Source organism: Alkalispirochaeta alkalica DSM 8900 (genome assembly GCF_000373545.1).
GTDB lineage: Bacteria > Spirochaetota > Spirochaetia > DSM-27196 > Alkalispirochaetaceae > Alkalispirochaeta > Alkalispirochaeta alkalica.
The window spans coordinates 1-57,671 of sequence record NZ_KB891701.1; the positions used below are offsets into that span (position 1 = coordinate 1).

A 57,671-nucleotide genomic window follows, 5' to 3' on the forward strand; every position below is an offset into this window, starting at 1 on the left:
TCGCCAGGTGGCGGGCCGCCTCGGCCAAGCCGATATCGCGGTGATAGTGTTTCTGGATATAGAGGAGCGCCTCGTGAACCAGGGGGTGCATCGGGGGTGTCTCGGGAGACGGTATCGGGGAGGGGGGCGGAGCTGATTCTTTCTGTCCCGGCGGGGGTTCTGACCCTCCGAAACCTCCCGAGAGGGCCCGGATCGAGGCTCGTTGCAGGGAGCGACGCAACTCTTCGTCGTCCAGAGGTTTCAGGAGAAAATCTGCCGCTCCCGCCCGCAGGGCCCGCTGGGCAAAATCGATCTGGCCGTGGCCGGTGATGATGATCGCCGCCCGGGGTGTGGTTTCCTCCACCAGGGTGATGCCATCGCCATCGGGAAGCTTGATATCGGTTACGAGAATATCGGGACGAACCCGGGCGATCACCTGGCGCGCCTCGGCTGCCGTAGTAGCCGTGGCCGCCACGGTGCAGTTTACGCTTCTCCAGGAGAACGTTTCCGTCAGCTCCCGCAGCAGGGGAAGCTCATCCTCGACGATCACTACACGAAGCATCACCGGGGAATCCCTATGGTCGCCACCGTGCGAAGGCCCTCCCGGGTGAGGGTGAGGGTCGCTGCGGGTCCGTAGATCACCGCAAGGCGTTGCCGTACATTGTTCAAACCCAGGCCGAGTCCCCCGGACTGGTAGTCTTCCTCTTCCCCGATCGGGCCCGGTCCGGTATCGCTCACGCGGATCTCCAGCACCGAGGGTGTCAGACGGGTCTGGATCGTGATCTCCACGGCCCTGGCCGTTCGCTCCAGACCGTGCATCACGGCGTTCTCCACCAGGGGCTGGATCATCAGTTTGGGGATCCGGATCGACTCCGCCTGGGGGTCGCGATCGAAGGAGACCAGGAGCCGTTCCTGAAAGCGGATCTTCTGTATGTTCAGATAGCGCTGAACCTGATCCAGTGATTCGTCGATACGGACCATACTCTCCGTGTCGGAGAGGGAGAAGCGGAGAATCTTTCCCAGATCGGTGACGATCGACGAGACCGCTCCGGTATCGCCCAGTTTTGCCATAGATTTGATCGAGCCCAGGGTGTTGTAGAGAAAGTGGGGGTGGATCTGGGCCTGGAGGGCTCGCCGTTCGGCCAGCCGGAGGGCCTGCTCCTCCTGGCGGACCCGATGAATCAGGGTGTCGATGGTCTCCACCATGCGGTTATAGTGCAGGGCGAGCTCCTTGAGCTCCGTTCCCGGGATGGGCGGGGCCTCAGCGGGGAGGGGACGGGGTCCCCGGGGATCGCTGGTCATGGCCTGAACGATCAGATCGATGGGACGGCTGATGGAACGGCTGATGCGCAGCGAGACGATTCCCGTGATGATCGTCGTGACTGCCACCAGGAGCAACCCCGTCAGGATGATCTCCCGGAGCGTGGCGAAGTAGGTGGTAAGATCGGTGATGAGAATCACCGAGAGATCGTCGCTACGAAGGTCCTTCCGGTGTACCAGGGTGTGGGGGCCGGCCTGACGGACCGTGGCGTCGCTGAAGACGATCCCCAGCTCGGGATGGGCCGAGAAACTGCTGTGATCCTGGGGGTGGATCAGGTTCAGGCTGCGGAACTGGCTTCGATGGACCAGGAAGAGCTTGCTCGTGGTTCGGGCCTGAAGGGGCGTTTTCAGCGCGTTGTTTCTGATATCGGTGATGAGCGCACCCCCGGGTAAGCGGTGCCAGAGGCTCAGGATGATGAAGGACCCCTCCCGGCCTGCTCCGGGAGCCAGAAAAAGGCGGCTCTGAGGAGGGCTTCCTTCGGGAAGGTAGAGGTCGCGTAACTGCTGGCTGCGCAGGTCATACCGCGAGGGAAAGCGGGTGGAAGAGAAGGTGATCTCCCCGGTGTCGCTGGTGAGGTGGACTTCCACAGCCGAGAGGAACCCCTGGATCGCGTGATAGATCAGTTGATACAGATCGAGTTCCTGTTGCCGCAGGGAATTGCTCTCGTCGGGTGCAAGCGCCCGGCGAAGCACCTCTTCCCGGGTCAGGCGCTCGCCCACGTGGCGAAATCGTTCCAGGGTCTCGTCGATCTCCGCTGCCACCCGGTGGGTATAGGTTCTTCCCAGATTGTCCACATAGCGGGTAACCAGACCGTTTCCCCCCAGAAGCAGGACGAGCCAGACCACCGCCAGCGGCAGGGTTCCCACCAGGGAGTAGGAGAGAAGAAGGCGGTAGAGAATGGGGCCTTCCTTTCGGTGCAGGACCGCCTGGAAGGGCAGGGGGACGTGTTTCATCTCCAGCGGGTTTCCTCTTGGTGCGAAGGGGGCTTGTGAACCGCCGCACCTCTCAAGACGCCTGTTCACCCGGCTCCGGTACGGGGAGGGCGGGCAACATACCGCGTCGGGTACCTCGGGCTCGGGTGGTCTCCCCCGGTGCCCGAGGGGGATCTGGTGGTTCCGGCAGGGTAGCAGAAAAGACGAGCCGGATCAATATTCCCGATCTTCCGTGCCAGGACTCGATTGGAATAGTTCCCTTCCTCCAAGGTCTCCCGTCGGGGGAAGAAGCGCCTGGCAGGGGCGGGGAGGGCATTCGGAGCTGTGGTCATCACCGAAACGGTACGGGCTGTGGTATAATCGCGCTCCTGATATGCGGTGCATCCACGATTGCCGGAACCGGTGGCACAGACATCATCCTCTCTTCCGACAGCCCGCAGACGGAGCCGGATCGGCCGGCAGTCTGGTAGGGGTTCTGGTTTTGCTGCTCCTCCTCTCTCCGGTCCAGGCGCTGGGGGCAACCGAGGCGCCGGTGATCGATGTGCTCTATATGGTTCAGTCGGGCTATCAACCCGACGCGCTCCTGGAGCGGACCCAGGAATACCGCCGGCACAGTCCGAACCGGGTCCGACTCCATTTTGTTGAGTACAAGGATCTCTGGGAGGGGATTCAGCGGGGAATTCACCACGGTGCCTACGACGTGGTCCTCACCGATGTGATCTGGACACACCGTCTGGTCTCCGAGGGGGCGTTGCTTCCCGTTCCTCCCCCCCTGGCCAGGACGATCCGGGAACGGATGGTCCCCCAGGTGGCCAGGACCTTCGAGCTCGAAGGGGAACTCTGGGCTTTTCCTTTCTTTATGGACTTTCAGCTACTCTTTTCGAACAGGATGATCCTGGACGCGGCGGGATTTTCCCATCCTCCGCGATCGCTGGAGGAACTCACCCGAATGGCCCGGGCCATTCGGGACCGGGGGATACTCCCGTACCCGATCTTTTTTTCCCTGGCGCGCGAGGAAATCCTGATGTGCAAGGTCCTGATCTGGACCGGGGCCTTCGGAGGTGATCTGGCCCCCTTTGGCGAGGGAGATCGAATTCGTGTGGATACCCCCGAGGCGGTCCAGGCGGTGAGCTGGCTTCAGGAACTGCTCCGGGAGGGCCTCCTGAATCCCTATTCCCTCGCCTCCGATGAGGTCTTCGCCGCCGAGGTCTTTCTGGCCGAGGATGCCGCCTTCACCACGAACTGGGTCTTTCTCCTGGGGAAAATTCAGGAGAGCGCGGGGCCGGTGGCCAGGGCAGGGGTCCCCTCGGCCATTCCCGTCGCCTCGGCCCGCGCCGGGGAGGGGCCGGGAGGGGGGCAAACCACGGTAAACGGCTTTCAGGGGTTTAGCGTCCTGGCCTCGTCGAACCATCCCGAGGCGGCCTGGGATTACGTGGCCTTCCTCTCGGAGATCGATTTTCACCAGAAAAATCCCTTCGAGCTGGCCCCCTGGAAGGGGGTCTGGGAGGACCGTACCGAGGGTGACCCCTACTTTGCCCTGAAGGTGGAGCAACTTTCGGCCCTGCGGGATCGTCCCTACCACCGGAAGTACCTGGAGATCAGCGAGATCTTCCAGCGCTGGGTCCACCGGGTGCTCCGTCTGGAGATGGATCCTCTCCAGGGACTGGAGGCCGCCCAGGCGGAGATCGAGGAGCTCCTGGAAGGGGTGTCGCCGTGAGGGGCGTCAGGATATCCCATCTCATGATGGCCCTCCTGGTGGGGACCGTGGTCTTTCAGGGGATCGTTTCGCTCTCCCTGATGGCGGTGATTCTCAACGATACCAGCACCCAGTATATGACCAAGCAGAGCCGTCGCTCCCTGGCTGCCCTGGAGGCCTCCCTCGAGGCGGTGATGGAGGAACTTTCCATCAAGGCGGTTCTCATGGGAGGGCAGAAGCGGATCGTCGATTTTTCCCGCTACGGTCTGCTGAATCTTCTCCACCGCGAGCTCGCCGAGGCCCGTCTGACTTCCCGGGTAGATTATCTTTCCGTTGAGGCTGGCCCCAGGGTCTTCGGCGAGAGCAGCAGCGAGGGACTTCCCGACCTTCCCCGGGACCCGGGACGGAAGATTCCCCCGGGACCCGAAGCCTCGCTGGAGCGGGTGGGAGATCTGGTCTTTGCCACGGTACGCACGCCGCTCCTCCACGACGAGGAACCCCTGGGGATCCTGACAGCCAGGATCGTTCTGGATCACGATTTTCTGGCCTCCCTGGAGGGGGTGATCGACGCTCGGGTGGTGCTGGTCTCGGATAACCTGATCATTGCCAGTGGCGAGGGGTGGTCGCCGGATCACCTCGAGGCGCTTCGGAGCGATGCCCGCCAGGGAACACTCCAGGTCGGGCGATGGCGTTCGCGGTATTATCTGGAGACGCTTCCCCTGAGATCGTCGGGCACCATCCCGGGATACCTGGTGAGCGTCACCGATGGATCGAACATCTTTGACCTGGCCACCCGTTATCAGCTGGTGGTGCTGGTGGTGGTGGGCATTACCTCCTGTGTGGCTCTTCTGGTGGGATATCTTCTCTACCGGAACGCCTTCAGACGCCCTCTGGAGGCCCTTCTGGAAGGGGTTCGCCAGGTTGCCCGGGGCAACCTGGCCTTCCGCATCACCACACCGGTGAAGAACGAACTCCTCGACCTGGCCCGGGCGATCAACAGCATGTGCGATGATCTGGTGATCCGGGACGAACAGATCGGTGAATTGAACCGCTATCTCACGCTGATCCTCCAGAGTGTCGCCTCGGGTATCATCGTAACGGACCAGCGGGGGCAGATTACCCAGTGCAACGAGGCCGCCCGGGAGCTCTTTTCCCTTCCCGATCTCGGGAGGGTGCAATATCCTCTGCTGGTGTCGTCCCTGCCCCCACCCGTGGCGGAATTGTTCGCCGAACACCTCGCCGGGATCGAATCGAATCAGCCCGGGGCATCCCGGGAGATCCCCGTCGCGACTCCTCGGGGCGAGCGGCTTCTGGGGGTCCACCTTTCGCGGCTCCTCGAGGAGGAGGGGCGGTGCATCGGTATCGTCATGGTCCTGGACGATCGGACCGAGGTGCGAACGCTTCAGGAAAAGCTGGCCGTTTCAGCCCGTCTGGTGGCTCTGGGGGAGATGACCTCGGGCGTGGCCCACCAGATCCGCAACCCCCTGGGCATCATGAGCGTCTCGGCCCAAATGCTCGCGGAACAGCTGGACCAGAGAGAACTCTCCGATCAGGCCCGGGAACTGTTGCGGGTCATCCTGAGCGAGGTAGCCACCCTGCGCGATCTGGCCGAGCGGTTTCTCACCTTCGGACGGCCCCTCTCGGCCCGGCCGGTCCCGGTGGAGGCGGGGCGACTCCTCGAGGATCTGCGGGCCTCGCTTCCCCGGGAAGCGGCGGTGACGATGGAGATCCCTCCCGATCTCCCCCCGATACTGGTAGACGAGACCCTCTTCTCCCAGGCGCTTTCAAACCTCCTGACCAACAGTTTCGAGGCTCTCCAGGAGGAGGGGGGGGAGGTCTTCCTCGAGGTGGTGCAGGAGTCAGGGGACTTCGCCCTGGTTATTGTGGAAGACACGGGACCGGGGATTCCCCGGGAAATTCTCGAGAAGATCTATAACCCCTTCTTTACAACCAAGGTAAAGGGAAACGGCCTGGGGCTCTCCATCGTCCATCGCTGTCTGGAGGTCCAGGGCATAGCCATGGAGATCGCCTCGGGACCCCGTGGAGGGTGCCGTGTTTCCCTGAGGGTCCCCCTGGCAGGAGGTCGGGGAGATGGGGCGGGAGGAGACGAGGTGTGAAGACGATCTGGGTGATCGATGACGAAGAGAACATGAGGATCGTCCTGGCCATGCTGCTGGAGCAACAGGGGTACCACCCGGTGCTCTTCCCCTCGGGAGACCAGGCCCTGAACGCCCTGAAACGCTCCCGGCGGCCCGACTGCCTTCTTTCGGACCTGCGGATGCCCGGAATGGACGGTCTCGAGCTCCTCTCCCGGGTAAAGGCGGTGGACAAGACGATCCCCTTTGTGGTCCTCACCGGATTCGGTACCATCGAGCTGGCCGTGCAGGCCATCAAGAGCGGAGCCGAGGACTTTCTCACCAAGCCCTTCGAAAAGGACGAGGTGCTGCGCATCCTCGAGCGGGTGCTGCCCCGGTCGGGGGAGGACCCCAGCCGCACCGGGGCCGAACAGTCCCTGATCTTCGAGAGCGGGGCCCTGGAAAACCTGGTGGGTTTGATCGAGAAGCTGGCCCTCTCGCCGGTGCCCGTTCTGATAACCGGCGAGAGCGGCACGGGGAAGGAGGGAATCGCCCGGGCCCTGCACCGGGAGACCCAGCGGCACCGGTCGGGCCAGGAGGGGCCCTTTGTGGCGCTCAACTGCGCGGCGATCCCCCTGACCCTCTTCGAGAGCGAGCTCTTTGGCCACCGCAAGGGGGCCTTCACAGGTGCTCTCGAGGATGCTCCGGGGAAGATCGCCCAGGCCCAGGATGGGACACTCCTGCTCGACGAGATCGGCGATCTCCCGCTCGATGCCCAGACCAAACTGCTCCGGTTCCTCGAGGACTACCGCTACCGTCCGCTGGGGGCGGGCCAGGAACGAACGGCCCGGGTGCGCATCATCTGCGCCACCAACCGCGATCTCCACGCCATGATTGCCGAGGGCACCTTCCGGCAGGACCTCTACTACCGGATCAGCACCTTTGTCCTCACCATTCCCCCCCTGAGGGAGCGCCGGGAAGACATCCTCCCCATCGCGGGATATTTTTTGCGTCGCTTCTCGCGCTCCACCGAGATCCAGAACCTCACCGACGAGGCCCGGGCCAAGCTTCTGGCCTGGGCCTGGCCCGGAAACGTACGGGAATTGCGCAGCGTCATTCAGCGTGCCGTCATTCTCGTTCCCCAGGGCGTGATCCCCGCCACGGCGATCGTCTTCGATCCGGGCACCGCCGCGGGTGAGGAAAATTCAAAGGAAGAGGGCCTCTCGGCCCTGGAGCGCGCCGAGAAACAGACCCTGGAGCAGTTTCTCCGCTCGACCCGGGGAAACGTGAGCAAAACGGCTGAACTGATCGGGGTGAGCCGCAGCACCCTCCGCTACCGTCTGGAAAAGTACGGCCTCACCGGTCGGGAGCGGTGGTGAATTTTCGCCTGCCGGTGGCCATTATTCGCCACTTCACCTTCCTCCGGACCGCATCGAATCATGGCAAGGGCCTGGCGCTGCCAGGAGCAACCCGACTGGAGATCCCGCTCCCTTCACTGTAAGACATTCTTTTAAAAAGAGTTGGATAAATTCCCCCTGCCGCCTCCTGTGGTTTTGCCCGGCATCATCGATCTTTCTGATACTTTGGCACGCTTCTTGCTCTATTAAGACCAACTCCCCGAGGGGGAGATACCAGGTTGTTCAGAAAAGGAGTGGATATGAGCATGCGAAGAATGGTTCGAAAAGCAGGAGTGATCCTGGTGGCTGCCACGGTACTCTGCGCCACGGGAGGTACCCTTTTTGCGGGAGGATCGGGGGAGCGCCGCCCGGCTCAGGAGGAAATCACCTTCACCAGCTGGCGTACCGAGGATATCCAGCGGATGCAGCGGATCAACCGGGTCTTTATGGAGGAGAATCCCGATATTCGGGTGATTTTCTCCCCCGTGAGCGATCAGGAATACGATGCACAGATGCAGGCTGCCATCGGCGCGGGGGTCGGGGCCGAGATCGTCTTCGTTCGTTCCTACGATCCCGGCCGGGTTCTCTACGATTCGGATCTCCTGGAACCCCTGAACCAGCTTCTGCCCCAGCTGGAATCCTTTCCGCCCGCAGCAATCGACGCCTGGGGGACCGAGGAGGGGACGATCTACGCGATTCCCTTTGTGGGAGTCACCCACGGGGTCTATTACAACAAGGGAATATTTCGCAAGCACAACCTCTCGGTACCCCGGACCTGGGACGAGTTTATCCAGGTGAGCAGAACCCTCAAGGAGCAGGGTGAGACGGTCTTTGCCCAGGGAACGCAGGAGGGCTGGCCCCTTTACGAGGTGATCTACTCGGGCCTGGGAGCGAACTTTTACGGTGGTGAGGCGGCCCGACAAAAGCTCCTGAAGGGCGAGATGCGGCTCACGGATCGTCCCTTTGTGCGGGCCTTCGAGAAAGCCCTGGAACTGGAAGAGTTTTTCCCCCGGGACCACTCGGCGATCGACTACGTGAGCATGCAGCAGATGTTCGGAACCGGCAACGCCGCCATGTTCATCGGGGGCTCCTGGGAAATCGGCATCTTTGAGGACCTGGGACTCGGTGATGACCTGGGATGGTTTCCTCCTCCCGTGGAGCGCGTGGGCGATCGCTTGCAGTACTGCTTCCACGTCGACGCCGGCATCGGCCTCTCCCGGGGAAACAGTGGCAACGCGGCGGCCCTGAGCTATCTGGAGTGGGCATCGACGCCGGAGTTCGCCCAGCTGTTCATGAACGAGCTTCCCGGATTCTTTGCCTACACGCCGGGGAACTACGACCTGAACCACCCTGTGGCGTCCAAGATGATCGATGCCGCCCAGGACGCCGACCTCACGGTCCGTACCGTATGGCAGCATCTCTCGGCTCAGGTTCCCAGCGGGAACGAGCTCATGGAAGAAGCCCTGATTCTGATGTACAACAAGGCGATCTCTCCCCAGGAGGCGGCCGCCAAGGTTCAGAACGGTCTCAACAGCTGGTATCCGGCCTTCCGGAACTAAGGAAAGTCTGCACCCTGACGCACTCCTGAAACAGGAGATGACCAGAGGATTCCGAGGGAGCCCCGGGGCTCCCTCGCCGTTCCTCCCGGAGGATTTTTCATGAACCACACCACATCCATACCCGGCACCAGAAGCGTTTGGCCCATGATCGCCCTCTTCACGGTCCCGGCCTTCCTCATCTACGGCCGGTTTTTGCTCTTGCCGATCATTCAGTCGATCGGCGTGAGCTTCTACTCCGGTCCCGGCATGAATCCCAGCGAGTTCGTGGGGTTCGATAACTACCGGAACCTCTTCACGCGGGCACCCTACAATGTACGATTCTGGAACGCCCTGAGAAACAATCTCATCTTTTTCGCCATCGTCATGGTTATCCAGAACGCCTTCGGCTTCTTTATGGCGGTCCTGCTGACCCGGCCGGGGAAGGGGGTCCATACCATGCGAATTCTGAGCTTTCTGCCCACGACGCTCTCGGTAATCGTGGTGGGATTTCTCTTTAATATGATCCTCAACCCGACCTGGGGAATATTTAATGAAATGCTTCGGATTATCGGGCTCGAACAGTTCATTCACCCCTGGCTGGGTGACCCCAAAACCGCCCTGCCCATCGTATCGATCGCCGTAAGCTGGCAGTTCCTGGGGGAATCGATCCTCTTCTATACCGCCGGAATCGATTCGATCAGCCCCGAGATCCTCGAGGCGGGAAAAATCGATGGGGTAAGTTTTTTCCAGGAGATATGGCACCTGATCCTGCCGTCGCTGGTTCCCATCATCGGAATTGTGACAATCATGATCTTCGTGGGCGATTTCACCCAGTTCGATATCGTCTACGCCATGACCACCACCCGGGGGAACCCCGCCTACGGGACCGATATCTTCGGGAGCCTCTTCTATCGGGCCGCCTTCCAGAGCCCATCCCGGGGAGGGTGGGGGCTCGGCATGGGTGCCACGGTGTCGACGATCATGTCGCTCATGGTTTTTCTGGGGGTCTCCTTCTGGCTCTTCATCTTCAACCGCCAGAAGAAACGGTTTTTCCAGGATTAAGGGGGATCGCGATGAATATGGAACGCCTGCGAAAATACCGGGATCGAACGATGCTCTGGGCCTGTCTCGGGGCCTATGGATTCACGATCCTCTACCCGCTGTACCTCATGGTGATCACCTCTCTCAAGAGCACCAGGGAAATCTTCACCGACCCCTTCGGCCTGCCCGAGAGGCTGAACCTCCAGAATTACCTGACTCTCTTCGAGACCTCGCGGTACGACCTCTATTTTATAAACAGTGTAACCGTCACGGCGGTATCGCTCACCCTGATCGTGGTTCTGGCCGCTCACGCCGCCTACATCCTGGCGCGCTACGCCTTCCGGTTCCGCTACGCCCTGTATCTCCTCTTTGTGATGGGGCTGATCCTCCCCATTCGCCTGGGGACGATCAGTCTGCTCCAGACCATGATACGCTACGGAACCTACGATTCGATCGTGAGCCTGATTTTGGTGAACACCGCCATGGGAATTCCCTTCGGGGTCTTCATCCTCACGGACTTTATCAAGATGGTTCCTTCGGAACTGGACAACGCGGCCCGTATCGACGGATGCAGCGAGGCGGGCATCTTTTATCACATCATCAGGCCCCTGCTGAAACCCGCTCTGGCGGCGACAGCGCTGGTGAATCTCATCCCGGTGTGGAACGACTTCTGGTTTCCCCTGATCTTTATCCGTTCTGACGCCCAGCGGACGGTGCCACTTGCAACGGCGCTTCTCTTCGGGCAGTTTCAGACCAACTACGGGCTGGTCTTTGCGGTGCTCACCTGCGCATCCCTGCCGGTGATCTTCTCCTATCTGCTTCTCTCCAGGCACTTTGTGAAGAGTCTTACCCTGGGAGCGGTCAAAGGGTAGGGTTTTTCACCACCTGTCGCCGCGGGGAGTTCGGGACGCCACCCGGACACCCCGCCACGTCGGGGCACCGAGCCGGAGGATCTCGTAGAAAAAATGGGAGCTAAACCAAATATTCAATTTATCTCCAATAACTTCGTATAATGGGGATTCTGTCTACTTGCAGGCCGGGATTGGGGCCAGGTCGTTCCTGCGACCCGTGATCAGGGGACGGCCCTGTCTACCAGGGAGTTCTTCGCCGGAGGAAGCGGAATATCGAGGATAACCCGGGTTCCGCCGCCGCGTTCGATGCGAAGATGACCCTTCAGCTGCTGCGCCAGGGCACGCAGGAGGGACAGGCCGAAGCCCGGCGAGGTCTCCAGATCTACATCGGAGGGCATGGTGATGCCGTCATCGGCCACGACGATCTCGATTACATCCTCCCCTCGACGCGCTTCGAGGGAGATCGTTCCCCCGGCGTCTTCGGGAAAGGCGTGCTTTACGGCGTTGGTGATCAGTTCGTTCACCATGATTCCCAGGTACGAGAGGGTCCGTGCCTCCAGAACGATCTCCTCCAGATCGGCGCGCACCTCGATCCTCCCCGAGGGAACCAGGGTCTCCAAAACCTCCTCGGCCAGGGAAGGCAGGTAGTCTCCCAGCGAAAGTTCCTCGATCGATTCCGATCGGTAGAGTTTGTCGTAGAGAACCGCCATGGTCTGGAGCCTGCTTCCGGCGTCTTCCAGGGCCGAGACCGCCTCGGGGTCCCGCAGCACCCCCGCCTGGAGGGAGAGGAGGCTCATCATCATGGTCATGTTGTTCTTTATGCGGTGGTGGACCTCCTTGAGAAGCATCTCCTTTTCCTGCAGCAGAGCCCGAATACGGCTCTCGTCCTGTTTGCGCCGGGTAATATCACGACAGAAGGCGATGATCGAGGGGGTCGGCTCGTGGAGGCTCGAAAAGGAGAACTCGATGTCAAAGAGCCCCCCCTCCTTCCGGCGGTGTTGCGTCTCGTAGTGGAGGGTTCCCCGCTCCAGGACGGTCTCCAGGAGCTGTCGGGCCCCCTCCTCTCCGTCAGAAGCCAGCGACGCGAGAGTTTCTCCCTCGAGCTCCTCCCGTGAGTAGCCGTGGATGCGACAGAAGGCGTCGTTCAACCGTATCAGGGTTCCTGTGGGGCTGATTACAGCAAAGCCGTCGTCGGTGGTTCGCAGGATCGACCGGAGATAGCGTTCCCGCTCCTCCACGGCCTGACGGGCCCGTTTCCGCTCGGTGATGTCCTGATAGATCGCGACAATTTCCCCCGAGGGCAACCGGTAGACGTAGTTGCTGCGCCATTCCTTCTCCCCCTGGCGAAGAAACTCCTTCTCCGGGTGCGAGGCGGGAACACCCGTGCGCCAGACGGTCCGGAAAATATCGAGGAGACCGAATTCATCGATCCCCGGAAAGACCACCGTGGCCCGTTTCCCGATGACCTCCTCGCGCCGGACCTGGTCCATCTCCTCGCCGCTGCGATTGATATCGAGCAGGATAAAGTCCTGCCCCTCCTCCAGGGCGCGGTACACGGCAACACCGTCGTTACTCCAGGCGAAGAGTTCCCGATACCGGACCTCGCTCTCCTGAAGCGCCTTTTCGAGCTCCTGCTGCTCCGTCACATCCCGACCGGCCCCGATCAGGGCGAAGACCGCTCCTTCCTCGTCGCGCAGTGCCCGGGTGGTCCAGCTGATCCAGCGCCACCCCGAGACGGTCCAGTTTCGTTCCTGGTGGGAGATCTCGTAGGGATCGCGGAGGAGCTCGGAGAACTTCTGCTGTACCATCTCCTGGTCGTCGGGATGAACCTGCGGCAGAAAGCTCTCCCCCTGGAGCGCTCCCAGGGGTTTTCCAAAGATCGCGCAGTAGGCGGGGTTGGCGTACTGGATCTTCCCCGAGGGGTCTGTCTTGACCACCAGATCCTGCTGGTTCTCCACGATCGTCTCGTAGCGGAGCTCCCCGGCGTCCCCAGACCGGGTGCTGTCGACCCGGGAGGGCCTGGGGCGGAAGGTCATCACCAGAGCGTTCAGATCGGGCTCGTGGAGACGATTCACGGCGGTTAACTCGATCCACCGCCAGCTTCCATCCTTGCACAGATAGGGGATCTCCATGGACCGGAGGCCTCCGGGATCGTCGATCAGCTCCTGCAGGGCTCGCTCGCCCGAGAGAATATATTCGGGATGGACCCGCTTCCATAGGGATGTTCCCAGAATATCCTGGGGGCTCCACCCGAAGGTGCGGGTAATGCCGGGCGTAACCGCCCGGCACAGCGCCTGCTCATCCACCAGGGCGATCACGTCATCGATGTGTTCGATCAGACGCAGATCGAGATCTATCCTGTGGTGATCGTCCTGATTCATCGTCTCTGCCTCTTCTCTTCTCCTAGTATAGAAAAAACCACGCTCCGACACCACGTAGTAGGGTAAAGCGGCAGGGATGATCCGCTCGGGACAATTCCCTCGGGAGAGCAATATTTTTGTTGACGCCCCCGGTTTCCAGGGATACAATTGAAGAAATCGTTTGCGCAAACGATTTCTTATTATTTTTTATTGTTCGGGAGTTTTTTGAGATGGCTACGATAAAAGACGTTGCAAACCGGGCAGGGGTTTCCCCCACCACAGTGAGCCATATCATTAACAAAACCCGTCATGTCAGCGACGAGCTCACTTCACGGGTCATGGCCGCTATCGAAGACCTCGACTATCGTCCCTACGGACTGGCGCGAAGTCTCCGCCGTCGCCAGTCGCGCACAGTGGGTGTCCTTGTCCCTGACAACACAAACCCCTATTTCGCTGAAGTAGCACGACTTCTGGAAGATCGATTCTTTGATCAGGGATACAACGTGATCATCTGCAATACCGAGCAGAATCCTCAGAAAGAACTGGCCTATCTACAGCTTCTGATCGACAAAGCCGTGGAGGGAGCTATTTTTGTTTCCACCGGAAACGATCCTGAAGCAATTGAGATGCTCCGCCGCCAGCGGATGGCCTGTGTTCTGGTAGATCGGGATATTCCCGACCTGCCCCTGGATCGAGTGGTCACGGATAACCAGAAGGGAGCCGAGGTAGCCACGGACTATCTCCTTGGTCAGGGACACCGGCGGATACTCTGCATCGCCGGGCCCCAGGGGATCGCCTCCACCGAGGATCGTCTCCGGGGATATCAACGGGCAATGGAGCGGGCTGATCTTCCCCAATTAATTTCCCATGGAGATTTCAGGATCCAAAGCGGTCTGCAAAAGTTCCTCGATCAGTGCGACACAGGAGATCTTCCCTCGGCTGTCTTTGCCTCGAATGATTTGATGGCTCTGGGTGTCCTCCACGGAGCGGCAAAACGGGGAATGCGGGTCCCCCATGATCTCTCGGTTATCGGGTTTGACGATATCCACCTTGCAGAATACGCGGTACCCGCTCTCACCACCCTGCGACAGGAAAAGTCACAGATCGTCGAAGCCGCTACAACCCTGCTACTTGAACGAATAGCCTCGCTACACCGGCACGACCACACCCCGGAGATACAGGCCGATCTCCCGTCGCAATCTCCGGTTCACCATCGCGTACTGGCCCCTACCCTGATTATTCGGGAATCCTCGGGGCCTGCGTCACAGAGGGAGCACGATTACCCGTGAAAAAGACCGCCCTTCTCAACCAACCCCTGTCGAGCCTTATTGCCGAACTGGGCCACACCGATACGGTCCTCGTCGCTGACGCAGGACTTCCCTGTCCCCAGGGCCCTCGAAGAATAGATCTCGCCCTGTGTCCGGGTATCCCCGGGTTCATCGATACCGTCAGAACCATCGTGACCGAAATGCACGTCGAAGAGGCTCTCGTGGCAGAAGAGTTTCTTTCAGCCTCGCCCCATCTCTATCAGGAACTGCTGGCGACGCTCCCGGGAATTCCTGTGAGAACCCTCCCCCACCACGAACTAAAGGCTCTCTCCCCGTCTGTCAAAGGGATGGTGCGAACGGGAGAGTTTTCCCCCTACGCAAACGTGATCCTGCAATCGGGAGTCGTCTTCTGATGAAGAGCTCTTTCAAGAACCACCGGCAGGGTCATCACTTCGGGCTCCTCTGTGCGGTATTATTTCTGGCAGCCCTTTTGTCGCTCCTCTCACCACAGTTCCTCACGACCCGTAACATTCTCAACCTTCTCCTGCAGTCCTCGGTAAACGCCCTCCTGGCCGCAGGAATGACCCTGGTAATCATTACTGGAGGGATCGACCTCTCGGTGGGATCGATTCTCGGACTCACCGCAGTTGTAACGGCCGGAATACTGCAGAGCCCTCTTCCCGTGCCGGGAGCAATCCTGGGAGGTCTGGCTCTTGGCGCAGGGCTGGGCATCGCCAACGGTCTCGTCGTAATAAAAGGGAAGATACCTCCCTTTATTGCAACCCTGGGAATGATGACGCTTTCGCGAGGGCTGGCCCTCAGCCTCTCCGGGGGAAGGCCCGTTACGGGGCTTCCCCGAGAGTTTCTTCTGTTGGCGTCATCATCTGTGCTGGGAATCCCCACTCCGCTGTGGATCGTCGCGGCGGTCTATCTCGCCGGAACGTTCCTCCTGGCGAGAACAAATCTTGGACGCTACATCTATGCCGTTGGTAATAATATGAAAGCCTCCCGTTACGCGGGATGCCCCGTACCAACCACCATAATCACGGCCTATACCCTGTCGGGTATGCTCGCCGCCCTGGCAGGCATGGTTCTTGTTGCTCGACTCGATTCTGCCCAGCCCGTCATGGGCGCCGGCTACGAGTTGAACGCTATCGCAGCCGTTGTTGTTGGGGGCGCAGCCCTCTCGGGAGGGACGGGGAATCTGGGAGGAACGCTCCTGGGTGCGATCATGATGGCCATGATCACCAATGCCATAAATATCCTCAATATTTCCCCCTTCTACGCACAGATCCTTCAGGGCGTCGTTATCCTGGCGGCTCTTTTCGTTCACTCTGCCGGAAAGAGCCCGAGCCGTTCCTGTATTACACGACATTACGGCCCCGGCAGGGGCCAAAAATTTCAAGGAGGAGAAGAGGTATGAAACGAACAGTTCTGTGTATCCTGGTTACGGCCCTCATGGGAGGGCTGGTTCTTCCCGCTGCCGCAGCAGGGCGGGGTGAAAAAGAAGCAGACAGCACAGCCCCCGTTCTGGGACTCTCGGTATCAACCCTGAACAACATGTTCTTCGTCACACTCCGCGACGGAGCTCAGGAGGCTGCCCGGGAACTGGGGGTGCAGTTGCTCGTTGTCGATTCCCAGGACGATCCCACCCGGGAGGCGAGCAATATCCAGGACCTCCTGCAACGCGGAGTATCGGCTTTGCTGATCAACCCCACCGATTCTGATGCAATCGCTCCAAGCGTACACCGGGCGAATCAATCGGGCGTTCCCGTCTTTACCATCGACCGGGGAGCACATGGAGGAACCGTGGTCTCTCATATCGCCAGTGATAACGTGGCCGGAGGGTCCCTGGCAGCAGAATATCTCCTCCAAAAGATCGGAGGAACGGGGGAGATCGCCGAATTGCAGGGTATTCCCGGCACCTCGGCCGCCCGGGACCGGGGAGCGGGCTTCAATTCGGTAGTATCCGGATCAGCACATGTCCGTCTTGTGGCAGCCCAAACGGCCAATTTTAATCGCACCGAGGGCCTCGATGTCTTTCAGAATATTCTGCAGGCCCAGACCAATCTGAAGGGCGTATTCGCCCACAACGACGAGATGATTCTGGGGGCAATTCAGGCAGCCGAGGCAGCAGGACGTGCTCGTGATATGATTTTTGTGGGCTTTGATGCTGTGGAGGACGCCTTGACAGCGGTTGCTGACGGAAAACTCCACGCAACGGTTGCCCAGAAACCTGCAGAGATGGGCCGGCTGGGCGTCATCACTGCCCTGAACTACCTTGCAGGGAAGCCAGTGGAATCTTCTATTCCCGTTGATTTGCAGCTGGTCACCGCCGAAAATGTTGACCATTTCTAGGTAACTGCACCGTCGTAGACGTTTCCCGGCGCACCCCGCCGGGAGATAGCTCCGCCTCCCGGCACAGGAGTCTTCGCTATGAATTTTGTCTTGCAAGCACAGGGAATCACGAAGAGCTTTCCTGGTGTTCAGGCCCTGAAAAACGTTTCCTTCTCGGTCTCGCCGGGATCTGTTCATGCCCTTGTGGGCGAAAATGGCGCGGGAAAATCCACGCTCATGAAAATCATATCCGGTGCCCTCGCGAGCGATGAGGGCACGCTCTTCATCGATGGCGAGGAAAGAATCCTGAAAAATCCTCGGGAGGCCCAGGATCTGGGAATCGCCATGATACACCAGGAACTCACCATTCTTCCTCTGCGAAGTGTGGCAGAAAATATCTTTCTCGGCCGGGAACCACGAAAGGCGGGGGGGATCCTGCTGGACTACGCCGCTCTGCACACCCGTGCCACCGATCTTCTGAACCAGATCCACGTCTCCGTCGATCCCTCCAGACCCGCAGGAACACTGTCCATCGCCCAACAGCAGATGGTCGAAGTTGCCAAGGCTCTCTCGCTCAGGGCCCGCGTGATTATCATGGATGAGCCCACAAGCTCGCTCACGAGCCGGGAAACATCCACACTCTTTCAAATTATCGGGGAGCTGCAAAAATGCGGAATCGCCCTGATCTACATCTCCCATCGCCTGGAGGAGATCTTTTCCATCGCCGACACAATCACCATTCTGCGCGATGGCCAGACTGTGCACTCTGCTCCCACCGCAGATCTCACGCCTGATTCTGTCGTTCGATATATGGTCGGGCGGGAGTTGAAGGAGGTTTTTCCTCAGGGCAAAGATTCTCGGGGTGATACGATCCTGAGGGCAGAGCATCTCTCGGGACAGCGTTTCACCGATGTCTCCTTTTCGCTCCGTTCGGGAGAAATTCTGGGTGTTGCCGGCCTGGTAGGAGCGGGGAGGTCCGAAGTGGCTCGAGCCCTCATGGGCCTGGACCCCCTTCAGGGGGGCACGCTTCTTTTTCAAGGAGAGCAGATCGTTCCCCGTTCGGTCAGAGCCATGATGCGTCACGGCTTCGCCTTCCTTCCTGAGGACCGGAAGGCCGAGGGGTTATTTCTCAACATGAGCGTTCGCGATAACCTGGCTATTTCCATGCTCGACAGGGTCTTCCCCTTCGGGATTATCCGGCCCCGCCTTCTTCTCCGTCTTATCCGGGACTACTTTCATCGTCTCAATATCAAAACACCCAGTCCTCTTCAAAGAATAAAACATCTCTCGGGAGGGAACCAGCAGAAGGTCATCATCGCACGGTGCCTCTCGCTGAAGCCCCGGGTTCTCATTCTCGACGAGCCCACGCGGGGAATCGATATCGGGGCAAAATCCGAGATTTACACCATCGCCCAGGACCTGGCTGCCCAGGGCGTTGCGATTATCATGATCTCTTCGGAGCTACCGGAAATACTGGGAATCTCCGATCGTATCCTGGTGATGAGAGAGGGGAAAAGCGTTGCAATTCTCAACCAGGGTGAAGCAACACAGGATCTGATCATGCATAAGGCCGCAGGAGGCACATCGTGGGAATAGACAGCACACACCGAAGGTTTTCCTGGAAGGGAGCGCTCGCTCGCCACAGCTCCGCGCTTATTTTCCTGTTCCTCTTTGCCTGCTTCTCGCTTCTCTCGGGAAGATTTCTCCGGATCGGTAATGTCGTGAACATCCTTGAACAGTCTTCTCTTCTGGCTGTTGTTGCGATCGGGATTACCTTCCCAATCATTACTGGAGGGATCGATCTCTCTGTGGGGTCTCTGGTAGCGCTCTGCGGTGCTCTGGCGGCGGGGCTTGTTACAGGACACGCTGTTCCCGTCCCCCTGGCAATCGCGATGGTCCTCGCGCTGGGGGCCCTTCTGGGGGGAATCAACGGGTTCATCATCGTAGCAGGACGATTTCAGCCCTTTGTGGTTACTTTGGCAACTATGGCGATAACCCGGGGAGCGACCTTGGTATATACACAGGGAAGACCCATCTCGGGAATCCCGGCGTCCTTCACATTCCTGGGAGATCGCGTGGCGGGCATACCGGTCTCCCTCCTGATCCTCCTGATCATCCTGATTCTCTTCCAGGGCCTGTTGCGCTTCACCCCTTTTGGAGCTCACCTCTATGCCCTGGGAGGAAACGAGGAAACGGCGCGACTGGCCGGTATATCCGTCCACTGGATAAAGATAGGCGCCTATAGCATAAGCGGAGGCATGGCGGCCCTGGGAGGAATCATTCTCACCGCGCGGTTATGGAGCGCGCAACCCCAGGCTGCGGTGGGACTGGAGCTGCAAACTATCGCTGCAGCCGTTCTGGGTGGGGTATCCCTCGCGGGAGGATCAGGAGGGCTGGCAGGAACACTGCTGGGGGCGCTTTTGATGGGAACTCTCGCCAACGGCCTGAACCTCCTCGGTATTTCTTCCTATCTTCAGCAGGTAATCATCGGAGCAATCTTCATCGCCGCCGTCATGCTCGATCTGTGGACAAAAGAGAGGCATGGCGAATCATCGCAAGGAGCGTTATCATGACTGAAACCCACCGGCCCGCCAGAATTTTTGTCCTGGGCAGCCTCAACGTGGACCTGGTGGTCCAGGTCGATCGCTTTCCCCAGCCGGGGGAAACCCTCCCGGGACGAACCTTCCACACCTTTCCGGGAGGAAAAGGAGGAAACCAGGCTGTGGCTGTGGCGCGCCTCGGCGGGAGCCCCTCCATGGCAGCCCGTCTGGGAGACGATTCCTTTGGAGAGGAATATCTGGCCACCCTGATACGCGAGGGTGTCCAGGTGAACCAGGTAGAACGCATCCCGGGCAAGACTACGGGCACCGCCCTGATCGAGGTAGACCAGCGGGGCCAGAACCGTATCGTTGTTGTGGCAGGAGCCAATGAGTGCTGGGACGATCGGGCGGTCTCCATCGCTCTGGCGGGGATCGCCGAAGGGGATATTCTCCTGCTCCAACTGGAGATCCCCCTCCCTGCCGTGATCGAAGCGGCCCTCATCGCCTCACGGCGGGGAGCCCAGGTTATTCTGGACCCCGCTCCGGCACCGGAAGCCCCCCTTCCCCGGGAACTCCTGGGCGCCCTCTCCTGGTGTACACCCAACGAGCACGAGGCAGCCCTCATAACCGGGATCGCCACCTCCTCCGCCGGGGGACAGCGGGAAGCTGCCCTGGCCCTGGTGCGACACGGCGTATCCCGGGCTGTCGTGAAGGCCGGAGCCCGGGGAGCCTGGCTTGCCCTGGAAGATCGGGCAGAACTCCTCCCGGGATTTCCCGTGGAAGCCCGCGATACTACTGCAGCGGGCGATTCTTTCAACGGAGGGCTCGCCTGGGCGCTCTCACATCACTTCTCACCCCGGGAGGCCGTCATTCGTGCAAACTCTGTGGCGGCCCTCTCCACCACGGGGCTGGGAGCGCAGACGGCAATGCCCACGGCAGCCCAGCTGAGTTCCTTCCTGGAGAAAGCCGGGATCACTCCGGGGGAGCAAAAAAATCGCGATACCCCGGCCAGTGATCCCTGAAGGAGAAGAGCGGAAGAAGCGACCGATCGCCCACGCGCACGAGTCGCCCCACGTGACGGAATCCCAGAAAGGCCGGGGGGACTCCGGCGATCGCATCGCGGCCCATCACGATGCGCAGCACCCTGGAATGGTGCTCTTTAAACCAGGCCGCACCGGCTCGATTGAAAACCCGGGGCATGCCGAAGGTAACAACCGACATCTCGATCTCGGGAAGCCTCCCGACGAGATCAAAAAAGGCGATCACCCCCAGGGCACCCCCCCCGCTGTGGCCGACAAAGACGATCCGCCCGGGAGGATCCCGGGACAGCGCCTGGTGAAGGTCATCGCGGATACCCAGATATTTTTCCAGAAACCCCCGGTGGATCCTGACCGACGGCTGATCGCCGAAGGGAGGTCGTCGGGGAAGAAACCGCAGATTCTGTCCCAGATCGGTGCGATCCCCGGGAGCCTGGGAACCCCGGAAAATGACATAGAGAAGATCCCCCTTCCGCAGCAGTCCCCCCAGGGTGTTTGTCCCGTCGTGACGGATATACTCGAGGCTCCAACCCGTCTCGGGAAAGGTTTCGTACTCCCTCCAGACACTCCGGCACATCAGCAGAAAGCGATGGAACTCCTCCCCCCCGTATCCTCCCTCGCGCAACAGATCCTCCGGACGCTCGCCGGAGAAGAAGGTCTGACACGACAGGAGCAGCCCCAGCGCAGCCCCTACTATAACCCCCCTCCCCCCGGGGACTCCTGCGCCCCCCCTCACGGGTCATCTGTCCCCTGCAGCTCCCGATACACCTCCGTGATCGCGGGAAGGGCCTCCAGGAAGGCCGCAAATATTCGCGGATCGAACTGCGCCCCCTCCTCACGGGACATCATCTCCAGGGCCGCATCCAGAGGAAAAGCTTTTTTATAGGGCCTCGCCGTGGTCAGGGCATCAAAGACATCGGCCACGGCCACGATCCTCCCCGCCAGGGGGATATCTTCCCCGGCGAGGCCCCGGGGGTAGCCCCGGCCATCCCACCGTTCGTGGTGACCGGCCACAATCTCCCGAGCTGTTTTCAGGAGATCCCCGGAAAAACTCGCCGAAATACTGCGATTCATCGCCTCCACCACCGACTCGCCCTCCTCGACGTGACTCTTCATGATCTCCCATTCCGCCTCGTCCAGAGCTCCCGGTTTGGTCAGAATCGCATCGGGAATGGCGATCTTACCGATATCGTGCATCGGTGAGAACCAGAGAATCTCCCGGACGAACTTCGGGGTCACGGGGTATCCCCCGGAGAGAAGCTGCTTCGCGATCAGATAACTGTAGCGGGACATCCTGATAATATGCTCCGAGGTCTCGTTATCCTTCTTCTGAGCCAGCGCGACAAAGCCCTCGGCCGATTGTGCCAGAACCTGCTGCAGCAAGTAGGAATAGTAGAATCGTTCGCGCAGACGGGCCGCCACATCCATGACCAGCTGCGCGTCCCTGTCGCGATAGGCGTACGGTTCCCGGCTGGAGACAAAGAGAAACCCCAGGCAACGCCCCTGAATGTAGAGGGGCGCTGTGATGCTCGAGAGGAGTCCCTCCTGGAGAATCAATCGGGTAGCGCGGGACCGGTGGACGCGATCGTGATGTCTGGCAAGATCCCCGATAATACGCGCTTCGCCCCCTTCGGCCACTTGGGGAAGGGTGGTCTCCGACAAAACGGCGGAAAATCCCGGATCAAGATGCACCCGGGGCATCGCCGAGAAGGCCGATTCGGCGATCACGTTCCCGAAGGGATCAAGAAAGGCCAGGGCAACCCGATCACAGGGAAGGTGCGTCGCCAGGAGCGGGTGGAGCGCGCTGATCAGATCTTCCAGGGCACCTCCGGGAGCGAGATTCTCAAGACCCCGAAGAAGATCAGGTTTTCGGCGGCACCCCCGACCACTGCGAAGATCGCAGGCCAGACGACGCCACCACCTCACCAGAGGGGGAGGATCTCTGTCGATATTCATCGCCCTATGCTACGGGAAGATCCCGCCCCATGGCAACGTCCCCGGGACGGGGCCTCGGGCCGTCTCGACGTCTGGTTCTCTTGATTGGTGACCGGGATCACACGCTCACCCCCTCATCACCCCGGGATTCGAGCCGGGGTGATCCCCGTTGTGTTTCTCCCTCCTTTGAGGGTACAAGATAAAACGCCATGTTCTTCAGCACCTTTATCGGACTCTTCTTTCTCCTCACGCCCTTTTTTGTCCTCTCCTCATTTCTGGCACTCACCCAGGGGTATACCTCGGCCCAGCGACGCCGTCTGGCCCTGGAGGTCGCCCTGGGAACGATGGCCGTGGGGATCACCCTCTTTCTTCTGGGGAATCATATCTTCGCCCTCTTCGGGATCAATCTTCATTCATTTCGTATGGGCACGGGGATTCTTCTGATGCTCTCGGCGATCAATCTCGTCCAGGGGGGGAGCACGGCACCCCTGAAGGGGATCGACCGGGAGGCGATCTCGATCGTACCCCTGGCGATTCCCATCACCGTGGGCCCCGCCACGGTGGGGTACCTCCTGGTGCTCTCGTCGGAACAGACCGCACCCGCCGAAGCCGCGCTCACCCTGGGAGCCTTTGCCCTGGCCGCCTGCGCCGTGGGAACCCTCCTCTTTATCTCCTCCTGGATCGAACGGGTTCTGGGACGATCGGGGATTACCATCCTGAGTAAAATCACGGGGCTCATTCTCTCGGCCCTGGCAGCGCAGATGTTTATGCAGGGCTTTACCCAGTTCCTGTAATGGGTCACCATGCCCCGGTCACCAAAGACCACCAGCGGCACGGGACAGCAGAGCACAGAAAAAGGAGGCACCACGCGATGAATCCCCAGTGGAAAAAAGAGACCCGAGCAATCCAGGGCGGCTACCGGCCCGGCAACGCCGAGCCCCGGGTCACCCCCATCTATCAGAGCACCACCTACAAGTACGACACCGCCGAGGCTGTGGCCCATCTCTTCGATCACCCCGAGGAAGGCCATATCTACTCCCGTATCAGCAACCCCACCACGGAGGTGCTCCAGAAAAAACTGGCCGACCTGGAGGGGGGAATCGCCGCGGTGACCACCTCGTCGGGCCAGGCTGCAACGACCCTGGCAATCCTCAACCTCTGTCAGGCGGGGGATCATATCGTCGCCTCCAGTTCTCTCTACGGAGGGACCTATAACCTCTTCAATTACACCCTCCCCCGGATGGGAATCGAGGTAACCTTTGTAGACCAGGACCAGAGCGCCGCCGAGATCGAAGCAGCCTTCAGGCCCCGCACGAAGGCGATCTTCGGTGAGTCCATCAGCAACCCCGCCATGGAGGTTCTGGATTTCGAGAAGTTCAGCCAGGTTGCCCGCTCCCGGGGGGTCCCTTTTCTGGTGGATAACACCTTTCCCACACCCTTCCTCTGTCAGCCCCTGAAACTGGGTGCCCACATCGTGATTCACTCCACCACCAAGTATATCGACGGTCACGCCACCAGCGTGGGCGGGGCCGTCATCGACGGGGGAACCTTTCCCTGGGACAACGGGAACTTCCCCGCCTTCACCGAACCGGACCCCAGCTATCACGGCGTTTGCTACCACGAACGTTTCGCCAGCGCCGCCTACGCCGTGAAACTGAGTTATCAGCTCATCCGTGACCTGGGGACACCCCTGTCGCCCATGAACGCCTTTCTCACCAATCTGGGGCTGGAGACGCTCCATCTCCGCATGGAGCGGCACAGCCAGAACGCCCTGGCTCTGGCGCAATATCTCCAGGACCACCCTCGCGTCTCCTGGGTCCGCTACCCCGGCCTCCCGGGAAGCCCCTCGGCAGAACGGGCCCGGCGGTATCTCCCCAAAGGATCCAGCGGCGTGCTCACCTTCGGCATCACGGGGGGGCAGCCCGCAGGAGAAGCCCTGATGAACTCCCTGGAGCTGGCGTCGATCGTGGTCCATGTGGCCGACGTACGAACCTGCGTTCTCCACCCTGCCAGCATGACCCATCGCCAGCTCTGCCAGGAGGAACAGCAGGCCGCCGGGGTCTCGCCGGACCTGATCCGTGTCTCCCTGGGGCTCGAGCACATCGATGACATCATCGCCGATTTCGACCAGGCCTTCCGGCGCCTTCCCTGACCACTCCTGACGATTCATCGCCTCCCCGGGCGCTCTCGCGGGCGCCCGGGCTGCGCAAAACATCCATGTGGACCCGTCGGGTCGTCGCAATCCTGCAGGTTAGCCGTCCTTTTCTACGATTCCTGTGTTTACAAGTTTCTTCATCAACTCGTAGATGTCTTTCTTGTCACCGGATTTTCGGATTCCAACCGCAACTACGATCACCACAACCTGGGTATCTTCAACCCGGTAGACGATCCGATATCGTTGACCAGCCGCACGGACCGTCCTGAATCCTTTTAACGGCCCCAACAGCGGCTTGCCCATTAGAGCCGGCTCCTCCTTCAGCTGTTCAATCTTCCTGATGATCTGAGTTCTGGCGGTGGCCTCGACGCTCTTGATCATCTGAGTCGCCAACTCGGTCAGCTTGATTTTATACATCAAAGCCTTTCTTGAACTCCTCGAAATCGATCAGCTTCCCCTGCCGGGCCTGGGAGATTCCGATCTTCAAATCGTTGTAGCCTTCCGGGTCGGAAAGAATATCCAGAGTTTCTGCGATGCTTTCGTAGGTGTCCCACCGTAGAATAGCCAGGACTTCCTTCCCGTGATTGGTTACAGAGATCGTATCTTCATACGACATATCGGTTTCCAACGATGTTATTTTTCTTCGTGTCTCGGATATCGACATTTGCTTAATCACTGGTTTCTCCTCGTACGAAGCCTGCTCTATTTTGTACAATAATGCAATGGCATGATGTACATTTTGCGCTTCTCCGCTTCGCCCGCGACGTGTGTCTTTCGCTCGAGATAACCGGCGAGTTGGGTAATAGTCACCGCATAACGGATTCACGTGGTGTTGGGGCCCGCACTATTTGTTTATGAATCTGGGGATATAACCAAAATACTGTAGTTGAGACTTGAAAGAAAGGGGAACGGAAACCGGGCTCAGGGGAATTCCTGATTGCCTTTTGGGTGCTCAATCATTACACAGAAGACGGAGAACAGCCCCAAAATCGCGCGTTACCGACTTGGGAGTGGATTTGAGGAGCACAGGAAAAAGAGACCCGAGCAATCCAGGGTGGCTACCGGCCCGGCAAGGCCGAGCACCGGGCTATCCCCATCTATCAGAACACCACCGAAAAGCAGGACCCCGCCAGCTCTGCCAGGAGGAACAGCAGACCGCCGGGGTCTCGCCGGACCTGATCCGTGTCTCCCTGGGGCTCGAGCACATCGACGACATTATCGCCGATTTCGACCAGCCCTTCCGGCGCCTTCCCTGACCACCCCTGGCGGTTCATCGCCTTCCCGGGCACTCTCGCGGGCGCCCCTCCTTCCCGGCAGACGCCTTAGCCGTGCCCGGGCTCGTGATCATCGGCGATGGTAAAAACCGCCACGTGGTCGTCCACCTTGCGGACACTCTCGATATTCTCGTTCAGCAGGCCCACGGCCTCTTCCACAATCCGGTGCGTCTCCTCGGCGTGGTCCACCACCTTCTCCGCCGAGGATTCCACCGTCTCGGTGATCTTCACCAGCTGCTCCATATCCCCGACGATCTCCTGGCTTCCCGAGAGCATCACCCGCGATCCCTCGTGAACCTCCCGGGTGATCTCGCTTATCCCCGCCAGGGCCTGGAGCACCTGGGCGCTCCCTGCAGACTGCTCGTCGAGGGAACTCTGGATCTGCCCCTCAATAGCGGTAACGACCTCCACGGACTGGACGATCTTCTCGAAGGACTCCCCCGTGTTCCGGGAGAGCCCCACGGAACCCCCGATCGACTTTTCCAGGTTCCGCAGATTTTCCGAGATGATCTTGGATTGCTGGTTTGAGACCTCGGCGAGTTTTCTGATCTCCTCGGCTACCACGGCAAAGCCCCGCCCCGATTCGCCGGCGTGGGCCGCCTCGATGGCGGCGTTCATCGCCAGGAGATTCGTCTGGGAGGCGATGCCCTTGATAATCTTGTTTGCCTCCATGACGCTCCCCGACTGGTGCGAGAGGGAACTGATCATCTCCTGGAGACTGGCCAGGTCGGTGCTCCCCGAGGATACCACCGATCGAAGCGTCTCAAACTCCCGGGAGCTGTTCTGCAGAGAGTTTCCGATCGCCCTGATATTCGCCACCATCTCCTCCACCGCCGCAGCGCTCTCCGTACCGTGGGAGGCCAGGGAGGAAATCTTCTCATCCTGGGTCTCCACGGTTCCCACGATCGCCGTAACCGCCGCGAAGATCTCTGACACCAGACGGGATTGCTGGCCGATCACCTCCTGCACCTCGTTGGCGATAGCCGTGATATCCCCCGATGCCCGATCGAGATTCTCCAGCGAGGAGAGGAGGGTCCTGCCCTTCTCGTCCGTTACCTGGACGGCGCGCTGCATCTCCCGTATCAGGGGACGGAGGAAGAGGATAAACGTGTTGAAGTTCACCGCAACCTGGCTGATCTCGTTGCTTCCTGTGGCAGCGAGCTCGCGATTGACGATCCGGCCCTCGCTCAGGTCCTTCAGACTGCTCCCCAGAAGAACCAGGGGTCGTCCCAGTTTCCGGCCCAGAAAGGTGCTCTGCACCACCCCCAGCACCCCCGAGATAGCCAGCACCATCAGTAATACCAGGAGAATCTGCCGGAGAATGGGCACGATCACCTCCCGGGCGCTCACCACGGTAACCACCTGCCACTGGCTTCGATCCAGCTGGTGGATCCTCGCCAGATGGCGCTCTCCACCCAGGGAAGCCATCACCAGACGCGATCCCCAGTCACGCCGGTTCTGGAGAATCTCTTCCAGGGAACGCCCGATCAGATCGGTATCGGTGTGGAGAATAATCTCCCCCGCTGCATTGGCCACAAAGGTGGACGCGCTCTCGTAGTCGAGCCGCTGGTTGATCACCTCCAGAAAATCATCGATCCGGCAGTCCACGGCCACCACCCCCTGAGGGGCTCCCCCTTCGTCCAAAGCCCGGGAGGTGGAAAGCAGCCATTCCCGGGTATTGATATCCTGATAGGGATTCCCCAGGGCGATGGCAGAACCGGCAGCGATCGCCTCGCGATACCAGGGACGGCTGGTGGCGTCGAAATCGTCGGGAGGGGTATAGCCCTCGATCAGGAGCTCCCCTCCCGCGTAGCCCGAGTAGACGTAGGTGATGTTGGGGTTCGCCCCGGCAAAGCGGGTGAAGAGATCCAGCGCCTGGGCGCGGTTCTCGCCGGAACGCATCGCCCCGATCACCCCGGGGTGTTCTGACAGAACGTTCACGGTGTTGTAGATCTCGGTGAAAAATCCCTCGATAAAGGTGGAGATCGCGTTGTTTCTCTCCACAATGTAGACCTCGGCCCGATTGGCGTGGGCCCGGTAGAGGGGAATCGCCAGGGCCGCCGCCAGACCGCAGGAAATCACCGAGAAGGTTATCAGCACGGAAAAGAGGATCTCCTTCCCGATCGTCGTTGTGCGGGATCGCTTCATGTTCACTCCTTGCCGATGCCCCCTGCCAGAGCATCACCTGGGCCCCCGGGTGAAGAGTTTTGGTGTCAGGATCCTCACCGGAAACATCTCTTATTTCATAGTAGGGGAGAACCAGCGATGATTCCAGAAAAACCCGGTAAAAATGACAAAAAGGTATGACCGGGCATCATACCTTCGGCTCTCGCCGGAGCAGAAAACCCGCAAAAGATCGCAAGGAACTTCATACTTGCCGGTTCTCCCGATCGGTCCCTACAATGCCTCATGGTACGAAACGGGGGGCCCATGAAACGAAAACACCTGCCCATGGTGGTGACCTTCCTCGCTCCCTGCCTTCTTCTCTATGGAGGACTCTTCCTCTATCCGGCGGGTCGGGCCTTTTACGTGAGCCTCTTCGACTGGAGCGGCTTCACCGCCGACATGCGGTTTATCGGCCTGGGGAACTTCCAGGAACTCCTTCGGGACCGTCATTTCTGGCGGGTTGTCATGGCCAACAGTTTCGGCATCATCTTCTTCGGGGGGATCCTCACCTTCGCCATCGCCTTTTTCCTGAGCGGCCTCATCGCCACCGGTCCCAGGGGCAAGGGCTTCATGCGGGGGCTGATCTACTTCCCCTCAATCATCAACCCCGTGGCGGTGGCGATCCTCTGGTCGTTCATATACAACCACCAGTACGGTCTGCTCAACGGCTTCTTGCGCGCCATCGGCCTGGGTCACATCCAGCCCACCTGGACCGCTCCGGAGACGCTCTTCTGGGCGATTCTGGTTGCTCTGGTATGGATGTACTCGGGATTCTATTTTGTCATTCTCTCGTCGGCCCTGGAGCGGGTGCCGCCCGATCAGATCGAATCGGCCAGAATCGAGGGCGCCTCGGAGGTGCGGATCTTCTTCTCCGTGAAAATTCCCATGATCTGGGATGTGCTGATCACCACCATCATCTACTGGTGTATCGCTGCGGTGAAGGAGTTCTCCCTCCTCTACGCCTGGGGAGGCGGCGTGGACGTTCCCCAGGCGGGCGCCCAGAACCTGGCCACCTATATGTATATCACCGCCTTCGGACGGCGTGTCACCATGTACCGCATGGGCTACAGCACCGCCATGGGCGTGGTGATGTTTCTGATCGTGGTGGCCTTCTACCTGGTGATCACCAGGGTAACAAAGCGGGATGAGATCCAATACTGATCTGCCGGGCGCCGCGGGGCCGCCAGGCGGAAGGGAGTGACTGTGGCTGGACGAATCGGGAAACTGACCTGGTGGGAGATCTTCGCGCGGGCCCTGCTCTATCTCTGGTGCGGCTTCTCGATTTTCGTCTTTCTCTGGGTGATTAACAGCTCCCTCAAGACGAACCGGGAGTTCTTCAGCAATATCTGGGCGCTCTTCTCCACACCCCAAACGGCAAACTACGAGAAGGTCTGGGTCACCTACCAGCTGGGCCGGTACTTTATCAACTCCCTGCTCCTGGTTCTTCCCTCGGTGCTGGCTCTCCTGGCGATCAGCGCCCCCGCCGCCTACGTTCTCGCCCGCATTCCCTTTCCCTTCCGGGAGGGGCTCACGCGAATCGTCTCCTTTGGCATGGGCATACCCTACCAGCTCCTGCTGGTGCCGCTCTTTTTTCTGCTCTTCCGCCTGGGTTTGATCAACAATCTCCTGGGACTCATCCTGGTCTACGTGGCCCTCTCGGTGCCCTTCACGGTCTTTCTTCTGTTGGGATACTTCCGGACGCTCCCCAGGACGCTGGAGGAGGCCGCCGAGATCGACGGCTGCGGACCGATCCGAACCTTCTTTCAGATCATGCTTCCCCTGGCCCGAAACGGCCTGGTCGCTGCGGCGGTGCTCAACTTCGTGGGGCTCTGGAACGAGTTTCTGCTGGCCCTCACCTTTCTGAACCGCCAGTCCCTCTATCCCCTCTCCCGGGGACTCTACGCGTTGCAGGGAAGTCTCCAGTATACCGGAGACTGGGTCTCCCTCTTTGCAGCCTTCACCCTGGTGGTAATCCCCACTTTTCTTTTGTTTATTCTCCTTTCCCGCACCATCGTGGCCGGTATGACCATGGGAGCGGTGAAGGAATAAAAAATGGAGGTACCGGAATGAAGAAACGAACCATACTTGCGGCGTGTCTGATCGCAACGGTCCTGGCTGCGCCCCTCTTTGCGGGAGGGCAGCGGGAGAAGGTCCAGGAGGATGTGCTGGAGTACGCCTCCATGTGGAACCCCGGGGAACCCCAGGCGGTGTACATGGAAGAGATGGCACGAAAGTTCGAGGCCGAGACGGGGATCCGCGTGGATATCAGCTTCGCCGGACGCGACGTACTCACCAAGATCCGCAGCCGCATCCTCATGGGAGATGTCCCCGACATCGTGGAACAGGATTTCAGCGAGCTCGCCGGCGCCTTTTTGCGCAACGACGGCATCCTGGTCCAACCCCTGACGGATTTTTTCTACCAGACTCCCGGCCCCGAGGGACAGCCCACCATGATGGATCTCTTCGACGAGAACGTGATCACCCTCTACGCTCATAACAACGAGATCTACTTTTTCCCCTACGAGTTCATCACATCGGGCTTCTTCTACGACAAAACCCTCTTCGCCGAACAGGGTCTCTCGGCCCCCCGGACCTGGGACGAGTTCATCCAGGTGAACCGCGATCTGAAAGCTGCAGGGATTCCGCCCCTGGCGCTGGATGGAAATATCTCCTTCTATAACGCCTACTACTACTACTGGGCCCTGACCCGCGTGATGGGACCGGGACACCTGGCCCGCGCCGCCGGGGACCGCACCGGAAAAACCTGGGATGAGCCGGGATACCTGGAGGCGGCACGAATGGTCTACCAGCTCAGCGCGGGGGGAGAAAACTTCTTCCAGCCCGGTTATGCCGGAAGCAACTATCCCGCCGCCCAGGCCGACTGGGCCCTGAACCGTTCGGGGTCGATTCTCTGCGGAACCTGGATTCCTTCGGAAACCCGGGAACAAACCGTCGATGGCTTTGAGGTGGGGTTCTACCCCTTCCCGGAAGTCCCCGGCGGCGCTGGATCGGTGGGTGATGTCGAGGCCTATCTGATCGGCTTCGCCGTTCCCGTGGAAGCCAAGAACCCCGAAGCAGCCCGGGAGTTCATGCGCTTCATCAGCCGCAAGGAACACGCCAACCAGCTGGCCCGGGACACGATCAACATTGCAGCACGCACCGATGCTGCCTACCCCCGGTTGCTTGAGGGGGTCCGCCCTACCCTGGAAGGGGCCCAGCGCTTCCACGTCTCCTACGACGGGGTGATGCAACTCTATCCCGAGTGGTTTGCCAACGTTTTTTACCCCGTGGATAACGCCCTAGTCTTCGGGAACATCACGCCCGAGGAGTTTATCTCCCGCATGAAGGCCGACACGATCGCCTTCTGGCGAAACCGCTAGCGCTTCCCCCGCAGGAGGCGGCCTCCGGGCCGTCTCCTGTGATAGAATAACCCCAGATGTTCTACCTCATTCTCGCTTATCTGCTCTTCGCCCTGGTGGTGTTGCTCCGGCACAGAAAAACCCTGAACATCCTCTGGTTCCTCATGATGCCCCTGGGGATCTGCCTGGCCCTGCTGGGACTGCTCTTTTTTACCGAATACATCTCCTACGCCAACTTCATCATGAACCCCCTCTTTGGCGGAGAGAATCTCCTGATATGGCGGCTCAACTATTATCTGAACCTCTCGGTCTTCGGCATGTACCGTCTCATGAACCTGGGCATAACCCTCTATCTTCTGGGAGCTCTGGGATACCCCCTCTCGTTTCATCCGAACCGGTCCGTGCGGACCGGAGGATATCTGATGATGCTCATCATCGCGGGGGCGATTCTCCTGAACGACCCCGCCCTGCTCCAGATGCTCTTTCAACCCCACACGATCTTTCACGCGATTCCCCGGGTTCTCTCGACGCTCTATCTCTACAACTCCCTGCTGCGCTGGCTTATCCGCATCTCCCTCACGGGGAGTGCCCTCCTCATGGGATACATCCACCTGAAAACACCGTCGATATTCAAGAAGCAATCACTCCTCATTATTGGCGGCATCATGCCGATCCACGTCCTGGTGGTGGTTCTCTTTTTCTGGTTTCCCAGCCACTCCATCCATATCTGGCGCTTCTCCACGCTGAAACATGTCAGCCTGCCCTATACGCGGGTGCTGGCATCGTCGATCGTGCTGCTCTCGTTTCTCTCCATGGCGGCCCTGATCTATACCGCCCTGGTCTACAACTCCTTCGAGCTGAAGACGATCCAGCGCCGGCGGGCCTTCCAGGCCACCATGAAGACCGCCCACAGCGGCATCAGAATATTCTCCCACTCCATCAAGAACCAGTTCATCGCGATCCGGCTTCTGGCCGAACAGGGATTGCTCCAGGAGGCCCCGGCGACAGCCCCGGGGGAGCTCCCCTCGCCCGCCCCGGGAGATCGGCTTCAACAGATCCTCTCGATCTGCGAACAATCCATCGCACGGCTCTCGTCGATCCCCGCCCTCCACGACCGGATCACCCTCTCCTGCCAGAAAGTTACCCTCGATCGGCTTCTGACTCCCCTCGTCATGGAGTTCCCCCAGGTAACCGTGAGCAACCCGATTCCCCAGGCCTCGATCGTGGTGGACGAGCACTACTTCGGCGAGATCCTGCGCAACCTCATTGTGAACAGCCAGGAAGCGCTCCTGAACCACCCCGCTCCCCGGATTCACCTCTCCTGCGAACGCAATCTCTCCCACATCGTGATCCGCGTCACCGACAACGGCTGCGGAATCTCCCGGGAGCACCAGAAGCAGATCTTCAACCCCTTCTTCTCCACCAAGCCCTCGATCCGCAGCTGGGGACTGGGGCTTGCCTTTTCTCGGCAGCTCGTGGAAGCCTTTGGTGGTGCCCTCCACGTGGAGAGCACCGAAGGAGTGTATACCCGGATGGAACTCTATATTCCCGAAGACCGATCGCCCGGAGAGATCCCGTGACCGACGAATCCCCCATCCGCTGCGTCGTCGCCGAGGATTACCCCGAACTGAACCGGATCTACACGAGCATTCTGAATCACGAACCGGAGATTACCGTCCTGGCGAGCCTTCATTCGGGGGCGGAGCTCCTGGCCTTTGTGGAGCAGGAACAGCCCGATGTGGTCCTTCTGGATATCGAGATGGAGGAACCCACGGCGGGGATCACCTGCTGCCGGGAGATGCATCGTCGCTTCCCCGACATCCGCGTGGTCTTTCTCACCTGTCACGACGAGGAAGAACGCATTCTCTCGGCCTTCGAGGCGGGGGCTATCGATTATATACGAAAAACCGAATCGATGACGGAGATCATCGCGGCGGTCAGGCGCGCCGGCGGGCGCGACGCGCCCATCCACAGCTACGCCGCCGAGACCTTGCGGCGACACATGCAGAAGGCCGGCCAGTACAAGGAAGAGCTCCAGCGGTTCACCCAAATCTTCATGACCCTCTCACCGGCCGAGGTGGGCATCCTGCAGCTCCTGCTCCAGGGCTACAAGCAGCGGGAGATCGCCCAGATAAAGCATATCGAAGTGGTAACCGTGAAGAGCCACGTGGGGCGGATCCTGAAGAAGTTTCAGCTCCGCCGCACCAGTACGATCGTGGGCCTCATCAGGGAGCTGGACGCCCAGGACCTGGTCGCTCAAGCCCGGTCGATCTGAGCAAGCTCCTCCTCGAGCTCCCCCCGGACCGCCTCGATCTGCGAAGCCAGGGCGATCTGCGTGCGGGCCCGCACCAGATTGTGCTCGTCGTAGGCGGTCTTGAAATAGACGTTCCCTTCCAGGTAATCCGTGAGAAACCGCACCCCCACCTCGTAGGTCATCAGAAACCCCCCAAAAACCAGATGCTCCCGCTCCAGGGGGGTGAGAAACGCCCCGGCCGAGGAGAGATAGCCCCGGGCCAGGGCCAGGAAGAACTCCCTGTCGAAACGCACCTTCTCCAGATCCCGCTCGTCCTCGACAGCCCTGGTGGTGGAGGTCCTCACGAGATCTCCAAAATCATAGGGAACCAGGCCGGGCATCACCGTGTCGAGATCGATCACGCACACCGCCTGGTGAGTCTCCTGATCGATGAGAACGTTGTTCAGCTTTGTGTCGTTATGGGTCACCCGCTCCGGCAGCAGCCCCTGGCGCTGCAACGACACCAGCCGCGAAGCCTCGTCGTGACGGGAGAGAAAAAACTCGGCCTCGACCCGCACCGCCTCCCTCCGGGGCCGGGGAGCCTCCGCAAAAACCTGGCGAAACCGCTCCAGCCGCCGGGGCGTATCGTGAAACCCGGGAATCGTCTCGTGAAGCCGCGGACCGGGGAGATCCGCGAGAAGTCGCTGGAACTCCCCGAAGGCCCGGGCCGCTTCGAAGGCCTGGCGGTGGTTTTCCACCACGTCGTACCCCAGAGCGCCCTCGATAAAATAATAGACCCGCCAGAACCCGCCCTGATCGTCCTGGTGGACGGGCGCACCCTCGCGGGTACAGACCACCGTCAGGGCCCGGCGCGAGGACCGCTCCTCGCCGTCCCGGCGCAAGCCCGCTCCCAGCTCCCGGCAGATACGGTGAATGTTCTCCATAAGTCGGGGAGGATCGGGAAAAACCCGGTGGTTGATCCGCTGCAGGATATACCGCACGGTCCGGCCCGCCTGGTCCATGGTAACGGCGTAGGTATCGTTAATGTGCCCGCTTCCGTAGGGACAGGCCTCGACAAAATCTCCGGCTACACAAAACCGCTCCATCAGAGCCCTGAAATCAACCGCCACGGATCACCTCCCGAATCGAGCTATACCGGTGATAGTAGCGCCCCCGGGAGGAGATGAACATACAGGTTTCGGGGAAAACATGGACAAATCAACACAAAAGGGAAACAATGAATCTATGTTTTTCCCCTCCCCTCCCGGGTCGGCCCACGCCACAGACCTGAAGGACCTGATCGTTCAGGAAGAACTCCTGGCAATCTTCACCCATATCGCCCGGGCCTTCGGGTTTCGCACCTCCCTGCTTGATCTGGAGGGCCGGGAAATCCTCCCCGGCGAGGCCCACCAGCTCTCCCGCTACTGCCGACTGGTGCAGGAGTCGCTCCATCTCCGCCACCGCTGCCGGGAGAACGACCGCTGCCAGGCCAGTATCGCCCGCCAGCGGGGAACGGCTCATCACTATACCTGTCACGCCGGCCTGGCCGAGGCGATCTTCCCCCTCCTGGCGGACCAGCACTGCGTGGGCTACATCCTGGTGGGACAGTTCCGCCACGACCGGACAATCCCGCCCGATCTTCACTGTCCCTGCGGGTCCCTCTCGCCCGGCGCGCTCCGTGAGGCCTACCAGGAGCTCCCCCGGTGCACCACAGACCAGCTCCAGAGCATCCTGGAGCTTCTGAGAATCACCACCTCCTACATCCTGGACCACCGGATCGTCACCGCCCGCAGAACCCGCCTGGCCGACGCGATTCGCGAGACGATCCGTAGCTCCTGCGATACCCCCCTGACCATGAGCGACCTGGCCGCCCGCTACGGACGGTCTCCCTCGACGATCAACCAGGCCCTCAGGGAGGTCACGGGGAAATCCTTCTCCTCCCTCCTGGCAGAGACCCGCCTGGAGCGGGCGCGGAGACTCCTCCAGGAAGAACCCGAGACACCAATTCAGGAAATCGCCCGCCGGGTCGGCTTCGACGACCCCCTCTACTTCTCGCGATTCTTCCGCACGCACCAGGGAGTCTCTCCCCGAACCTACCGCCAGAACCTGGATCGTCCGCTCCCCTCCCCGGGAAGAGGAGACGACGGACACCGAGGGCGAGAAAAATGAAAGCATTATTGTGAAATACCCGATACATTTCTCTTGACATGGATCGACCGGGGGAATTATACATACAATCAAGGATGTATGTAAATGAGACGAACAAAAGAGGAATCGGAACAGACCCGGGAGGCCATCTTCGACGCAGGTCTCCAGGTCTTCTCCGAAAAGGGCTTTACCGCCGCCACCATGAGCGATATCGCCCGAAAGGCGGGGGTCACCCGCGGGGCGATCTACTGGCATTTCAAGAACAAGGAAGCCTTTTTCGAGGAGATCGTCAGCCAGTCCTGCTCGTACTACGACGAACTCCAGGAAGAGGCGGTAAAAAGCGACCTGCCCATGCTGGAATCGCTTCACCGGGCGATCACCACCATGCTCTCGCGGTTCTTCTCGGACCGGCGGTGGCGGATGATGCAGGAGTTTATCCTGCGGGAATCCCTCACCACCCAGGCCTCGTCGGAGGAACTGAACGATCTTGCATCAGGCCGGGGGATCACCCTCCTGCAGGAAGCGATCGAGAAGGGCCAGATCTTCTCCCGCTGGTCGGCCTCCACGGCCCAGCTCTCGCTCCATGCCCTGATAGTGGGGGTCTTTCTGGAATCGAGTTACCAGGGAACCACCCTCTCCCGGGAAGAGATCGGCCACATCGCCGATTTCATCGTCCGGGGCTTTGCCCCCTCGCCCAACCATTCCACAAGGAGTATCCATGAAAAGGCCTGACGCCGTGCCCTTCCTCTTCCCGCTGGCTCTGATTCTCCTGACCCTCCCGGGATGCGCCGGGCCCGAAGAACGCTCCTCGCGAAGCATCGAGGAGATCCACCACGCCGAGGGAGTTCCCGTCATCACCAGACCCGTCGAGACCACCCCCTTCCGGACCTACGTGAGCTACACAGGTCGGCTCAGCGGGATCACCGAATCCACCGCCACGGCCCTGGTATCCGACCGGGTCGAGGAGATCCGCCTCCGCGTGGGTGACCGCGTGAGACGGGACACGCCGGTGGTGATCTTTCCCCGGGACAACCCCTCGGTAGGGTTCGAGCAGGCCCGGGTCAACCTCGAAAACGCCCGCCAGGCCTACGAGCGAACCCGCCGCCTCCATCTGGAAGAGGGGGTCTCGCGTCAGGCCTACGACAACGCACGAACCCAGTTCGAAGTAGCCCAGGCCAACTGGCAGACCGCCCGCAAGATGGTAGAGGTTCAGTCGCCCCTCACGGGCTACATTACCCGCATGGCCGTCTCGGAATCGGACAACGTCCAGCCGGGAGACCCCCTGTTCACCGTCTCTGTCTTCGACCGCCTGAAGACGACGGTCTGGACCAGCGATCACCACGCCGAGATGATCGCCCCCGGCCTCCCCGCCCGGGCGATCTGGCGGGACCGGGAGATACGGGGTGTTGTCCAGGAGATCGATATGGCCATGGATAAAACCACCCGGGCCTTCTCCACCAAACTCCAGTTCGATAACCCCGATCTTGCCGTACGCAGCGGGGTCACCGCCACCATTCACATCGAGACCTACCGGCAGGACGAGGCGATCCTCCTCCTCCAGCAGGACCTGCGCTCCGACGCCGAGGGCTTCTACGTCTACGTGGCCGAAGAGGGCCGGGCGGCACGTCGACCGGTTCTCCTGGGACGTCACCAGGGGGTGTATCGGGAGGTTCTTTCGGGCCTGGTCCCGGGAGATCACCTGGTCTCCCAGGGCATCGATCAGCTTCGGGAGGGTCGAACCCTTCGGGTCATGGGGCAGGAATCGCCCCTGATGCAACCTTAGAAAAGGGGGAACGAAGACTATGTTTCTATCGGATCTCTCTATCCGCCGCCCCGTACTGATGACCATGGTCCTGGCGGCCACCCTCCTCTTCGGCGCCATCGGCTTCATCGGCCTGCCCCTGAACATGATGCCCGCCGTGGACATCCCCTACGTGACCATCCAGACCGTCTATCCCGGGGCGAACCCCGATCAGGTAGCCAGCCAGGTCTCACAGCTTATCGAGGACGAGGTGAGCACCGTGAGCGGCCTGAAAAAAATGCTCTCCTACAGCCTCGACAGCGTATCGATCATTATTCTGGAGTTCGATATCGGAAAGGATCCCGATATCGCCACCCAGGAGACCAAGGATAAAGTCGATACCATCCTGAACGATCTTCCCGATGACGCCGAGCGCCCCATCATCCAGAAGCTCAACATCACCGAAACCCCTGTGGTCAATCTGGTGGCAAGCGGCGATCTGGAGGCGGTCACGATCGGCGAGCTGGCCGAGACCACCCTCAGGGACCACCTCTCGCGGATCCCCGGGGTGAGCCAGGTCAATATCTCGGGAAACCGGAAACGAGAGATCCGCGTGGAGCTCTCCAACCACGCCCTCTACGAGAACGCCCTGAGTCTGCCCGGCCTGGCCCGAACCATCGCCGGGGCAAATCTGGATATGCCCGGCGGTGCGATCCAGACGGGGGGGCAGGATTTTTCCGTCCGCCTCGACGGTCGGTTCCTCTCTCTCGAGGATCTTTCGAATCTGGAGATTCCCGTGCGGGGAGAGCGAAAAATCCTGGGCAACATCGCCCGGATTATCGACACCGGCGAGGAGATGCGCGAACGAACCTCCTTTCTGGACAACCTCACGGGGGAGCACTTCAGCAACACCGTAACCCTGGAGGTCATGAAGACCCCCGAGGGAAATCCCGTGGAGATCGCCCAAAACGTTCGGGCCCTGCTGCCGGCGCTGCGCGAACTGCTTCCCGCAGGCGTGGATCTGGCGATCACCAGCGATTCCGCCGAGGCGATCCAGGGAAGCGTCGATGACACCCTCTCCAATATTCTGCTGGGTATTCTTCTCACAGCCCTGGTGCTCCTGCTCTTTCTCCACGACCTGCGATCCACCCTGATCATCGCCCTCTCCATGCCCATGTCGATCATCCCCACCTTCTTCGTGATGGACCTCTTGGGGATGTCCCTGAACATCATGTCCCTCATGGGGATCGCCACCGCCGTGGGGGTGCTCATCATGAACTCCGTGGTGGTTCTGGAGAACATCTTTCGCCACAAGGAGCTCGGCCACGACCGCAGGACCGCAGCAGCCCGGGGGACAGCAGAGGTCACCGTGGCCGTGGTGGCCTCCACCATGACGAACATCGCCGTTTTCTTTCCCATGGCCACCATGAGCGGGATCGCCGGGCTCTTTCTCCGGGAGTTCGCCCTGGCGATCTCCTTCGCCACCCTCTTCTCGCTCCTGATCTCCTTCACCCTGACCCCCATGCTGGCATCGCTCCTGCTCCCCGAGGTGGACCGAAAGAAACACCCCCTGGGGGACCGCCTGGAGGCCTTCTTTCGCCTCATGGAAGGGGGCTACGCCTTCATCCTGGAAAAAACCCTCCACAGCAAGCTCCGCAGCGCCCTGCTCATCGTGGGAACCATTCTGATTTTTCTCCTGGCCATGTCCTTCTTCGGGAAGGTCCCCTTCGAGTTCTCTCCCGCCATGGACCAGGGAACGGTCAGGATCGATGTGGAGCTCCCCACAGGTTCCGACCTGGACCGGACAGCAGCGCTTTTGAGGGAGGTGGAACGCCGCGTCGCCCGCTACAGGGAGGTGGAGAACGCCGTAATCACCCTGGGTTCCACCAGCGCCCTGAATCGGGGAACAAACCTGGCCCGGGTAGATATCAAGCTCATCGAGCGATCGGACCGGGTCTCCAACGAGATCATCGCCGCACAAATCGGAGAGGATCTGGCCGATCTCCCGGGAGCGATCTTCCGCGTCTCCTCTTCCCAGAGCGAGAGCGGCATGGCCCCGGTCACGTTCTACCTCCAGGGACTGGAGCGGGAAGTCCTGGAAGAGCTGGCCGCGACGCTGCGCCCCAAACTGGACGATATCCCCGGTCTGCGGAATATCGACAGCTCCAACAAGCCGGGGAGCCCCGAGGTGGTGCTCTACCCGGACCGACAGAAGCTGGTCCACGCGGGAATCACCGTTCAGGATCTTGCCCTGACCGTCCGGGGAGCCGTGGAGGGGCTGGTGATGTCCACCTTCCGCGAGGGCGGCGAGGAGTACGATATCAGGGTTGCCCTGGCGAAGGAGGATGTCTCGGGCGCCGACCGGATCGGCCAGATCCTGATCCCCACGGAGGCCGGAATCTTTCCCCTGGAACATTTTGCCCGGGTGGAACTCTCCCAGGCGGGCGACACGATCCTGCGGGAGGACAAGATTCTCTCGGTGGAGTTCTCGGCCGATCTCGACCCGGGCTACGTCCTGGGACACGTGAACCAGCCGATTCAGGATCTGGTGAACTCCCTGGACCTCCCTCCGGGGTACGGCCTGTCCTGGGGAGGGGACGCCGAGATGCTGGAGGAGACGGTCCGGGAGTTTCTCTTCGTCTTTATTCTGGCCATCGTCCTCACCTATATGCTCCTGGCGGCGATTCTCGAGAAGTTTGTTCAGCCCCTTCTGATTCTCTCCACCATCCCCCTCTCCCTGATCGGGGTGGTGGTGGCCTTTCTCCTCACGGGGAAAACCATGAACATCGTCTCCATGCTGGCTATCGTCATGCTGGTGGGGCTCGTGGTGAATAACGCGATCCTCATTCTGGACTACGCCAACCAGCTGCGCCGGGAGGGCCGCGGTGTTCGCCAGGCCCTCCTCGAGGCGGCCCCGGCAAAACTCAGACCCATCGTGATGGCCAACAGCGCCACCATCCTGGGAATGCTCCCCATGGCCCTGGGAATCGGTGCCTGGGGTGCCGAGATGCGACAACCCATGGGAATCGTGAGCATCGGCGGCCTCGCCACAACCACCTTTCTCTCGCTTTTTGTGATCCCCGCTTTCGAAAATCTGATAGAATCCCGGAAAGACACCGCCGGGACGAACCCCAAAAAAGGAAGGAACCACCATGACTAAGACCCTCGTTCGATCAGCGATCGCGGGAGTGCTCCTCCTGGCCCCCCTGTCGGGTCAGCTCTTCGCCCAAGAGACCCTGGACCTTGCCGCCTTCATCAACCTGGTGGAGTCCTACAGCCGGGACCTGGAACAGGCCCGCACGGACCGCTCCCTGGCAGCAACCCAGGAGCGGGCTGTGCGATCCCAGCTCTTCCCCTCGGTGGGCGCCCAGGTTGGCTACGCCCGAAACCTCCTGGAAATCGAGCAGTCCGTTCCCGCCTTCGCCGAGGGTAATGGTAGTGGCCCCTACCCGATCAGGTACCGCGACGTCACGGTGAGCAAGGACAACGACTTTTCTCTGGGAATATCCCTGGAGCAGAATATCTTCAACATGTCCGTCTTTCGGGGGCTCGAGGTGAGCCGGCAGTTCACCTCCTTCACCGGGCGGGTCTACGAGACGGCGCACCAGGAGATCATCACCGCAGCGAAACAGCTCTTTTTCCAGACCCTTCTGCTCCAGGAGGTTCTGCGGGTTCGGGAATCCTCCGAGGAGATCGCCCAGGAGAACTACCGCGACGCCCTGCGCCGCTACGAGACGGGGGTTGCCTCCCGCCTGGAGGCGCTCCAGGCCGAGGTTAACTGGAAGATGACCCAACCCAACACCACCCAGGCACGACGGAACCTCCAGATCGCCCTGGAACACCTGAAGAACATGGCGGGCCTTCCCCGGGATCGGGAACTTTCCATCGAGGGAACCCTCGAGACCTACCCGGACTTCCCCGATACGGGACCGGCCTGGGAAAACCCGGCGCTCCGCCCCGATTTCCAGATGCTCCTGAGCAAGAAACGGATGCAGGAGCTGAACGTGGAAGCCCAGCGCGCCGCCTACTACCCCAACGTGACAGCCTCGGTCAACTACGGCGGCAGAGCCTCGAGCGACGGCTTCTCGGGATTCAGCAGCGACGACTGGACCGACACCTTCACCCTGGGACTCACCCTGGCCGTGCCCATCTACTACGGGGGAAGCCGCCCCGCTGCGGTACGCCAGGCCCAGCTGGAGCTGACCAAAACACAGATTGAAATTTCCCAACGCGAGTCCGATATCTCCACGGAGCTTCAGAACATCCGCCTCACCCTCCAGGAGGCGCAGGAGCGAATCGAATCGGCCCGGCAGACCATGGCCACCGCCGAGGAAGCCTTCGAGGTCACGGAAAACTTCCTGGAAAACGGCATGGCCACCCAGCTCGACCTGAAGGACGCCCGGGTGAGCCTCGAACAGGCCCGGTTGAGCTACTTCTCGGCGGTCTTCGATTACCTGAACGCCTACTTCTCCTGGCAACGCGCCACGGGACGGGGCAGCGAGATCGACCCCTTCCTCTGACCACCTTCATTCCCCCCGGTCCCCCGCCCGTTCCGGGACCGGGGGAGTTCTTGCGGAATTTGCAAAAACACATAGACTTGAGTGCATGAAGAGCGGGGGGGGATCTCCATCACCAGTGCGGTATATCGCTGTGATCCTGGTCTCGCTCGCCCTGGTCCTGGGGTCGCTCTCCTTTGCCGACCGCACCACCCTCGCCATGCACCTCTCTTTGGCCGCAGAAAACCGGGCCCTCCAGACGGAACTGGCAACCCGGGCTATCGAGGAGGGGTTTCTCCGGCTCCTCGAGGAAAACCTGATCCTCGCCACCTACTCCTTTCCCGACTATCTCGCCGGAGGACGTTCCGATGACTCGATGAATCTCCTCCTCGCGGCGGAACTCGCCTCCTACGGGGAGTCGCGAGTCTACGCCTTCTACACCTCCCCCGAAGAACCCCGATTTATCGCGCGTCGAACCCCCCGCGAACCGGGAGAAGCGATCATCCACGAGGCGGTTCGAGACCTCTGGACGGACCCGCTTCTCACCGAGGGAACACCCCTGGTGCTATCCGATTCCTACGATCGGGAAGCTCCCTTTTTCATCCTCCTCTACCCGGTTTACCACGAAGGAGCTCCCCGGGGGATTCTGGGAACGGTTGTGAGCTTTCGCCAGGCCCGGGAGAAGTTTCTTCTCCCCCTGAGCGCCCGGGGACAGCGGATCGTGGCGATCGAGAATAGCGATTCCACCCTCCTGTGGAGTTCCTCCCCCGACAGATCCCTGGCGACGCTGGATGAGGAGACCTACCTGATCGAGACCCGATCCTTCGACCTGGCCAACGAGCGCTTCTCCATCATCACCGCCGAAGCGCAACATCTCCTCCTCCAGGAACTTCAATCGATGGATTCCCCCCGGAAAGCAACCCTTCTGGTTTCTCTCTTTGTTCTCTTTCTGATTTCCTATATGACCCTGCGGGTCTACAACGAGCGGAAATACTCCTTCACCCTCCAGGAAGAGGAGCGCCGTCTGGAAGGGGCGGTACGGACCCGGGAGGCGGAACTCCGGGAATCGGAACTGCGCTATCGCTCCCTGGTGGAACACGCCCAGGACGGAATCATCATCCTCGACAAAGAGGCGCGAATCCTCGACGGCAACCCCCGGGCGGCCCAGCTCTTCGGTCTCCCCCGGGAGGATCTCATTGGCTCGACCCCGGGCGATCTATCTCCGGAGTTCCAGGTCGACGGAACCCCCAGCACCCGCTCCGCCCGGGAGCTGATCGACTCGGCGATCGCGGGAAGGTCCCTCTCGGTGGAGTGGGTTCACCGGCGCGCCGATGGAACCTCCTTTGACGCCGAAGTCTCCCTGGCGTCGTTTCCCTCAGCCGAGGGACCCCTGGCCCAGGTCATCATCCGGGATATCACCACTCGGAAACAGAACGAACGCATTCTCGCCGCCACCCTGGAGGAGCGGGAACTTCTTCTCCGGGAACTCTTTCACCGGGTAAAGAACAACTTCCAGTTTCTGGACAGCCTGATCGAACTTCACAAAACCCTCTCTCCGGGAAACGATACGGCCTCGCTGGAAAAGGTACAGTCCCGGATATCGGCCCTCGCCTCGGCCTATATCCTGGCAGTCGATACCACGGAACACCTCCGTGTCGATTCCAGGGCCTACCTCTACGCGATCGCCTACCAGGTCCTGGGAAGCACCGAGGCCCTTGAGGGAGGGGACGGGCACCACCCCGACCGATCACCCCCGGCGTCGGTGATCGAGGGAGTCCCCCTCCCCCTGGATGTGGCCGCTCCCCTGGGACTTATCGTCCGGGAACTTTTGGAGAACATCGCCCTCCACGGTCACACCTCCCCGGGAGAGATCCCCTTCCGGATCACCCTCACCAGAACTTCCGGGGGGCTTGAACTTTCCCTGCGCGATTACGGCCCCGGCGAGAGCCAGAATATCCAGGAAGGGCTGGGAATTACCATCGTTCGGGCCCTCACGCAGCAGCTCAAGGGAAGCTACAGGATCATATCGGCTCACCCGGGAATCGAGGTGACCATTACCATCCCCGGGACGTTTCCTCCCACCCGGGAGCCCCCCCGAAAGGAGGAGTAGAGTGACAACCTTCATTGAATTTGTAGAAATATTTGTTATAATGTAAATAAGTTTATTTGATCAGTAAGGGTGGTATTCCATGCCCATGAGCAATCACAAGACAATTCTTCTCATCGAAGACGAGGTGATCATCGCCATGACCGAGGCGATGACCCTGGAAAAGTACGGCTTTCGCGTTGTCCTGGCCCATTCAGGTCAGAAGGCCCTGGAGATCGTCGAAAAGAACGCCGATATCGATCTGATCCTCATGGACATTGACCTGGGGGGGGCTATCGACGGAACCGAAGTGGCTCGATCGATTCTGGAAAATCGGATGATTCCCCTGGTTTTTCTCTCCTCCCACACCGAGCAGGCCGTGGTGGAGAAGACCGAGGGAATTACCTCCTACGGGTATATCGTAAAAAACTCCGGCGAAACCGTCCTGATCGCCTCCATCAAGATGGCTTTTCGCCTCTTCGAGGCCCAGCAGAATATCATCTCCCAGAACGCCCGAATCGAGGCAGCAAACAGGCAGCTCCAGGTAACAAATCAACAGCTGCTCCGCTCGCGTGACCAGCTTCGCCAGGGCGAAACGGCGCTTCACGAGAGCCAGGAGCGGTTACGCCTCTTCTCGGAACAGGCCCAGGACATGATCTACCGCTTCGAATTCGTCCCGGTCCGTCGCTTTTCCTACGTGAGCCCCTCGGCGACCCGTATCACCGGGTATACCCCGGAAGAACTCTACCAAGACCCCGAGATCGGGTACCGCATGATCCACCCCGATGACAGCCATCTTCTGCCGGACCTCCTGAAGGATCGCCGTTCCCGGAAGGACCCCCTGGTTCTGCGGTGGAAAAAAAAGGATGGATCCCTGATTTGGGCCGAGCACATGAGCTCCCCCGTCTACGACGAGACGGGGACCCTCGTGGCCTTCGAGGGAATGGCTCGGGATGTCACGGGTCGTCAAAGAGCCCGGAACGCCTACGAAGAGCTCTCGGCGGTGCTGGACCGAATTATTGAGGGATCTTCGGCGGGGTGTTTCTTTATGCGCTGCGATCCCCCCTTTACCTGGAAGGCCACAGAAGATCGGGAGATTCTTATCGATCGCGCCTTCGCCACCCAGAAGATCGTGCGGGTCAATCAGGCCTTCGCCGGGCAGTACGGTCAGAATCCTGACGAACTTCTGGGAAGAGGACCGGCGCAACTCTTTGAAACCAATCCGGAAAAAGGGAAGAGCCTCTGGAAACAGCTTCTGGAACGGGGAAAGCTCCACATTCGAACCGAAGAGCTCCGCTCCGACGGTTCCCGTTTCTCAACTCTGGGAGACTACCTCTGTCTCTACGACTCTCAAGGAAGAATCGACCAGATCTTCGGGCTTCGCTACGACGTTACGACCCCAGAAACCCGGGATGAGTTTCTCCAATCCCGCACGGATCACCTCTGCGATGCTCTTCTCGAAACGGATCTTCAGGGACGGTGCCGCTATGTTTCTCCCAGCCACGAGCGGCTTTTGGGACGCGGTAAGGAGATCCTCGGCGATTCCTGCTTCGAATTTGTCCATCCCCAGGACCGGGAACGCGCGATGGAAACCTTCCAGGAAGCGGCCCGAACGGGACGGGAGGGCCGCGCCGTGTATCGCTATCTCCACCCCGAACGGGGATATATCTGGCTCGATTCGGTGGGCCAGGTCTATACCAACCCCGAGGGAGAATCGGTGGGATTAATCGCCATCAGGGAAGCATCACACCCTTTTACCCCTTCCCCGTAGGAGCCTCCTTCCGCCACGCTGCACCAGAGCTCAAAATCGGGGAGCTCCAGCGCCTCGTCGAGCAGCCTCTCCCGTTCGGCGATCCGCAAGGCTCCCACCATCCATTCCCGATCTGTCCCAGCCTGCTCCCTCACCCGCCGCTCGATCCGCTGGTCGAAGGCTTCCCGCTCTTCCCGGGAAAGGCCCTCGAGAAAAGACCGTCGAGCCTGATCCCGGAAGGATCCGTAGGCATCCTGTAAATCCCTCTCCTTCTGTTTCTGCCGGGACTTCTTCCGCTCCTCCTCCTGGCTTTTCTCCTTTTCCTGATCTTTCAGGAATTCATCATCCTGCCAGTCCTCACGAACCGACTGATAGAGATACCGGCTCGGCCCCTTCACCTTCTCTGGTCGCTCCCGAAGTAAAAATTCCAGCTGATCCAGCTTCTCCCGTATCATTTTTTCCGGATAGGTCGCCAGAAGTTCCCGTATCTGCCCCTCCCCCAGACCGTGGCTCTTCATCCGCTGCGCGATTTTTTGCGGTGCCACACCCTTTTTCCCCCGAGGTTTTTCCGGTTGCACCAGGGGAAATTTCTCCACCGTCTCGGGCGTTACCTCCCGCCAATTGATCGATCTCATGAGATCCAGTTTGATGTACACATCCTGAACCCGTCGCTCGAAGGACCAGGCCTGGATGACTTCCTTGTCCCGCAGTTCCTGAAGCGCTGTGGCAAATTGCTTGCGTATGTTCTTTATTCCCCGTTGAGGGGAAATATGAAGATACTCCACCAGGGTCTGGTAGGGTATTTCCGTGTGCATGCGCTGACGGTATTTTTGTGTCTTTTTGTCGAAGTAGAAGACTGTGTAATTCAAATAATCGAAGAGCCTCACGGCGATCCCGCTCTTCAGTTGTGCCACAAGGCCCATGTTGACCACCCGGTAATAACGGTTCCGGAAGTTTTCCACGTGCCAGTCGTTCAGGGCGATCTCGACACGATTGGTCCTGCTGGTTTTTCCCGTCCGGACATCGGCCTGGATTCTGGTGATGCGATAGAGAAGATTAAACTCGCTTTTTACATCGTAACTTTTTCCGTCCCGTCGTATTTTAAGAATCGTCTTGATTTCCACCGAGCGAAGTTTCGAAAGACTCTCGTATATTTTTTGGGTGTTCGAGGAACTCATGTTCAGGACATCGGCGATCTCCTTGAAGGTAGTCACCACAATATTCGATTCGAAGGTGGGATTTTGTTTCAGGTAGAGATATTCAATGGCAAGAAGCATTTTCCGGTCGTAGGCGGTAAGATTTCTCTCGTGGGTTACCTCGATTTGAAAGAGATCGTTGTGAAGGCTGTAGTCGTACCGGTCGGTCTGACGCTCTCCCGTTGTTTTGGAGGTGCTGAAGATGGGGAGTCGGAGAAAATTGATCTCCGTTGCAACGGAGCGTTCTATCTCCTCCTGGAGAGAATCCTGTTCTGCCATGGCCAACTATAAAAACGATTGAAGCAGCATGTCAAATACTTCTTAATATTTCTTTATACTTAAGTATACTTAGAGACAAGGTAAATGACTATTTAAAAAGAGTTTACAAGAACGGAGGGGGGTGAAGGGTGTGAACGATGGGGGTAAAAAGTGTGACCGTGGGGGGGAAAGGGTGTGATCGCTGGGGGAGAAGGGTGTGATCGCTGGGGGGGAAATAGTGTGATCGCTCTGCCTTGCGTTGACCCGGGAAATGCCCTATCTTCAGTCCAGAGATCTCATAGCGCGTGGGCGTTCGGCAAGGAGAATAATCAGATATGCATGTTCTTTCGGTTGCTTCGGTAAAGGGTGGTGTAGGAAAAAGCGCAACAGCGATCAGTCTTGCCTATATGCTGGCAATGGATAAGAAGCGCAGAGTTCTTCTGATCGACACGGATCCACAAAACGCCACGACGAGCCACTTTTTTGCCGACCTGCAGTTTCACCACACCCTCAGTAGCGTTCTCCGTGAGGAGTGTTCCATCGAAGAGGCCGCGCGGCCAATCGAGGGAGTGTCGATCTCCCTCGTTCCCAGCGAGCTCGAGCTCGCTGATATAACCACCGCCATCGATGAGGGGCCGTCCCGGTGGTTTCTCCTCCACAACGCCCTGAAGGAGGTGGAGGAACACTACGATAATGTGGTGATCGATACGCCCCCGTCGCGGTTTTTTACAACCCGTCTGAGCCTGATAGCCTCCCACGCCGTGGTGGTTCCCACCCAACTCGATAAATGGGCTGTGCGGGGGGTAAATACAACCTTCCGGGATATTCAAAGCGCGCTCCGCGACCAGCGGCTGGTGAACCGCCAGATCGAGGCGATCGCCGTGGTTCCCACCTTCTACGAAGAGAACCGTCAGATCAAGGATATTTTACTGCAGCAGGTGCGGGAGAACTTCAGTCGCTACACCACAAATACCCTTATTCATCGGGCAACGGAAATCGAAAAGACCTATTCGATCGACAACGAGCGACTCACCCCGGGAAGCCGGGCTTACGCGGAATACGCCACCCTTCTCGATGAACTCATCGCCCGGGGAGTGATTAATGGCGAAGCATGACCTTTCAAAAATAAAGGTAAATGCCTCAGTGGTGGATCCCCTGGGGGGGAGCGAGGTTCGCCAGGAGGTCGACCCGGCGGCCGAGGCGCTGCGCCTTCGCTATTACGATCCCGTCACGGCACAACCGATCAGCTTTGATCATTTGGAGCGACGAATACGAAAAAACGCCGACCGAATGAATCGTCTTTCCGTGGAGATGATGTTCGATCTCTACTTCGCCCACGCCAATTGGTCGGGATTTTACGATCGCACCGATTCTTTCAGCTCCTGGCTGGAGCGCACCGTCGATGTCTCCCGCAGTTACGCCTACGATATCATCAAGGTTGTGAGAACCATGATTCACTACGTTCATCATCAAGCCTCGGGAGCTGACCCTCTTCCCATCGAAGAGATCGGCCGTCGAATCGAGGCGGTGGGGCTGAAGAAGATGAAGCTCATCAGCCAGGTCAAGGATCAGGGCCTCCAGTACACCTTTCTCTCCCGGGTTCTCTCGGGGGAATCCCTGGCCGATCAGGATATTATCGAGCGCAATCGCGAGCTCCTGCAACGGGGTGCTCCTCGAGGTTCGGCGGGTGTTTCGGATGTACCGGTTCCGCGTGAAAGGGTCAGGGAGGTTATCACCTCCCTGGAGGCGGCCCTGAAGAACCCCGCCGAACGGGAACGAGCCCTGGGGGCACGGGAGGTGGTAATCGCCCTCTTTGGGGGAACCGATCTGGAACAGGAGATCAGAAAAACTCTGGAAGATTGATGAGCTCTGCCGCTGGCAGGGCCCTCCTGGGGCGAACGGGGGGGTGCGGAAATGTGTCGTACCGTACGACACATTTGAAGGTTTTCTGTGGCTGTAGGCGTCTGGTATAATAGCATCATGAAGGTCTTTCCTGTTTTGTTCGTTCTGGTTTTGGGAGTCGGGGTCCTGGGCGCCCAATCGCCGGAACGCTCCGGGGGGGAGGGATTCAGCATCACCCCTCCCCCTCGGGGATACGGATCCTATTCCCGGGACCCCGCAGCGAATCGTCATCGGGCAGAACTCTCGTGGCACTACCTGGAGACCGATCTCTATACGCTCCAGGGTGGGTCGCTGTACATCACCTCCCGCCTCTTTCGGCGTTCCTGGGGTGGGCTCTCCCTGCAGTACGGTGGCTTTTACCTCCAGGGAGAAGAAACCGCTGCAATCATGACAAAAAAAGATGGATCGTGGGGTTCCGATCAGGATGAGGAGACGGACCTTCGTGTCTCCGGGTTCGGCGTTGCACCAACCTTGGAGGTTGTGCTCTGGGGATCAACCGAGGCTGGTTCGGAACGCAGTCGGCGGGCCCAGCTTCTGGGCTTTGCCGGTTTTGACGGAGGGCATCAGTTTTTTTCCCAGGACCTCGGCGAGGGATGGGAGAACTACTACAGCCGTTACGCCGCACCCCTGGCGGGGGTGCAGCTCCACCTCCCCCTGGGAGGGCTTCTGATTTCTCCCTTTGGAATGTACAAGCATCTCTATGGGCAGTCGCTGTACAACGGAACTACCCATGATTTCGATATCGCCCTGGCCAGCGGCGGTGTTGATCTGCTCTGGCGGGGGATTTCTGTAAGTGGGATTGTCCAGGCTCTGGATGATCGCTCGGACAGAACATATACCCTTTCGGTGGGGTTTTCCTTCTGAAGACGGAGTCACGGGTGTTACGCCCGGCGATCCTCGGGGGTGATTTCCGCAGCGACCCTCAAGCGGGTTGAGAGGGACGCCCTAAACGTGGTACACCTGTCCAATACATCAAAGGACAGGTATGAAACAGAATAACACGAACAGGGGCTGGGCCGTTGTGGCCTCCGGCCTGGGAATTAATCTTGCCCTGGGGGTCTTGTACGCCTGGAGTATCTTCAAGGAAGCGATCACCGAGTCGATCCACCAGGGCGGCCCCGGGGCGTTTCAGTGGAATCCGGCGTCGCTCAACGACCCCTATGCGCTGTGCACGCTGGTCTTTGCTTTTGCCATGATCGCCGCAGGGCGGTTGCAGGATAAAAAGGGTCCAGCCCTCACGGCTTTTCTCGGAGGGCTCCTCGTGGCGAGCGGGTTTTTCCTCATTTCCCGAACCACCTCGTACGCCCTGTGGGTTTTTGGTTTTGGCGGTCTTGTGGGTGCCGGCATCGGCTTCGGCTATTCTGCCAGTACACCCCCTGCCCTGAAATGGTTTCCCCGGGAGCGAAGTGGTCTGATCGCAGGGATCGTCGTTTCGGGATTCGGTCTCGCTCCGCTCTACATAGCCCCCCTGGCAAATTTTCTCCTGGGACAGCTCTCCCTTTCCCGGGTTCTGGCGCTCTTTGGGGGCGCGTTCTTGCTGATCGTCTCGGTGTTGAGCCTCTTTCTCAAGAACCCTCCTGCCGGGTTTTCTCCCGAAGCGGAGGCTCCCCAGGATGACCAGCGGGGAGCTTCCCCCATGGGCGCCGCGACGGGTGGGTCTTGTGGAGATGTTCCCGCGCGGCAGATGCTGCGAAGCCCCGCCTTTCATCTCCTCTGGCTTCTGTATTTTGTTGGTGCCGGTGCGGGATTGATGGTGATCGGCAGCATTGCCGGTCTTGCCCAGAGGAGTCTGGGAGATATGGCCTTTCTGGCCGTGGCGATCATGGCTGTGGGAAACGCGGCGGGCCGTGTCGCGGCGGGCATCCTCTCGGATCGGCTGGGAAAGAACCGCACCCTGGGGCTGGTCTTCCTGGTTCAGGCTCTTTTGATGTTCGCTGCCGTGGTGGTAACGGGGGGGGACAGCGCCCTTCTGCTGGTCCTGGTGGCTACCAGTATCGGCTTTAATTACGGGGCGAACCTCTCGCTCTTCCCGGCCTTTTCCAAGGCCTGGTGGGGGATGAAAAATTTTGGGGTGAACTACGGGCTGCTCTTTACTGCCTGGGGGACGGGGGGATTCATCATGAGCCGCCTCAGCCAGACCCTGGCCGAGCGGACCGGTTCCTTCGCGCTGACCTTTGTCATCGCCGGGACGCTTCTGCTCTGCTCTGCCGGGGCAACGCTCCTTTTGAACCGCTGGGATCCCGCACCGGTGAAGGTGTCGGGATAGCCCTCACTATTCTGGAGGCGAGGTGCTGGCAGGTCCTGAGGGGGTAAAAGAGTATGATCGATTACGGCGATTGTCTCCATCAGGGTCCCCTGGATGAGGGGTGATTCTTTGTTAAGGGGTTTCGTAGTACTATACCCCCATGGGGATTTTCGCAGGAATACACCGCAGTAGATCAGGCAGGATAGAAAACCCCGGCGCCGGGAGTGGGGTCTCCCGGCCGGGCCAGAAGAGCCCCCCCCCAGGGAAGGGTGAAGATATCCTGGACTAACAGCCTGCGCATGATCGGGGGATACGCCCGATTGCGTGTGCAGGAACAGGTCAGAGCGGTAGCTTTCATTATCGCCTACCTCATTATCTTCCAGCTTCTGATCCTGAGAGCTCCCCTTGAAGATGCCCTGGCGCTCACGCTGGGGGGTTCGGCGGTGGTGATTGGGTTAGCCCTCTTTCTGGAGGGGCTGGTCCTGGGATTGATGCCCCTGGGCGAGCTGGCGGGGGTCAAGCTTCCCCAGCGGGTGGGGCTGGCGGTGATCCTGCTCTTCGGACTCTTCGTGGGGCTCGGATCTACCCTGGCTGAGCCGGCCTTTGCTGCGCTTCGGCTGGCCGGCCGGGATGTCACCCCCTGGGGGAGCCCCCTTCTGTATGTACTTCTGGAACAGCACAGCTACACCGTGATTCTCTCGATCGCCGGCGGGGTTGGTGTTGCCGTTGCGCTGGGTATGCTCCGCTTTTCTTTGGGCTTTTCCCTGAAACCGCTGGTATTTTCCCTGATTCCCCTGCTGCTGATACTTTCGTTGATCGCCTCAAGGGATCCCAAGGTTCGTAGTGTGATTGGCCTCGCCTGGGATTCCGGTGCTGTCACCACGGTGCCCCTGGTGCTGGCTCTGGGGATCGGTGTCTCCCGATCTTCGGGGAATCGGGGAGAAGGGGGAGGTTTCGGGGTTATCATGCTCGCTTCGGCCCTGCCCGTGGCGAGTGTCCTCCTCCTGGCCATGGCCCTTGCTCCCTCTGTTCCCGACCCGGTAGAGGAAGAACACTTCTTTTCCCCGGCCTATCGGGAGCGGGCGCTGGAAGTTGTGATCGACGAAGGGACGCTCCTGCGCAGCGCCTTTTCCCAGAGCAGTGAGGCGGGCAGACGGGCCTTTTTTTCCGATGGCCGCTCCTACGAAGAGACGCTCCACGAGCTGGGAAGCGATTTCGCCCTGCGGGAATCCCTTCTGGAGGGAATATCCTTCCGGGATTGGGTGAACCATCGAGCTTCGGATTTTGAGCGACGGCTTCTCGATGAGTATCCACTGGAAAATTTTTCCGGAGAGGGTGAGCGGTCCGGTCGGGGAGTGTTTTCCCGGGAGCTTCAGGGGGCCCTGCGAGCCGTGGTTCCCATTTCAGCGCTTCTCATCGCCCTCCTCTTTCTGCTTCGGGAGCGGCCCCGCTACATCGACGAGGTACTTTTGGGAATTGTTTTTGCCCTTCTGGGAATGACCTTTCTCACATCGGGGATCCATTTTGGCCTGGGTCCCCTGGGAGACATGGTGGGTCGGGAGATCCCCCGAGCCTACCGGAGCAGCGAGCGGGGGAGCGACCGGATCGTGATCGACCGTTTTGACCCGGAGTTGGTCTTTGAAAGCATTTCTGCCGATGGAGAACGGGAACAGTTCTTCTTCTACCATCGGGGAGACCAGCCTCAGGCGATACCCTTTCGGCCGGAACAGTTCGATCCGCACCGACAGCGCTACGAGCACCGGCTTCAGCTGCCACCCCTCTTCGGTCCCAACCTTACGGCCCTGGGGATTGCCCTGGTATTGCTCTTTGCCTTCGGTCTCGGCTTTGGCTCTACCCTGGCGGAACCGGCCCTCCGGGCTCTGGGACGAACCGTGGAGGAGCTCACCGTGGGAACCATACGGGGACAGGAGGTTGTTCTCGCCGTTTCGATCGGGGTGGGAGTGGGCATTGTCGCGGGGGTATGCCGCATTCTTTTTGATTTTCCCCTGCTCTGGATCCTGGGGCCGGCCTATCTGGTACTGCTGCTTCTCACGGCGGTGAGTTCCGAGCTGATGACGAGCATCTCCTGGGATTGTGGTGGTGTCACCACCGGACCCGTTACGGTTCCCCTGGTTCTTGCCCTGGGGCTGGGGTTGGGCGGGGAGCTGGCGACCCTGGAGGGGTTTGGTGTTCTCGCCCTTGCCTCGGCCTTCCCCATTATTTCGGTCCAGCTTTTTGGCCTGATTGCGCAGTTTCGGCAGGGCCAGGCGATCGCGCCCGATCAGGAGGCCCAGTAATATGGCTGAGAGACTCTATCATTGCCCTGCGCGAAGGCGAATAACAGCCGCAGTCCATCCCCGCTACGTCTCGGATCTGGAGGAATGTCTGGCCCGGAGGGATATCGCATCGGTCTTTCTTACCGGAGGGAGGAGTGTTCGGCAATTTCTGCGGGACCGGCCGGGGTTTTTCCCGGGAAAACGGAAGACCCTGGAAGACGGTCCCCTGGAGCTGTATCAGTTTACCCTGCCTGCCCATCGGGAGGAGGAAATTCTTCAGGCCCTGGCAGGAGCTGCAGGGTTTGACCGTCCCGGGCACGGGTCGGTTTTCTCCCAGCCACTGGAAGAGTACTGTGGGAGCGAAGAAGATCGGGGAAGTGATGAAAAGGCCCAGAAGGTCGATCGGGTCGAAGAGCAGCGAAGGCTGACACGGGATCTCTCGCTCCTTACGGTTATTCTCTCTCTTCCAGGAAGCGGAGAGCATCTTGCCGGGATCGCCCTGGAGCTGGGGCTCTGCGTGCCCATTATTACGCACGGGATCGGTACGGGCGTACGCGACAAGCTGGGACTCTTGCGGATTACCATTCCCCCCCGGAAGGAGATCGTCCATCTTCTGATTCCCGCCCACGATGAGGAGAGCATTCTGAGAATTCTCATCGATGAGGCGCGATTAAACGCCCCGGGGCGGGGGTTTATTTACTCCACACCGGTCGATCGGGCGCTGCTCGATACGCGATTGCGTCTGGGAAAGCAACGTCACGCCGCGAGTATCGAGCAGATTATCGCTGCTATCGACGATCTGAGACAGGATACCTCCTGGCGACGGCGGTCCGCTGCCGGAGCCAGGCAGACGCAGCCCCTCTTTCGCCGCGAGCCGGGGCAGGAGATTATCGCCCTCTGTCGGGAGGGGGCCGGAGACCGGATCGTGTCCCGGGCCTTGCGCGCCGGGGCCGGCGGGGCTACGGTGGGGAAGGTTCGGCGCCTGCGGTTTTCCTCCCCTTCGGGAGAGAGTCAGGCCTGTGAGCGGGTAATTCTGCGTATGTCCCAGGGAAGATGCGAGGGGGTGGTGGCAGCAATCCTCGAGGGAGCGCCTGAAGGAGCCCTGGAGAGTCTTCAGATCATCTCTTCTCCCCGGGTCTTTTCCCATCAGTCCTGAATGACCGGGCAGGAGTCCCCTCCAGGGCTCGAAGGCCCTGGGGGGGGAGGGTGCTTACGGGCTTCTCCCCTAGCTGTTTTTGGTCTCCTTCGTGCCGGCGAAGGAGTCGATCACCAGGGAAATCGCGCCGTCGCAGGTAACGTTACAGGCCGTGCCAAAGCCGTCCTGGGCCATGTAGAGGGCGATCATAAGGCCCTGCTGGGCGGGTGAAAACCCCAGGATCGTGGTGAGCAACCCCAGGGCGGCCATAACAGCCCCGCCGGGTACACCGGGGGCGGCCACCATGGTGATTCCCAGAAGAATGATAAAGGGAAGAAACTCCAGAAAGGCGGGGTTCCCACCGTTCATGATCAGCACGGCCACAGAACAGGCAACGAGCGTGATGGTGCTCCCGGCCAGGTGGATCGTCGCGCAGAGGGGAACGGTAAAATCGGCGATCTCCCGGGAGACACCGTTGTTTTTGGTGCACTGAAGCGTTACAGGTATGGTGGCGGCGCTGGACATGGTCCCCAGGGCGGTGGCGTAGGCTGCCCCCATGGTGCGCACGGCACGAAGGGGATTTATTCCTTTTCGAACCCCGGCGATGGTGAAGTGGAGCATGATATACCCCAGATGCATGGCGATGATCAGGACAAAGACCTGGGAGAAAACGCGCAGCGTGGCGAAGGCCTCACCCGTGGCAGCCATATCGGCAAAAATTCCCGCGATATAGAGAGGGAGAAGGGGAATGATGACCTTCGATATGATCAGGACGATGACCTGACGAAACTCCTGAATCGCCTGGAAAAGGATGGTTTGGGCCTTTTCGTGGCGAAGAAAGTTGATTCCCAGACCGAAGATAAAGGCCGTGACCAGGGCCGTCATGACCCCCATCATGGGAGGAATATCCAGAGAAATATAGGGGGTGAGCCCCAGGGCTTCTTCCTCGACGAGCGCTCCCTGGGAGACGATCGCCGGAAGGATCAAGCGCGAGATAAAAAAGGCAAGAATCCCTGACACCAGGGTTGAGATATAGGCGATTCCCGCGGTTGCACCCAGGAGTTTCCCTGCCTTTGCCCCCAGATCGGCGATGCCCGGGATGATAAAGCCCAGGATGATCAGGGGAACGATGTAGGAAAGAAACTGCCCGAAAATCTGGGTGAAGGTGAAAAGAATATTTCCCACCCACCCAGGAAAGTAGAGTCCTACCAGAATACCAGAGACGATTCCCAGGACGAGCCAGGGGATCAAACCAAACTTCTTCATGATTCGCTCCTTTTATATTGAATTCAGGTCTTCAAAGAGCGAATCATAGAGGGATTTTCCCGGGGAGACAACCCGCGGGCTTTTTTCCCGCAGGAAGAGGGGAGCTGTCTTCCGGGCGGGGCGGATTTCCGCGATCGTCTCTCCGGGCGTTCAGAATTTCCGGTCCCTCAGAAACTGGGCAACCTCCAGGTTCTGAAAGAACGGCGCGTAGAGCTTATCGCATTTCACGATGTGTTTGACCACCCAATCTTCCAAAAAATCCATTACTTCAAGAGCAACCATTTTCTTGTTTCCTTCTTGCATCTCCCGGTGAAGGGCGTGGATTTTTTTTGCCAGCTTCTGGTGCATCTCCTTGTGATTCTGGCACTGGGGATACCCGAAATGTTCAAAGGCGGCCTCTTCGGCCCCCAGGTGGTAATCGGTGTAGGCGATCACATCGTCGAAGGTTTTCTCCAGGACCTCATCGGAAGAGCCGTCGCGAAGGACCCGGTAGAGCTGATCGATGATGGCGAGCCAGCGTTTGTGGTGTTCATCGAAGATATCGACCTTCACCGAGAGACCGGGGGTCCAGGTGGGGGTGCTTCCCTCCTGAAGGGTGGTGAGTATCTCCAGGATGGTGCGGCTCTCGGCGAGAAGTTCCTGAAACTGCTCCTCTGCGGCCGCCGGGTTTTCCCGGTAGAGCGCGGGAAGCTCCCGGGAGAGATCCCGGGTTTTCCGGTGGGTTTCGGTCAGGCGGCGGTAGGTTTGGGGATCTCCCGTCCGGGTTTTTCCCTCAACCTGGAGCCACTGGGTCAGGGCGGTATCGGGAATCTCGAGAGCCGGTGAGACCGGGTCCCTCGCATCCAGGACAGAGCGGATCTCCGTGAGCCATCGCACGTGGTCCAGCATCAGGTTTGCCGTCTCCAGGCGCTGAATCGAGAGGCCCGTCTGAAACCGGTCATCTTCCCGGGTGCTGTCCTGCTCCTGGGTATTTCGAAGGGTTCGGAAGAGATGAATAACCTGGGAGTTGTTCTCTGCTCCCAAGCGGGTCAGCTCTGTGGTACCCCCGCTCAGGGCGGTGAGGGAGGTCCCGATGGAGTCCATGGCCTCGGTGGTTTCCCGGGCGGCCTGGCGGGTCGACGCGAGAAGTTCCGTCACCGTGGCCGTTCCATTTTTCATGTCGTCGGCGCTGGAGCTGATTCCGGTGGTAATCTCCCTGAGAGAGGTCGTCGCCGACACCACCTCGCCCGTTCCCTGGGAGAGCTCTCGCGTGGCTGCAGCGATCTCCTGAAAGGCTTCGACCACGCTGTGGACACCCTCTTCGATATCGCCGAAGGACCGGGCGGTATGCTGACTGGCGACCTGGGCCTGATCGATATTGTCGACGAGTTCCTTCAGGGTTTGGGAAATCTGCTTCGCGTTGTGGGCGGTGGACTCTGCCAGGTTTCTGATCTCGGCGGCGACCACGGCGAAGCCTCGGCCGAAGGAGCCTGCGTGGGCTGCCTCGATGGCGGCGTTCATCGCCAGGAGGTTCGTGCGGGCCGCGATCTCGTTGATCACGTTCACCATGGTGTTGACACTCTGAACCGAGGATCCCACTTTTCCGATAACTCCTTCGGTGGTGCTGACCTGGGATCGTCCCTGGGAGGCCAGATCGAGCAGACCCTCGGCGGAGGAGCGCTTTGATTCTGTCACGGAG

General features: G+C 60.0%; 46 protein-coding genes (1 of these 46 running past the window's edge). 34 read left to right on the forward strand and 12 right to left on the reverse strand.

Features of this window, described 5'->3' with window-relative positions; genetic code table 11:
- The coding region (locus B071_RS18320) for a response regulator (RefSeq protein WP_018526188.1) at positions 1-541 on the reverse strand (541 nt) is incomplete at its 3' end.
- Positions 541-2,253: a sensor histidine kinase gene (locus B071_RS18325; RefSeq protein ID WP_018526189.1), complete on the reverse strand. Its 1,713-nt coding sequence runs from the start codon at positions 2,251-2,253 to the stop codon at positions 541-543. The genes B071_RS18325 and B071_RS18320, both read right to left, overlap by 1 nt.
- Positions 2,254-2,713: 460 nt before the next feature.
- On the opposite strand from B071_RS18325, the gene B071_RS0105955 reads away from it, so the two are divergent.
- The 6 genes from B071_RS0105955 to B071_RS0105980 all read left to right on the forward strand — a co-directional run bounded on the left by B071_RS0105955 (position 2,714) and on the right by B071_RS0105980 (position 10,851).
- A complete protein-coding gene (locus B071_RS0105955) occupies positions 2,714-3,949 on the forward strand; it encodes an extracellular solute-binding protein (RefSeq protein ID WP_157703050.1) in 1,236 nt (411 codons plus the stop codon).
- On the forward strand, positions 3,946-6,045 hold the full coding sequence (locus tag B071_RS0105960; protein WP_018526192.1) for a sensor histidine kinase: 2,100 nt from the start codon (positions 3,946-3,948) through the stop codon (positions 6,043-6,045). Before B071_RS0105955 ends, B071_RS0105960 begins: the two co-directional genes overlap by 4 nt.
- Positions 6,042-7,382, forward strand: coding sequence for a sigma-54-dependent transcriptional regulator (locus tag B071_RS16210; protein ID WP_018526193.1), 1,341 nt, complete (start codon positions 6,042-6,044; stop codon positions 7,380-7,382). The genes B071_RS0105960 and B071_RS16210 overlap by 4 nt, the downstream gene beginning before the upstream one ends.
- A gap of 278 nt (positions 7,383-7,660) precedes the next feature.
- The gene (locus tag B071_RS0105970) at positions 7,661-8,959 is read left to right on the forward strand and encodes an ABC transporter substrate-binding protein (RefSeq protein ID WP_018526194.1); all 1,299 of its coding nucleotides are present in this window, start codon (positions 7,661-7,663) and stop codon (positions 8,957-8,959) included.
- Between the two features lie 99 nt (positions 8,960-9,058).
- Positions 9,059-10,000, forward strand: coding sequence for a carbohydrate ABC transporter permease (locus B071_RS0105975; RefSeq protein WP_018526195.1), 942 nt, complete (start codon positions 9,059-9,061; stop codon positions 9,998-10,000).
- A gap of 11 nt (positions 10,001-10,011) precedes the next feature.
- Complete coding sequence (locus tag B071_RS0105980; protein WP_018526196.1) at positions 10,012-10,851, forward strand: carbohydrate ABC transporter permease; 840 nt, start codon at positions 10,012-10,014, stop codon at positions 10,849-10,851.
- A gap of 200 nt (positions 10,852-11,051) precedes the next feature.
- Here the strand turns inward: B071_RS0105980 and B071_RS0105985 are convergent, their stop codons facing one another.
- Positions 11,052-13,211, reverse strand: coding sequence for a PAS domain S-box protein (locus tag B071_RS0105985; protein ID WP_018526197.1), 2,160 nt, complete (start codon positions 13,209-13,211; stop codon positions 11,052-11,054).
- Between the two features lie 209 nt (positions 13,212-13,420).
- On the opposite strand from B071_RS0105985, the gene B071_RS0105990 reads away from it, so the two are divergent.
- The 7 genes from B071_RS0105990 to rbsK all read left to right on the forward strand — a co-directional run bounded on the left by B071_RS0105990 (position 13,421) and on the right by rbsK (position 20,357).
- Entirely contained in the window at positions 13,421-14,479 is a 1,059-nt protein-coding gene (locus tag B071_RS0105990) for a LacI family DNA-binding transcriptional regulator (RefSeq protein ID WP_018526198.1), read from the forward strand.
- Complete coding sequence (gene rbsD, locus B071_RS0105995) at positions 14,476-14,871, forward strand: D-ribose pyranase (RefSeq protein ID WP_018526199.1); 396 nt, start codon at positions 14,476-14,478, stop codon at positions 14,869-14,871. The genes B071_RS0105990 and rbsD overlap by 4 nt, the downstream gene beginning before the upstream one ends.
- Positions 14,871-15,881, forward strand: coding sequence for an ABC transporter permease (locus tag B071_RS16215; protein WP_018526200.1), 1,011 nt, complete (start codon positions 14,871-14,873; stop codon positions 15,879-15,881). The genes rbsD and B071_RS16215 overlap by 1 nt, the downstream gene beginning before the upstream one ends.
- The gene (locus B071_RS0106005) at positions 15,878-16,816 is read left to right on the forward strand and encodes a D-ribose ABC transporter substrate-binding protein (protein ID WP_018526201.1); all 939 of its coding nucleotides are present in this window, start codon (positions 15,878-15,880) and stop codon (positions 16,814-16,816) included. The genes B071_RS16215 and B071_RS0106005 overlap by 4 nt, the downstream gene beginning before the upstream one ends.
- Positions 16,817-16,894: 78 nt before the next feature.
- Positions 16,895-18,391 (forward strand): sugar ABC transporter ATP-binding protein, encoded by a 1,497-nt coding sequence (locus tag B071_RS0106010; protein ID WP_018526202.1) that lies wholly within the window; start codon positions 16,895-16,897, stop codon positions 18,389-18,391.
- Positions 18,382-19,368 (forward strand): ABC transporter permease, encoded by a 987-nt coding sequence (locus tag B071_RS0106015; RefSeq protein WP_018526203.1) that lies wholly within the window; start codon positions 18,382-18,384, stop codon positions 19,366-19,368. Before B071_RS0106010 ends, B071_RS0106015 begins: the two co-directional genes overlap by 10 nt.
- Positions 19,365-20,357 (forward strand): ribokinase, encoded by a 993-nt coding sequence (gene rbsK, locus B071_RS16220; RefSeq protein ID WP_018526204.1) that lies wholly within the window; start codon positions 19,365-19,367, stop codon positions 20,355-20,357. The genes B071_RS0106015 and rbsK overlap by 4 nt, the downstream gene beginning before the upstream one ends.
- Here rbsK and B071_RS0106025 read toward each other — a convergent pair.
- Together B071_RS0106025 and B071_RS16225 are read right to left on the reverse strand one after the other, a co-directional pair.
- Positions 20,308-21,108, reverse strand: coding sequence for a lipase family protein (locus tag B071_RS0106025; RefSeq protein WP_026245028.1), 801 nt, complete (start codon positions 21,106-21,108; stop codon positions 20,308-20,310). The two genes, rbsK and B071_RS0106025, sit on opposite strands and share 50 nt — an antisense overlap.
- Positions 21,105-22,328, reverse strand: a complete 1,224-nt coding sequence (locus tag B071_RS16225; protein WP_018526205.1) for an HD domain-containing phosphohydrolase — start codon at positions 22,326-22,328, stop codon at positions 21,105-21,107. The genes B071_RS0106025 and B071_RS16225 overlap by 4 nt, the downstream gene beginning before the upstream one ends.
- 188 nt (positions 22,329-22,516) lie before the next feature.
- Here B071_RS16225 and B071_RS0106040 point away from each other — a divergent pair, with 188 nt between their 5' ends.
- On the forward strand, positions 22,517-23,101 hold the full coding sequence (locus tag B071_RS0106040) for a MarC family protein (protein WP_018526207.1): 585 nt from the start codon (positions 22,517-22,519) through the stop codon (positions 23,099-23,101).
- A 77-nt stretch (positions 23,102-23,178) separates the two neighbouring features.
- A complete protein-coding gene (locus B071_RS0106045) occupies positions 23,179-24,459 on the forward strand; it encodes an O-acetylhomoserine aminocarboxypropyltransferase/cysteine synthase family protein (RefSeq protein ID WP_018526208.1) in 1,281 nt (426 codons plus the stop codon).
- Positions 24,460-24,558: 99 nt separating this feature from the next.
- Here the strand turns inward: B071_RS0106045 and B071_RS0106050 are convergent, their stop codons facing one another.
- Entirely contained in the window at positions 24,559-24,879 is a 321-nt protein-coding gene (locus B071_RS0106050) for a type II toxin-antitoxin system RelE family toxin (RefSeq protein ID WP_018526209.1), read from the reverse strand.
- Positions 24,872-25,078: a type II toxin-antitoxin system Phd/YefM family antitoxin gene (locus tag B071_RS0106055; RefSeq protein WP_245534061.1), complete on the reverse strand. Its 207-nt coding sequence runs from the start codon at positions 25,076-25,078 to the stop codon at positions 24,872-24,874. Before B071_RS0106055 ends, B071_RS0106050 begins: the two co-directional genes overlap by 8 nt.
- A 394-nt stretch (positions 25,079-25,472) precedes the next feature.
- On the opposite strand from B071_RS0106055, the gene B071_RS20255 reads away from it, so the two are divergent.
- Positions 25,473-25,718: a PLP-dependent transferase gene (locus B071_RS20255; protein WP_094354942.1), complete on the forward strand. Its 246-nt coding sequence runs from the start codon at positions 25,473-25,475 to the stop codon at positions 25,716-25,718.
- A 66-nt stretch (positions 25,719-25,784) separates the two neighbouring features.
- Here B071_RS20255 and B071_RS18330 read toward each other — a convergent pair whose 3' ends face one another.
- Positions 25,785-27,884: a methyl-accepting chemotaxis protein gene (locus B071_RS18330; protein ID WP_018526212.1), complete on the reverse strand. Its 2,100-nt coding sequence runs from the start codon at positions 27,882-27,884 to the stop codon at positions 25,785-25,787.
- A 282-nt stretch (positions 27,885-28,166) separates the two neighbouring features.
- Between B071_RS18330 and B071_RS0106070 the strand changes: the two genes are divergently transcribed.
- The 5 genes from B071_RS0106070 to B071_RS0106090 are packed head-to-tail and all read left to right on the forward strand — an operon-like array spanning position 28,167 to position 33,536.
- Positions 28,167-29,063: a carbohydrate ABC transporter permease gene (locus B071_RS0106070; protein WP_018526213.1), complete on the forward strand. Its 897-nt coding sequence runs from the start codon at positions 28,167-28,169 to the stop codon at positions 29,061-29,063.
- A 42-nt stretch (positions 29,064-29,105) separates the two neighbouring features.
- Complete coding sequence (locus B071_RS0106075) at positions 29,106-29,951, forward strand: carbohydrate ABC transporter permease (RefSeq protein ID WP_018526214.1); 846 nt, start codon at positions 29,106-29,108, stop codon at positions 29,949-29,951.
- 17 nt (positions 29,952-29,968) lie between these two features.
- Positions 29,969-31,282, forward strand: a complete 1,314-nt coding sequence (locus tag B071_RS0106080) for an ABC transporter substrate-binding protein (protein WP_018526215.1) — start codon at positions 29,969-29,971, stop codon at positions 31,280-31,282.
- Positions 31,283-31,338: 56 nt separating this feature from the next.
- Entirely contained in the window at positions 31,339-32,841 is a 1,503-nt protein-coding gene (locus B071_RS0106085; protein WP_018526216.1) for a sensor histidine kinase, read from the forward strand.
- Positions 32,838-33,536 carry a response regulator transcription factor gene (locus tag B071_RS0106090; protein WP_018526217.1) on the forward strand — a complete coding sequence of 233 codons (699 nt, stop codon included), beginning with the start codon at positions 32,838-32,840 and terminating at the stop codon, positions 33,534-33,536. The genes B071_RS0106085 and B071_RS0106090 overlap by 4 nt, the downstream gene beginning before the upstream one ends.
- Here the strand turns inward: B071_RS0106090 and B071_RS0106095 are convergent.
- Positions 33,518-34,624, reverse strand: a complete 1,107-nt coding sequence (locus B071_RS0106095; RefSeq protein WP_018526218.1) for a phosphotransferase enzyme family protein — start codon at positions 34,622-34,624, stop codon at positions 33,518-33,520. The genes B071_RS0106090 and B071_RS0106095 overlap by 19 nt on opposite strands.
- A gap of 115 nt (positions 34,625-34,739) precedes the next feature.
- Between B071_RS0106095 and B071_RS16235 the strand changes: the two genes are divergently transcribed.
- The 7 genes from B071_RS16235 (at position 34,740) to B071_RS0106130 (ending at position 45,736) form a co-directional block, all read left to right on the forward strand.
- Positions 34,740-35,663: a PocR ligand-binding domain-containing protein gene (locus B071_RS16235; protein ID WP_018526219.1), complete on the forward strand. Its 924-nt coding sequence runs from the start codon at positions 34,740-34,742 to the stop codon at positions 35,661-35,663.
- A gap of 84 nt (positions 35,664-35,747) precedes the next feature.
- Complete coding sequence (locus B071_RS18335) at positions 35,748-36,374, forward strand: TetR family transcriptional regulator (RefSeq protein ID WP_018526220.1); 627 nt, start codon at positions 35,748-35,750, stop codon at positions 36,372-36,374.
- A complete protein-coding gene (locus B071_RS0106110; protein WP_083914560.1) occupies positions 36,361-37,425 on the forward strand; it encodes an efflux RND transporter periplasmic adaptor subunit in 1,065 nt (354 codons plus the stop codon). Before B071_RS18335 ends, B071_RS0106110 begins: the two co-directional genes overlap by 14 nt.
- Before the next feature lie 19 nt (positions 37,426-37,444).
- Positions 37,445-40,543: an efflux RND transporter permease subunit gene (locus B071_RS0106115; protein WP_018526222.1), complete on the forward strand. Its 3,099-nt coding sequence runs from the start codon at positions 37,445-37,447 to the stop codon at positions 40,541-40,543.
- Positions 40,536-41,903: a TolC family protein gene (locus tag B071_RS0106120; protein WP_018526223.1), complete on the forward strand. Its 1,368-nt coding sequence runs from the start codon at positions 40,536-40,538 to the stop codon at positions 41,901-41,903. Before B071_RS0106115 ends, B071_RS0106120 begins: the two co-directional genes overlap by 8 nt.
- 115 nt (positions 41,904-42,018) lie before the next feature.
- Positions 42,019-43,989 (forward strand): sensor histidine kinase, encoded by a 1,971-nt coding sequence (locus tag B071_RS0106125; RefSeq protein WP_018526224.1) that lies wholly within the window; start codon positions 42,019-42,021, stop codon positions 43,987-43,989.
- An 85-nt stretch (positions 43,990-44,074) separates the two neighbouring features.
- A complete protein-coding gene (locus B071_RS0106130; RefSeq protein ID WP_245534062.1) occupies positions 44,075-45,736 on the forward strand; it encodes a PAS domain S-box protein in 1,662 nt (553 codons plus the stop codon).
- Here B071_RS0106130 and B071_RS0106135 read toward each other — a convergent pair.
- Positions 45,658-47,190, reverse strand: a complete 1,533-nt coding sequence (locus B071_RS0106135; protein WP_157703052.1) for a DUF1368 domain-containing protein — start codon at positions 47,188-47,190, stop codon at positions 45,658-45,660. The genes B071_RS0106130 and B071_RS0106135 overlap by 79 nt on opposite strands.
- Positions 47,191-47,504: 314 nt before the next feature.
- Between B071_RS0106135 and B071_RS0106140 the strand changes: the two genes are divergently transcribed.
- The 6 genes from B071_RS0106140 (at position 47,505) to B071_RS18340 (ending at position 54,748) form a co-directional block, all read left to right on the forward strand.
- Positions 47,505-48,284, forward strand: coding sequence for a ParA family protein (locus B071_RS0106140; protein ID WP_018526227.1), 780 nt, complete (start codon positions 47,505-47,507; stop codon positions 48,282-48,284).
- The gene (locus tag B071_RS0106145; RefSeq protein ID WP_018526228.1) at positions 48,271-49,032 is read left to right on the forward strand and encodes a hypothetical protein; all 762 of its coding nucleotides are present in this window, start codon (positions 48,271-48,273) and stop codon (positions 49,030-49,032) included. Before B071_RS0106140 ends, B071_RS0106145 begins: the two co-directional genes overlap by 14 nt.
- 117 nt (positions 49,033-49,149) lie before the next feature.
- Positions 49,150-49,935: a hypothetical protein gene (locus tag B071_RS0106150; RefSeq protein WP_018526229.1), complete on the forward strand. Its 786-nt coding sequence runs from the start codon at positions 49,150-49,152 to the stop codon at positions 49,933-49,935.
- Between the two features lie 121 nt (positions 49,936-50,056).
- Positions 50,057-51,337 (forward strand): L-lactate MFS transporter, encoded by a 1,281-nt coding sequence (locus B071_RS16245; protein ID WP_018526230.1) that lies wholly within the window; start codon positions 50,057-50,059, stop codon positions 51,335-51,337.
- A 248-nt stretch (positions 51,338-51,585) separates the two neighbouring features.
- Complete coding sequence (locus tag B071_RS0106160; RefSeq protein ID WP_026245033.1) at positions 51,586-53,613, forward strand: DUF1538 family protein; 2,028 nt, start codon at positions 51,586-51,588, stop codon at positions 53,611-53,613.
- Between the two features lies 1 nt (position 53,614).
- Positions 53,615-54,748 (forward strand): hypothetical protein, encoded by a 1,134-nt coding sequence (locus B071_RS18340; protein ID WP_018526232.1) that lies wholly within the window; start codon positions 53,615-53,617, stop codon positions 54,746-54,748.
- Between the two features lie 69 nt (positions 54,749-54,817).
- Here the strand turns inward: B071_RS18340 and B071_RS0106170 are convergent, their stop codons facing one another.
- Both B071_RS0106170 and B071_RS0106175 read right to left on the reverse strand, forming a co-directional pair.
- A complete protein-coding gene (locus tag B071_RS0106170) occupies positions 54,818-55,993 on the reverse strand; it encodes a dicarboxylate/amino acid:cation symporter (protein ID WP_018526233.1) in 1,176 nt (391 codons plus the stop codon).
- A 150-nt stretch (positions 55,994-56,143) separates the two neighbouring features.
- Positions 56,144-57,671, reverse strand: the 3' portion of a protein-coding gene (locus B071_RS0106175; RefSeq protein WP_018526234.1) for a bacteriohemerythrin. It continues 632 nt past the right edge of the window; the window shows 1,528 of its 2,160 coding nt (coding positions 633-2,160); its start codon lies beyond the right edge, outside the window; the stop codon is at positions 56,144-56,146.

Excerpts from the sequence above, each read along its gene's own strand:
- B071_RS16235 (WP_018526219.1), top strand. The coding sequence starts at position 34,740 with ATGTTTTTCCCCTCCCCTCCCGGGTCGGCCCACGCCACAGACCTGAAG.
- B071_RS16245 (WP_018526230.1), top strand. The coding sequence starts at position 50,057 with ATGAAACAGAATAACACGAACAGGGGCTGGGCCGTTGTGGCCTCCGGC.
- B071_RS0106070 (WP_018526213.1), top strand. The coding sequence starts at position 28,167 with ATGAAACGAAAACACCTGCCCATGGTGGTGACCTTCCTCGCTCCCTGC.
- B071_RS0106130 (WP_245534062.1), top strand. The coding sequence starts at position 44,075 with ATGAGCAATCACAAGACAATTCTTCTCATCGAAGACGAGGTGATCATC.
- B071_RS0106080 (WP_018526215.1), top strand. The coding sequence starts at position 29,969 with ATGAAGAAACGAACCATACTTGCGGCGTGTCTGATCGCAACGGTCCTG.
- B071_RS0106055 (WP_245534061.1), bottom strand. The coding sequence starts at position 25,078 with ATGTCGTATGAAGATACGATCTCTGTAACCAATCACGGGAAGGAAGTC.
- B071_RS0106110 (WP_083914560.1), top strand. The coding sequence starts at position 36,361 with ATGAAAAGGCCTGACGCCGTGCCCTTCCTCTTCCCGCTGGCTCTGATT.
- B071_RS0106170 (WP_018526233.1), bottom strand. The coding sequence starts at position 55,993 with ATGAAGAAGTTTGGTTTGATCCCCTGGCTCGTCCTGGGAATCGTCTCT.
- B071_RS0105985 (WP_018526197.1), bottom strand. The coding sequence starts at position 13,211 with ATGAATCAGGACGATCACCACAGGATAGATCTCGATCTGCGTCTGATC.
- B071_RS0106150 (WP_018526229.1), top strand. The coding sequence starts at position 49,150 with ATGAAGGTCTTTCCTGTTTTGTTCGTTCTGGTTTTGGGAGTCGGGGTC.
- B071_RS0105970 (WP_018526194.1), top strand. The coding sequence starts at position 7,661 with ATGAGCATGCGAAGAATGGTTCGAAAAGCAGGAGTGATCCTGGTGGCT.
- B071_RS18330 (WP_018526212.1), bottom strand. The coding sequence starts at position 27,884 with ATGAAGCGATCCCGCACAACGACGATCGGGAAGGAGATCCTCTTTTCC.
- B071_RS0106145 (WP_018526228.1), top strand. The coding sequence starts at position 48,271 with ATGGCGAAGCATGACCTTTCAAAAATAAAGGTAAATGCCTCAGTGGTG.
- B071_RS16225 (WP_018526205.1), bottom strand. The coding sequence starts at position 22,328 with ATGAATATCGACAGAGATCCTCCCCCTCTGGTGAGGTGGTGGCGTCGT.
- B071_RS0105980 (WP_018526196.1), top strand. The coding sequence starts at position 10,012 with ATGAATATGGAACGCCTGCGAAAATACCGGGATCGAACGATGCTCTGG.
- B071_RS0105990 (WP_018526198.1), top strand. The coding sequence starts at position 13,421 with ATGGCTACGATAAAAGACGTTGCAAACCGGGCAGGGGTTTCCCCCACC.
- B071_RS0106010 (WP_018526202.1), top strand. The coding sequence starts at position 16,895 with ATGAATTTTGTCTTGCAAGCACAGGGAATCACGAAGAGCTTTCCTGGT.
- B071_RS0106085 (WP_018526216.1), top strand. The coding sequence starts at position 31,339 with ATGTTCTACCTCATTCTCGCTTATCTGCTCTTCGCCCTGGTGGTGTTG.
- B071_RS0106120 (WP_018526223.1), top strand. The coding sequence starts at position 40,536 with ATGACTAAGACCCTCGTTCGATCAGCGATCGCGGGAGTGCTCCTCCTG.
- B071_RS0106040 (WP_018526207.1), top strand. The coding sequence starts at position 22,517 with ATGTTCTTCAGCACCTTTATCGGACTCTTCTTTCTCCTCACGCCCTTT.
- rbsK (WP_018526204.1), top strand. The coding sequence starts at position 19,365 with ATGACTGAAACCCACCGGCCCGCCAGAATTTTTGTCCTGGGCAGCCTC.
- B071_RS0106005 (WP_018526201.1), top strand. The coding sequence starts at position 15,878 with ATGAAACGAACAGTTCTGTGTATCCTGGTTACGGCCCTCATGGGAGGG.
- B071_RS0105975 (WP_018526195.1), top strand. The coding sequence starts at position 9,059 with ATGAACCACACCACATCCATACCCGGCACCAGAAGCGTTTGGCCCATG.
- B071_RS18340 (WP_018526232.1), top strand. The coding sequence starts at position 53,615 with ATGGCTGAGAGACTCTATCATTGCCCTGCGCGAAGGCGAATAACAGCC.
- B071_RS16215 (WP_018526200.1), top strand. The coding sequence starts at position 14,871 with ATGAAGAGCTCTTTCAAGAACCACCGGCAGGGTCATCACTTCGGGCTC.
- B071_RS0106115 (WP_018526222.1), top strand. The coding sequence starts at position 37,445 with ATGTTTCTATCGGATCTCTCTATCCGCCGCCCCGTACTGATGACCATG.
- B071_RS0106050 (WP_018526209.1), bottom strand. The coding sequence starts at position 24,879 with ATGTATAAAATCAAGCTGACCGAGTTGGCGACTCAGATGATCAAGAGC.
- B071_RS18335 (WP_018526220.1), top strand. The coding sequence starts at position 35,748 with ATGAGACGAACAAAAGAGGAATCGGAACAGACCCGGGAGGCCATCTTC.
- B071_RS0106140 (WP_018526227.1), top strand. The coding sequence starts at position 47,505 with ATGCATGTTCTTTCGGTTGCTTCGGTAAAGGGTGGTGTAGGAAAAAGC.
- B071_RS0106135 (WP_157703052.1), bottom strand. The coding sequence starts at position 47,190 with ATGGCAGAACAGGATTCTCTCCAGGAGGAGATAGAACGCTCCGTTGCA.
- B071_RS18325 (WP_018526189.1), bottom strand. The coding sequence starts at position 2,253 with ATGAAACACGTCCCCCTGCCCTTCCAGGCGGTCCTGCACCGAAAGGAA.
- B071_RS0106045 (WP_018526208.1), top strand. The coding sequence starts at position 23,179 with ATGAATCCCCAGTGGAAAAAAGAGACCCGAGCAATCCAGGGCGGCTAC.